At 63.0% G+C, this 57243-nt stretch carries 46 protein-coding genes and 6 tRNA genes (1 of these 52 running past the window's edge); 31 read left to right on the top strand and 21 right to left on the bottom strand.

The features are described from left to right. The 4 genes from WIT60_RS03645 to WIT60_RS03630 form a co-directional block, all read left to right on the top strand. Positions 1-500 carry the 3' portion of an HlyD family secretion protein gene (locus WIT60_RS03645; protein ID WP_339582583.1) on the top strand. 43 nt of this gene lie to the left of the window's left edge, so the window shows 500 of its 543 coding nt (coding positions 44-543); its start codon lies beyond the left edge, outside the window; it ends in the stop codon at positions 498-500. Positions 501-564: 64 nt separating this feature from the next. Beyond that, positions 565-1641 carry a nitrogen regulation protein NR(II) gene (glnL, locus tag WIT60_RS03640; RefSeq protein ID WP_339582582.1) on the top strand — a complete coding sequence of 359 codons (1077 nt, stop codon included), beginning with the start codon at positions 565-567 and terminating at the stop codon, positions 1639-1641. A gap of 51 nt (positions 1642-1692) precedes the next feature. Continuing rightward, positions 1693-3300 carry a nitrogen regulation protein NR(I) gene (gene ntrC / locus WIT60_RS03635; RefSeq protein ID WP_339582581.1) on the top strand — a complete coding sequence of 536 codons (1608 nt, stop codon included), beginning with the start codon at positions 1693-1695 and terminating at the stop codon, positions 3298-3300. A gap of 99 nt (positions 3301-3399) precedes the next feature. Then, positions 3400-3891, top strand: a complete 492-nt coding sequence (locus tag WIT60_RS03630; protein WP_339582580.1) for a hypothetical protein — start codon at positions 3400-3402, stop codon at positions 3889-3891. 36 nt (positions 3892-3927) lie between these two features. On the opposite strand, the gene WIT60_RS03625 is transcribed toward WIT60_RS03630, so the two are convergent. Genes WIT60_RS03625 through WIT60_RS03615 form a run of 3 tightly spaced genes read right to left on the bottom strand, consistent with a single transcriptional unit; the run spans position 3928 to position 9040 of the window. Further along, entirely contained in the window at positions 3928-5067 is a 1140-nt protein-coding gene (locus WIT60_RS03625; protein WP_339582579.1) for an ABC transporter permease, read from the bottom strand. Beyond that, the gene (gene rbbA, locus WIT60_RS03620) at positions 5064-7886 is read right to left on the bottom strand and encodes a ribosome-associated ATPase/putative transporter RbbA (protein WP_339582578.1); all 2823 of its coding nucleotides are present in this window, start codon (positions 7884-7886) and stop codon (positions 5064-5066) included. Before rbbA ends, WIT60_RS03625 begins: the two co-directional genes overlap by 4 nt. Further along, positions 7883-9040, bottom strand: a complete 1158-nt coding sequence (locus WIT60_RS03615; protein ID WP_339582577.1) for an HlyD family secretion protein — start codon at positions 9038-9040, stop codon at positions 7883-7885. The genes rbbA and WIT60_RS03615 overlap by 4 nt, the downstream gene beginning before the upstream one ends. Positions 9041-9220: 180 nt before the next feature. Between WIT60_RS03615 and WIT60_RS03610 the strand changes: the two genes are divergently transcribed. Continuing rightward, positions 9221-11986, top strand: a complete 2766-nt coding sequence (locus WIT60_RS03610) for a M16 family metallopeptidase (protein WP_339582576.1) — start codon at positions 9221-9223, stop codon at positions 11984-11986. Between the two features lie 101 nt (positions 11987-12087). Here WIT60_RS03610 and WIT60_RS03605 read toward each other — a convergent pair whose 3' ends face one another. Further along, the gene (locus WIT60_RS03605) at positions 12088-12426 is read right to left on the bottom strand and encodes an H-NS histone family protein (protein ID WP_339582575.1); all 339 of its coding nucleotides are present in this window, start codon (positions 12424-12426) and stop codon (positions 12088-12090) included. On the opposite strand from WIT60_RS03605, the gene WIT60_RS03600 reads away from it, so the two are divergent. Then, positions 12425-12643, top strand: coding sequence for a hypothetical protein (locus WIT60_RS03600; protein WP_339582574.1), 219 nt, complete (start codon positions 12425-12427; stop codon positions 12641-12643). The two genes, WIT60_RS03605 and WIT60_RS03600, sit on opposite strands and share 2 nt — an antisense overlap. Before the next feature lie 30 nt (positions 12644-12673). Here the strand turns inward: WIT60_RS03600 and mltB are convergent, their stop codons facing one another. From mltB to WIT60_RS03580, 4 genes are all read right to left on the bottom strand, one after another. Next, entirely contained in the window at positions 12674-13687 is a 1014-nt protein-coding gene (gene mltB, locus WIT60_RS03595) for a lytic murein transglycosylase B (RefSeq protein ID WP_339582573.1), read from the bottom strand. A 276-nt stretch (positions 13688-13963) separates the two neighbouring features. Beyond that, entirely contained in the window at positions 13964-16081 is a 2118-nt protein-coding gene (locus tag WIT60_RS03590; protein ID WP_339582572.1) for a transglutaminase TgpA family protein, read from the bottom strand. Continuing rightward, positions 16081-17106 carry a DUF58 domain-containing protein gene (locus WIT60_RS03585; protein WP_339582571.1) on the bottom strand — a complete coding sequence of 342 codons (1026 nt, stop codon included), beginning with the start codon at positions 17104-17106 and terminating at the stop codon, positions 16081-16083. The genes WIT60_RS03590 and WIT60_RS03585 overlap by 1 nt, the downstream gene beginning before the upstream one ends. Next, positions 17103-18071 (bottom strand): AAA family ATPase, encoded by a 969-nt coding sequence (locus WIT60_RS03580; protein WP_339582570.1) that lies wholly within the window; start codon positions 18069-18071, stop codon positions 17103-17105. Before WIT60_RS03580 ends, WIT60_RS03585 begins: the two co-directional genes overlap by 4 nt. A 50-nt stretch (positions 18072-18121) precedes the next feature. Here WIT60_RS03580 and WIT60_RS03575 point away from each other — a divergent pair, with 50 nt between their 5' ends. The 6 genes from WIT60_RS03575 to WIT60_RS03550 all read left to right on the top strand — a co-directional run bounded on the left by WIT60_RS03575 (position 18122) and on the right by WIT60_RS03550 (position 24859). Next, positions 18122-19057, top strand: coding sequence for a histone deacetylase family protein (locus WIT60_RS03575; RefSeq protein ID WP_339582569.1), 936 nt, complete (start codon positions 18122-18124; stop codon positions 19055-19057). A 28-nt stretch (positions 19058-19085) separates the two neighbouring features. After that, positions 19086-20408: a mechanosensitive ion channel family protein gene (locus WIT60_RS03570; RefSeq protein WP_339582568.1), complete on the top strand. Its 1323-nt coding sequence runs from the start codon at positions 19086-19088 to the stop codon at positions 20406-20408. After that, positions 20405-21052, top strand: a complete 648-nt coding sequence (locus tag WIT60_RS03565) for a phosphatidylserine decarboxylase (protein WP_445207638.1) — start codon at positions 20405-20407, stop codon at positions 21050-21052. The genes WIT60_RS03570 and WIT60_RS03565 overlap by 4 nt, the downstream gene beginning before the upstream one ends. A 2-nt stretch (positions 21053-21054) precedes the next feature. Further along, positions 21055-21900: a CDP-diacylglycerol--serine O-phosphatidyltransferase gene (gene pssA, locus WIT60_RS03560; RefSeq protein WP_445207637.1), complete on the top strand. Its 846-nt coding sequence runs from the start codon at positions 21055-21057 to the stop codon at positions 21898-21900. Positions 21901-21930: 30 nt separating this feature from the next. Continuing rightward, positions 21931-23472: a 2-isopropylmalate synthase gene (locus WIT60_RS03555; RefSeq protein ID WP_339582567.1), complete on the top strand. Its 1542-nt coding sequence runs from the start codon at positions 21931-21933 to the stop codon at positions 23470-23472. A 109-nt stretch (positions 23473-23581) separates the two neighbouring features. Next, complete coding sequence (locus WIT60_RS03550) at positions 23582-24859, top strand: serine hydrolase (RefSeq protein ID WP_339582566.1); 1278 nt, start codon at positions 23582-23584, stop codon at positions 24857-24859. A 75-nt stretch (positions 24860-24934) separates the two neighbouring features. On the opposite strand, the gene WIT60_RS03545 is transcribed toward WIT60_RS03550, so the two are convergent. Beyond that, a complete protein-coding gene (locus WIT60_RS03545) occupies positions 24935-25681 on the bottom strand; it encodes an IclR family transcriptional regulator (protein ID WP_339582565.1) in 747 nt (248 codons plus the stop codon). Between the two features lie 371 nt (positions 25682-26052). Between WIT60_RS03545 and WIT60_RS03540 the strand changes: the two genes are divergently transcribed. Continuing rightward, positions 26053-27057: a TIGR03790 family protein gene (locus WIT60_RS03540; protein WP_339582564.1), complete on the top strand. Its 1005-nt coding sequence runs from the start codon at positions 26053-26055 to the stop codon at positions 27055-27057. Here WIT60_RS03540 and WIT60_RS03535 read toward each other — a convergent pair. Then, a complete protein-coding gene (locus WIT60_RS03535) occupies positions 27020-27862 on the bottom strand; it encodes a phytoene/squalene synthase family protein (protein WP_339582563.1) in 843 nt (280 codons plus the stop codon). The genes WIT60_RS03540 and WIT60_RS03535 overlap by 38 nt on opposite strands. Positions 27863-28081: 219 nt before the next feature. Between WIT60_RS03535 and WIT60_RS03530 the strand changes: the two genes are divergently transcribed. From WIT60_RS03530 to WIT60_RS03485, 10 genes are all read left to right on the top strand, one after another. Further along, positions 28082-29245 (top strand): efflux RND transporter periplasmic adaptor subunit, encoded by a 1164-nt coding sequence (locus WIT60_RS03530; RefSeq protein WP_339582562.1) that lies wholly within the window; start codon positions 28082-28084, stop codon positions 29243-29245. An 18-nt stretch (positions 29246-29263) separates the two neighbouring features. Further along, positions 29264-32404 (top strand): efflux RND transporter permease subunit, encoded by a 3141-nt coding sequence (locus WIT60_RS03525; protein ID WP_339582561.1) that lies wholly within the window; start codon positions 29264-29266, stop codon positions 32402-32404. Positions 32405-32504: 100 nt separating this feature from the next. Continuing rightward, positions 32505-32591: transfer RNA gene (locus WIT60_RS03520), tRNA-Leu, on the top strand. A 38-nt stretch (positions 32592-32629) separates the two neighbouring features. Then, the gene (gene tig, locus WIT60_RS03515) at positions 32630-33946 is read left to right on the top strand and encodes a trigger factor (RefSeq protein WP_339582560.1); all 1317 of its coding nucleotides are present in this window, start codon (positions 32630-32632) and stop codon (positions 33944-33946) included. 263 nt (positions 33947-34209) lie between these two features. Next, positions 34210-34818, top strand: coding sequence for an ATP-dependent Clp endopeptidase proteolytic subunit ClpP (gene clpP, locus WIT60_RS03510; RefSeq protein ID WP_339582559.1), 609 nt, complete (start codon positions 34210-34212; stop codon positions 34816-34818). A gap of 77 nt (positions 34819-34895) precedes the next feature. Beyond that, positions 34896-36173, top strand: a complete 1278-nt coding sequence (gene clpX / locus WIT60_RS03505; RefSeq protein ID WP_320365127.1) for an ATP-dependent Clp protease ATP-binding subunit ClpX — start codon at positions 34896-34898, stop codon at positions 36171-36173. Positions 36174-36288: 115 nt separating this feature from the next. Beyond that, entirely contained in the window at positions 36289-38718 is a 2430-nt protein-coding gene (lon, locus tag WIT60_RS03500) for an endopeptidase La (RefSeq protein WP_339582558.1), read from the top strand. A 166-nt stretch (positions 38719-38884) separates the two neighbouring features. After that, positions 38885-38960: transfer RNA gene (locus WIT60_RS03495), tRNA-Gly, on the top strand. Between the two features lie 14 nt (positions 38961-38974). Next, positions 38975-39048, top strand: a tRNA-Cys gene (locus WIT60_RS03490). A 45-nt stretch (positions 39049-39093) separates the two neighbouring features. Beyond that, a tRNA-Gly gene (locus WIT60_RS03485) sits at positions 39094-39169 on the top strand. Positions 39170-39384: 215 nt separating this feature from the next. On the opposite strand, the gene WIT60_RS03480 is transcribed toward WIT60_RS03485, so the two are convergent. Further along, positions 39385-39473: transfer RNA gene (locus WIT60_RS03480), tRNA-Leu, on the bottom strand. 168 nt (positions 39474-39641) lie between these two features. Here WIT60_RS03480 and WIT60_RS03475 point away from each other — a divergent pair. Next, positions 39642-39717: transfer RNA gene (locus tag WIT60_RS03475), tRNA-Gly, on the top strand. A gap of 116 nt (positions 39718-39833) precedes the next feature. Here WIT60_RS03475 and murI read toward each other — a convergent pair. Continuing rightward, on the bottom strand, positions 39834-40676 hold the full coding sequence (murI, locus tag WIT60_RS03470; RefSeq protein ID WP_339582557.1) for a glutamate racemase: 843 nt from the start codon (positions 40674-40676) through the stop codon (positions 39834-39836). Between the two features lie 175 nt (positions 40677-40851). On the opposite strand from murI, the gene WIT60_RS03465 reads away from it, so the two are divergent. The 4 genes from WIT60_RS03465 (at position 40852) to WIT60_RS03450 (ending at position 45515) form a co-directional block, all read left to right on the top strand. Next, positions 40852-41601, top strand: a complete 750-nt coding sequence (locus WIT60_RS03465; RefSeq protein WP_320365130.1) for an electron transfer flavoprotein subunit beta/FixA family protein — start codon at positions 40852-40854, stop codon at positions 41599-41601. A gap of 11 nt (positions 41602-41612) precedes the next feature. Continuing rightward, positions 41613-42545, top strand: a complete 933-nt coding sequence (locus WIT60_RS03460) for an electron transfer flavoprotein subunit alpha/FixB family protein (RefSeq protein ID WP_339582556.1) — start codon at positions 41613-41615, stop codon at positions 42543-42545. Between the two features lie 87 nt (positions 42546-42632). Further along, positions 42633-44438 carry an acyl-CoA dehydrogenase gene (locus tag WIT60_RS03455; RefSeq protein ID WP_339582555.1) on the top strand — a complete coding sequence of 602 codons (1806 nt, stop codon included), beginning with the start codon at positions 42633-42635 and terminating at the stop codon, positions 44436-44438. A gap of 111 nt (positions 44439-44549) precedes the next feature. Continuing rightward, positions 44550-45515: an NAD(P)H-dependent flavin oxidoreductase gene (locus WIT60_RS03450; protein WP_339582554.1), complete on the top strand. Its 966-nt coding sequence runs from the start codon at positions 44550-44552 to the stop codon at positions 45513-45515. Positions 45516-45577: 62 nt separating this feature from the next. Here the strand turns inward: WIT60_RS03450 and WIT60_RS03445 are convergent, their stop codons facing one another. The 3 genes from WIT60_RS03445 to WIT60_RS03435 form a co-directional block, all read right to left on the bottom strand. Continuing rightward, positions 45578-47407 carry an ATP-binding protein gene (locus WIT60_RS03445; protein WP_339582553.1) on the bottom strand — a complete coding sequence of 610 codons (1830 nt, stop codon included), beginning with the start codon at positions 47405-47407 and terminating at the stop codon, positions 45578-45580. Between the two features lie 5 nt (positions 47408-47412). Beyond that, a complete protein-coding gene (locus WIT60_RS03440) occupies positions 47413-48135 on the bottom strand; it encodes a response regulator transcription factor (protein WP_339582552.1) in 723 nt (240 codons plus the stop codon). A gap of 192 nt (positions 48136-48327) precedes the next feature. Then, positions 48328-49173, bottom strand: coding sequence for an urease accessory protein UreD (locus tag WIT60_RS03435; protein ID WP_339582551.1), 846 nt, complete (start codon positions 49171-49173; stop codon positions 48328-48330). Positions 49174-49285: 112 nt separating this feature from the next. On the opposite strand from WIT60_RS03435, the gene WIT60_RS03430 reads away from it, so the two are divergent. Beyond that, positions 49286-49831: a DUF1415 domain-containing protein gene (locus WIT60_RS03430; protein ID WP_339582550.1), complete on the top strand. Its 546-nt coding sequence runs from the start codon at positions 49286-49288 to the stop codon at positions 49829-49831. Between the two features lie 12 nt (positions 49832-49843). Continuing rightward, positions 49844-50761, top strand: a complete 918-nt coding sequence (locus tag WIT60_RS03425; protein ID WP_339582549.1) for a prenyltransferase — start codon at positions 49844-49846, stop codon at positions 50759-50761. A 98-nt stretch (positions 50762-50859) separates the two neighbouring features. Here WIT60_RS03425 and WIT60_RS03420 read toward each other — a convergent pair whose 3' ends face one another. The 5 genes from WIT60_RS03420 to WIT60_RS03400 all read right to left on the bottom strand — a co-directional run bounded on the left by WIT60_RS03420 (position 50860) and on the right by WIT60_RS03400 (position 55260). Then, the gene (locus tag WIT60_RS03420) at positions 50860-51582 is read right to left on the bottom strand and encodes a YceH family protein (RefSeq protein WP_445207636.1); all 723 of its coding nucleotides are present in this window, start codon (positions 51580-51582) and stop codon (positions 50860-50862) included. An 11-nt stretch (positions 51583-51593) separates the two neighbouring features. After that, a complete protein-coding gene (locus WIT60_RS03415; RefSeq protein ID WP_339582547.1) occupies positions 51594-52535 on the bottom strand; it encodes an alpha/beta fold hydrolase in 942 nt (313 codons plus the stop codon). Between the two features lie 113 nt (positions 52536-52648). After that, entirely contained in the window at positions 52649-53422 is a 774-nt protein-coding gene (locus WIT60_RS03410; RefSeq protein WP_339582546.1) for an ABC transporter permease, read from the bottom strand. Then, positions 53419-54246 (bottom strand): ABC transporter ATP-binding protein, encoded by an 828-nt coding sequence (locus WIT60_RS03405; RefSeq protein WP_339582545.1) that lies wholly within the window; start codon positions 54244-54246, stop codon positions 53419-53421. Before WIT60_RS03405 ends, WIT60_RS03410 begins: the two co-directional genes overlap by 4 nt. Before the next feature lie 30 nt (positions 54247-54276). Then, positions 54277-55260, bottom strand: coding sequence for an ABC transporter substrate-binding protein (locus tag WIT60_RS03400; protein ID WP_339582740.1), 984 nt, complete (start codon positions 55258-55260; stop codon positions 54277-54279). 224 nt (positions 55261-55484) lie between these two features. On the opposite strand from WIT60_RS03400, the gene asd reads away from it, so the two are divergent. Beyond that, positions 55485-56330 (top strand): archaetidylserine decarboxylase, encoded by an 846-nt coding sequence (asd, locus tag WIT60_RS03395; protein WP_339582544.1) that lies wholly within the window; start codon positions 55485-55487, stop codon positions 56328-56330. Positions 56331-56416: 86 nt separating this feature from the next. On the opposite strand, the gene WIT60_RS03390 is transcribed toward asd, so the two are convergent. Further along, positions 56417-57208, bottom strand: a complete 792-nt coding sequence (locus WIT60_RS03390) for an alpha/beta fold hydrolase (protein WP_339582543.1) — start codon at positions 57206-57208, stop codon at positions 56417-56419. Positions 57209-57243 lie beyond the last annotated feature (35 nt).

Here is a 57243-nt window from a genome sequence, read left to right as displayed (position 1 = left end):
CATGGCGCCCGATCGCTTGGCTGGCTTTGGCGCTGGCCCCGGTGGCGGGAGCGTATGCGCAGGTGTACCGCTGCCCAGGGAACCTGTATACCGATGCGCTCTCGCCCAAGGAGGCGGCAGCCAAAGGTTGCAAGACCCTGGATGGCGCACCCATCACGGTGATTCAGTCGAGCACGCCGCGTTCGTCAAGCGCAGGCACCCGAGGCCCGGGGGCTTCCGGCTCCAGCAGTTCGCCTGAAAACAAGGTGGCCTCCGATGAGCAGAAGGCGCGCGACACGGACGCCCGTCGCATTTTGGAAGCTGAGTTGCGCAAGGAGCAGGCCGCTTTGGAAGCCTTGAAGAAGGAATACAACGAGGGGCAGCCGGAGCGTCGTGGAGACGAGCGTAACTATCAGAAGTACCAAGACCGCGTCAATGAAATGAAGGCTGCCTTGACCCGCAAAGAGGCCGACGTGGCCTCTTTGCAGCGAGAGCTGAGCAAGTTCGGCGGCGCAAAGTAACGTATCCATGGATCCAGGGATGGAGCGATCCCCTAGTACACACGACAAAGGGCAGCTGGGCCTGATGCCATACAGCCTGCCAGCCAACCTGGAAACTCTGGATCATCTGGCCACCATGGTGTCTGTGGTGACACCTGATGGCTTGTGCCTGTTTGCCAACACGGCGTTTGAAGAGGCTCTGGGGCTGTCTCGGCGCGCGATGTTGGGCATGTCGATTTTCGACTGGTTGGTGGACGCCACGGTGCTGCGTGATGTCGTCGCCGCAGTGGCGCGCAACGATTACGCGACCAGTCGCCTGAGCGCTGAGTTGCGTCGTCACCTGCATCTGCAGGTGGGGGAGGTGATGTCGGTGCAGGTGATTGCCACCCGACTGGATCACGGGGATCTGGTGCTGGTGGAGTTGGTTGAAGCCGAGCAGCAGACGCGTCAGGAGCGTGAGGAGCGAGTGCTCGACCAAGCCAGGGCGAACAAGGAGTTGATCCGCAACCTGGCTCACGAGATCAAGAACCCGCTGGGGGGCATCCGGGGGGCGGCCCAGTTGCTGCAGATGGAGTTGGAGTCACGCTCGCTGACGGAGTACACCCAGGTCATCATCCATGAGGCTGACCGCCTGCAGCTGTTGGTGGACCGCTTGCTGGCCCCGCACCGTCGTCCGCATGTTGTGGGTGATGTGAACATCCATGAGGTCTGCGAAAGGGTGCGCTCGCTGATCCTGGCGGAGTTTCCGAGGGGCTTGCGGGTATGGCGTGATTACGACACGTCCTTGCCCGAGTTTCGGGGTGACCGCGAGCAGCTGATTCAAACCGTGCTGAATGTGGCCCACAACGCTGCGCAGGCCCTCACGGATCGCATCGCAAGCGGGGATGCCTTGTTGACACTGCGCACACGGGTGGCGCGCCGGGTGACGATCAACCGTCAGTTGCATCGCCTGGCATTGGTCTTGCATATCGAAGACAACGGCCCGGGGATTCCGGAGTCCATCCGTGATCGCATTTTTTACCCGCTGGTGTCGGGGCGTGACGGGGGTTCTGGCCTGGGACTCACTTTGGCTCAAACCTTCGTTCAACAGCATCAAGGCACCATCGAATGTGAAAGCGAGCCCGGACGCACGGTATTCAAGATCCTGATACCGCTGCCCTGAAGTCCGGTCTGGCGATCCATGCGGTTCGGGATGCCCTAACCAGTCCACAGCATGAAACCCATCTGGATCGTTGACGACGACCAATCCATCCGCTTTGTGCTCGAGAAGGCACTGGCGCGCGAGGAACTTCCCGTGCGCAGCTTCACCAACCCCCGCGATGTGCTGATTGCGCTGAATGACGACGAGCCGCAGGTGCTGGTGTCGGACATCCGCATGCCCGGGGGCTCGGGCATTGACCTGCTGAGCAAGGTCAAAGAACGTCTGCCGGGCCTGCCGGTCATCATCATGACGGCCTACTCCGATCTGGACAGCGCGGTGTCGGCTTTCCAGGGCGGTGCCTTCGAGTACCTGCCCAAGCCCTTTGACCTGCCCAAAGCGATTGAGTTGATTCGTCGCGCGGTGGATGAGAGTGTGCGCGAGGAGGTGATCGATGAGCGTGTCACCCAGATGCCCGAGATGCTGGGGCAGGCGCCGGCCATGCAGGATGTGTTCCGCGCGATTGGGCGACTGAGTCAGAGCAATGTGACGGTGTTGATCACCGGTGAGTCGGGCTCGGGCAAGGAGTTGGTGGCCCGTGCGCTGCACAAACACAGCCCACGTGGCAACGGGCCCTTCGTGGCGATCAACACCGCAGCGATTCCAAAGGACTTGCTGGAGTCGGAGCTGTTTGGCCATGAGCGTGGTGCCTTCACTGGTGCGCAGACGATGCGTCGTGGACGTTTCGAGCAGGCCGATGGGGGCACTCTGTTCCTCGACGAAATCGGCGACATGCCTTTCGACCTGCAGACCCGTTTGCTACGGGTGCTCAGCGATGGGCAGTTCTACCGCGTGGGCGGTCATCACCCGATCAAGAGCAATGTGCGTGTGATTGCGGCGACTCACCAGAATCTGGAGGATCGGGTGAGGCAGGGCGTATTCCGGGAGGACTTGTTCCATCGCCTCAATGTGATCCGTTTGCGCTTGCCACCGCTGCGCGAGCGCCGAGAGGACATTCCAACGCTGGCGCGGTTTTTCCTGCAAAAGAGCGCCAAGGATCTGGGTGTGGAGGCCAAGCGTATCTCCGAGGCGGCACTGGCGCGTTTGGCAGCATTTGACTTTCCCGGCAACGTGCGTCAGTTGGAGAACGTTTGCCACTGGCTGACGGTGATGGCCCCGGCACAGGTGATCGAGAGCAAGGATCTGCCGCCTGAGTTGCTGGACAGCCATGCCGATCCTTTGGCGCCATTGGCGCCGTTGAATGGCATGCCATCGGCCTTGTCGAGCCTGCCAGTGGCCGAAACGCCGACGATTTCCGCGCCAGCCTCGTTGGGGGACACCTTGTTGAACCCCAGCGGGGGCATGCCAGTGGGCACGGTTTCTGGCGGTTTCCATCACGACTTACCGGGCGTGTCAGATGCTGTTTCACCCGGGTCTCTGACCGATGTGCTGGGCGTGTCGGCCCCTCCCGCTTGGCTGCGTGATCTGGAGCGGGATGCTCGCCATCGTCTGGAGGTGGGTCAGCCGGATGTGTGGGACGCACTGACTCGCCAATTCGAGGCTTGCATGATTCACACGGCGCTGGAGTTGACGCGAGGTCGCCGCATTGAGGCGGCTCAGAAGTTGGGCATTGGGCGAAATACCATCACACGCAAGATCCAGGAACTTGGCATGGACGAGTGAGAGACAGGTCGCGCGGCCTGCCTGCCTCGGCTACAGTGAGCGCATGGTGTCACATGGATGCATGTGGCGCGTAGGTGATCATGAGTCGAGGTTGTGGGTATGAAGCAAATGATGTCGGTGGCCGCCAAGGCCTTGTCTGTGGTGTCGCTGTGTGTGTTGGCGGCGTGTTCGACCACCAGTCCGGATGTGATCAAGCCGGGTGATGCCCAACGCCTGTCTCAGGTGGCCGATGGGGTTGTGCTTAACGTGCGCCCCGTGGTCGTCGAGGGCAGCCAAAGTGGTATTGGTGGGGGGACGGGGGCCGTCATTGGTGGCATTGCGGGTGCTGGCGGCACAAGCAACCCCCGTGGTTCGGCCATGGCCGGTGTGGCCGGTGCCGTGGTCGGCGCCGTGGTTGGTAATGCCGTGGAGCGTTTTGGCACCCGTGAGGATGCGGTGGAAATCCTGCTGCAGTTGTCGACCGGTGAACGTCGTGCCATCGTGCAGGCAGAGGGCAATGAGACGTTCAAGCCGGGTGATGCCGTGATCCTGGTGACGACCGGTGGCAAGACCCGTGTGATGTTGGCGCCCAAGGTCAAGGTGCCTCGCTGAACGCGAGGGTGGGGTCCCTGCCCAACCCGCAGGCGTTCAGCTTTGCATGCTGCTGACCGTGCTGCGGAAGCGTTTGAGGGCCGCTACGAAGAAGGCGGTTCCGATCAACCCGATGGCCGCGAATTGGGGCCACACGATGCTCAGGTCAGCACCTCGGTAGAGGATGGCTTGGGCAAAGCTGACGAAGTGCGTGGTGGGCGCGCCCATCATGAGGTAGCGCACCAGGTCCGGCATGCTCTCGCGCGGTGTCATGCCGCCGGACAGGATTTGCAGGGGCAGCAGCACCAGGATCATCAGCAGGCCCATTTGCGGCATGGAGCGCGCCACGGTGCCCAGGTAGATGCCCATCGAGGTGGTGGCAAACAGGTGCAGGGCGCATCCGGTCAGGAACAGGCCGATCGAGCCACTGACGGGCATGCCCAGCGCATCTCGCAGCACGAACTGCAGGGCCAGGGCTGTGGCCAGCAAGACGACCGCGCCCATGGCCCAGACCTTGGCCAGCATGATTTCCGACGGTTTCAGCGGCAACACCAGCAGGTGCTCGATGGTGCCGTGTTCGCGCTCGCGGATCAGGGCCGCGCCGGTCAGCACGATGGACAGCATCGTGATGTTGTTGATCAACTCCATCACGCCCATGAACCAAGTGTTGTCCAGCGCCGGGTTGAAGCGGTTGCGCAAGGCCAGGTCCACGATGGGCGTGCTCACTGTCCGCTCGCCGGACGGGTACTCGGCCACCTCGCCCAGGGCGATGCTCTGGATGTAGCTGGCACCGAGGAAAGCTTGGCTCATCTGGGTGGCGTCCACATTCAGCTGGATGGTAGGCTGCTTGCCCGCGAGGACATCGCTCTGGAAGTCCGGCGGGATGTCCATCACGAAGGTGAAGCGGCCTGCGTCCATGCCCGCGTCCATGTCCTGCAGACCGATGGCCGTGGGCTTCATGAAGGTGGGCGGATAGAAGGCATTGACGATGCGCTGTGACAGGGGCGACTGGTCTTCGTCCACCACGGCGATGGCGGCGCGGTGCAGGCGGTCGGGCGCGGCCTTGGCTGCGGTGTAGAGCGCGCCGGAGAAGGCCCAGATGACGAAGAGCAGCAGCAGGCGGTCGCGCCACAGGCTGCGCAGTTCCTTGAGCCCGAGTTGCCAGATGTGGCCGATGTAGGTGAGCACGCTGTTCATGTGTCCTGCTTTTTCAGAAGGAGGACGCTGGCCAGGGTCAGCACCGGGATGATGAGCAGCAGCGGGACGAAGTAGGTCCACAGGTCGGTCAGGCCCAGAGCCTTGGAGTAGGTGCCGCGGCTGATGATGAGGAAGGGGCCGGTGGGATAGATCTGGCCCATCAAGGCTCCCACGCCTTCGAGGGACGAGACCGGGTTGATCAGGCCGGAAAACTGGATGGCCGGCAGCATGGTGGCCAGCGCGGTGCCGAAGATCGCCGCGATCTGGCTGCCGGTGAAGGTGGACATCAGCAGGCCGAAACCGGTGGAGGCGGTGACGTAAAGCAATGCGCCGATGAACAGCGTGAGGAAGCTGCCTTTCAGTGGCACGCCAAAGCCCCAGATGGCCATGGCCGTCATCAACAGGAAGCTCAACAGCGCGGTGCCGATGTAGGGCAGTTGCTTGCCCAGCAGGAATTCGAGTTTGGTGACGGGGGTGACGTAGAGGTTGGTGATGGAGCCCAGTTCTTTTTCACGCACCACACCGAGGGCGGTGAGCATGGCCGGGATGAACATCAGCAAGATGGGGATGACGGCCGGCACCATGGCGTAAAGGCTCTTGACGTCGGGGTTGTAGCGGTAGCGCACTTCCAGCGAGGCGGGGGAGGCGACCTGGATGCCATGTAGGGTGAGTTGCTCGGCCAGGTAGGTGGCGTGCAGGCCCTGGACGTAGCCGGACACCGTTTCGGCCCGTTGCGGCATGGCGCCATCCACCCACACGCCGATGGTGGTTGGGCGACCGCGCCGCAGGTCGGCAGAGAAGTTGGGCGGGATCTCGATGGCCAGGCTCAGCTCGCCGCTGCGCATGCGTCGGTCAAGGTCTGCTTCGCTTTGCAGCGGGGGCTCTTCGAGGAAGTAGGGCGAGCCAGAGATGTTGAGCACGTAGTCGCGGCTGATGGCGGTCTGGTCGCGGTCGAGCACGGCAAAGCGCAGGTCCTGCACGTCCAGGCTGATGCCGTAGCCCATGATGATCATCAAGAGGGCCGAGCCGATCAGGGCCAGGGTCAGTCGGATGCGGTCGCGTTGCAGCTCCAGCGATTCGCGGTGGGCGTAGCTCAGCAGGCGAGCGAGGCTGAAGCGGGCGGGGCGGCGGTGTGAGGTGGTGGGGGGCGATGCAGGAGCAGGGACGGCAGCAGTGGCCTGACCGGCCGTGTGGGGCTCACCTCTGGACTCTTCTGGGGTTGCTCGTGGCAGAGGCGGCGAGCTCGCCGCCGGTGATGTCCCAGGCACCTTGTCCTGGGAGGCCTGGGCCTGCTCCAGCAATTCAATGAAGGTGTCTTCCAGCTTGTCGTGACCGTGGCGCTGCATCAGCTCGGCGGGTGTGCCGCTGTCGAGCACGCGCCCGGCGTGCATCAGCGAGATCCGGTCGCAGCGCTGGGCCTCGTTCATGAAGTGGGTGGAGATGAACAGCGTCACGCCGTCCTGGCGCGAGAGCTGGAGCATCAGCTCCCAGAACTGGTCGCGCGCGATCGGATCTACGCCCGAGGTCGGCTCGTCCAGGATGAGCATGTCGGGCCCGTGCACCACCGCCACGGCCAGCGACAGGCGCTGTCGCACGCCCAAGGGCAGCTTCTCGGGCAGTTCGTCGGCGACCTCGGTCAGCCCGAAGCGGGTCATCATCTCGGCGATGCGGGCTTCGCGCTGCGCAGCGGGCACCTGGAAGATGCGTGCGTGCAGGTCGAGGTTCTGGCGTACGGTCAGCTCGCCGTACAGCGAGAAAGCCTGCGACATGTAGCCCACGCGGCGGCGCACCGACAGGTCGTGCGCGTTGACCGACTGGCCGAACAGCTCGGCATGGCCTTCACTGGGTGGCAAGAGGCCGGTGAGCATCTTCATCGTCGTGGTCTTGCCACAGCCGTTGGAGCCCAGGAAGCCGAAGATCTCGCCACGGTGGATGCTCAAATTGACCCGGTCAACCGCCGTGAAGTCGCCAAAGCGACAGGTGAGGTCGTGGGCTTCGATCGCGATCTCGCCGTCGGCGCTGGAACGGGGGGGCACGACCAGCTCGCGATGGCCTTCGCGACGCTGCTCGGGCAGCAGGGCGATGAAGGCGGCCTCCAGTGAGTCGCGCTGGGTGCGCTGGCGCAGCTCGGCCGGGGTGCCGGTGGCGAGCACGCGGCCGGCGTCCATGGCGATCAGGTGGTCGAAGCGCTCGGCTTCTTCCATGTAGGCGGTGGCCACCAGCACGCTCATGCCGGGGCGCCGCGCGCGGATGCGGTCGATCAGCTCCCAGAACTGGCGGCGTGACAGCGGGTCCACGCCGGTGGTGGGCTCGTCCAGAATCAGCAGATCGGGGTCGTGGATGAGGGCGCAGCACAGGCCGAGCTTCTGCTTCATGCCGCCTGAGAGCTTGCCGGCCGGTCGGTCGGCAAAGGGAGCGAGGCCGGTGGCCTGCAGCAGGTCGGCCATGCGGGCCTGGCGCTCGGCGGGGGCGTGGCCGAACAGACGACCAAAGAAGTCGACGTTCTCGGCCACCGACAGCGTGGCATACAGGTTCTTGCCCAGGCCTTGCGGCATGTAGGCAATGCGCGGGCACACGTCACGCCGGTGGGCGGTGCGGGCCATGTCGCCGTCAAGCACCTGTATCTGACCCGCCTGGATGCGGCGGGCGCCGGCCAGCAGGGCCAGCAGGGTGGACTTGCCAACGCCGTCCGGCCCGATGAGACCGACCATGCACCCTGCAGGGATGTTCACGCTGACATCGTCGAGCGCGGTGATCCGCTTGTAGCGGTGGGTGAGGCCCTGGACCTGGGCCACGGACCGGGTCGCGGAGGGGTTCACGGTGCGGAGGCGGTGGCCGGAGCGGATGCGGGTGCCGAGGCATTGGCAGGTGCCGGGGCAGGCTCGGCAGGCAGCTTCACGGCCAACTTCTCGGGCCAAGGGGCATTGGCGTCAATGCGCACATGGGCCATGCCCGGCATGCCGGTCTTGACCTGGTTGGTGTAGCGGGCCAGCAGTTGGGGGTCGATGTGCGCGCGTACCTTGAACATCAGCTTCTGGCGTTCCACGGCGGTCTCGACGGTCTTGGGCGTGAACTGGGCCACGCTGGCCACGAAGGTGACCTTGGCTGGGATCACATATTGCGGGGCTGCGTCCAGCACCAGACGGGCCTCGCTGCCAATCGCCACACGGCCGGCTGCGGTTTCAGGCAGGAAGAAGGTCATGTAGACGTCGCTCAGATCGACCATGGACAGCACACGGCCGCCACCGCCGAGCACCTCGCCTTCCTGCGCCGCACGGACCTGGATGCGGCCGTCGCGCGGTGCCTTCAGGGTGGCGTCGGCGAGGTCGGCTTCGATGCGCTTGACACTGGCCTGCGCCGTTTCAATCGCCGATTGCGCTTCGGTGCGCTGGGATTCGGTGGTGGTGATGGCGGTACGGGCTTCGGCCACCTGCGAGCGTGCGGCGCTCAAAGCAGCGCGTGCACCTTGCAGTTGCGCATTGGCCTCGTCGAGCTTTTGAGGCGGCAGGAAGCCTTGGGCGACCAGCTCCTTGGCACGCTGATATTCTTTGCTCACCAAGGCCAGTTGGGCTTCGCGCTGGGCGACCTGGGCCGAAGCCGTGGTCACCGCCTGTTGGCGTTGAGCCAGCAGTGCATCGACAGTGGCGCTGGCTTGCTGGGCTTGGCGGACCTGCGCTTGTGCACGGGCCAGATCGGCTTCCAGCAAAGCGGTGTCCATGATGGCCAGGGTCTGGCCCGCCTTCACGTTGTCACCCTCCCGCACCAGCACCTGTTTGATACGGCCCCCAGTCTTGGTGGCGATGTCGGTGTCGGTGGCTTCCAGTCGGCCATTGCCGCTGGCGATGCTGGGCGGCAAGCCTTGAGGCTTGAGGCGCTGCCAGCCCAGCACGCCGCCGCCCACGGCCAGGGCCACGGCTCCCCAGATGAGGATTTGTCGGAGCTTGGCGCGCGAAGCGGGGGTGGATTCGGACATGGTGTACGGGTTTATCTGGATGCTGTCTTTTTAACATGCACAACGCGTTTTCAGGGTGGTGTCAACACAAGGGGGGAACCTTTCCGCGCCCCCCTACACTCACAGCCACGGCAGGCGGTTGACACCTGCGCCACACATGTCTGGCATTCGTGGCATGCCTTGTTCACGCTGATGGATTTCATGACCAAACCGACACGTTTGACCTTTGCGTTGCTGCCTCTTCTGATTGCTTCGGCCTGGGTGCCCTTGGCGCACGCCTCCCCTGATGTGGCCAGCCTGTCTCGCGCGGCGGTGTCGAAGGGGGCGGGGCAGAAGGTCACCAGTGTGGAGGGCATCAGCGAGTACCGTTTGCCCAATGGGCTGCAGGTGTTGCTGGTGCCCGATGATGCCAAGCCCACCACCACGGTCAACGTCACCTATCGGGTGGGGTCGCGCCACGAGGGCTATGGCGAAACCGGCATGGCCCACTTGCTGGAGCACCTGATTTTCAAGGGCAGCCCACGCCATCCCCAGGTGTGGGCCGAATTCAACAAGCGTGGACTCAGCGCCAATGGCACCACCTGGTACGACCGCACCAATTACTTTGCCAGCTTTGCCGCGAATGACGACAACCTGAAGTGGTATCTGAACTGGCTGGCCGATGCCATGGTCAACAGCTTCATCGCTCGCAAGGACCTTGACAGCGAGATGACGGTGGTGCGCAACGAGATGGAGATGGGTGAGAACAACCCAGGCCGCATCTTGCTGGAGAAGACGCTGGCCACCATGTACCAGTGGCACAACTACGGCAAGTCCACCATTGGCGCGCGCAGCGACGTCGAGAATGTCGACATCGGTAACCTCAAGGCGTTTTACCAGCGTTATTACCAGCCTGATAACGCCACCCTCATCGTCAGCGGCAAGTTCGATGTGGCCAAGGTGTTGACCTGGGTGCAGCAGTCGTTTGGCGCCATCCCCAAACCCAAGCGGGTGCTGCCGCCTCTCTACACCCTTGATCCGGTTCAGGATGGCGAGCGCAGTGTGACGGTGCGTCGCGTGGGGGGAGTGCCCCTGCTGTTTGCTGCCTACCATGTCGTGCCGGGCGCGCACCCAGACTATGCCGCGGTGGAGATCCTCTCCTCCATTTACGGCGAGGCGCCATCTGGTCGCCTGCACCGCCGTCTCACTGAACAGCAGCTGGTGGCTTCGGTATTTGGCTTCTCGCAGGGCCTGGCCGATCCAGGGCAGATCTTGCTGGGCGCACAGCTGAGCAGCGAGCAGGATCCGGCCAAAGCCGCCCCGGCCATGCTCGCCGAGATTGAGTCGGTGGCCAAGCAGCCCATCACCGAAGCCGAGTTGGCGCGTGCCAAAACCAAATGGCTCAATGAATGGGAGCAGGGCTTTGCCGATCCGGAGCATGTGGGCGTTGTGTTGTCCGAGGCGGTGGCTTTGGGCGACTGGCGTCTGTTTTTCCTGATTCGTGACCGGGTCAAGGCGCTGACGCTGGCCGATGTGCAACGCGTGGCGGAGCAGACCTTTGTCGCTTCCAATCGCACTTTGGGCCAGTACGTGCCCACGGCGACGCCCCAGCGTGCACCCGAGCCTGCTCGTGTCGATGTGGCCGCGGCCATGAAAGACTTCAAGGGGCAGGCAGCTGCGGCCACGGTCGAGGCATTCGATGCGAGCCCGGCCAACATCGATGCGCGTACACAGCGGCTTGCATTGTCTTCAGGTATGCAGCTGGCTTTGTTGCCCAAGTCCACCCGCGGCCAAGCGGTAGAAGTGCAAATGACCCTGCGCTTTGGCGATGAAAAGTCACTTGCCAATTGGGGGGCTGTGCCCTCCGCATTGGCAGCCTTGTTCGACAAGGGCACCCGCAACCTGAACCGCCAGCAACTGCACGATCGCCTCGATGAGCTGCAAATGGCGTGGTCGGTGTCAGCTGGCCCAGGCCGCATGTCGGTGCAGTTCTCGACCCGACGTGACAAGTTGCCTGCCGCCATCGCACTCATCTCCGAGATGCTGCGCTATCCCTCTCTGCCAGCCGATGTCCTGGAGGAGGTGCGGCGTGAGGCACTGTCGGAGTTGGATACACAGCGCAAAGAGCCTGGTGCCTTGTTGGCAGAGGCGATGGATCGCCACGGTAACCCCTATCCGCGCGGCGATGTGCGTCATGCACGCACCTTTGACGAAGTCGAGGCCGACTGGAAGGCCGTGCAGGTGGACCGCATCAAGGCGTTCCATCAGCAGTTTTTGGGCACCAGTCATGCGCAGTTTGCCGCTGTCGGGGATCTGGACGTGAACGCCACGGTTCAGGCACTGGAGGCCGCCTTCGGAGACTGGCGCAGCCCATCACCGTATGCACGGTTGGCTGAGCCTTACCGGACCGTTCCACCGACCCGGATGCAATTGCTCACCCCGGATCGGCAAAACGCTGCCATGTCAGTGAGCTTGCCCTTGCCTTTGAGCGATACACACGCAGATTATCCCGCCCTCATGCTCGCGAATTACCTGCTCGGCGGCGGCGGAGATTCCCGGTTGTGGAACCGGATTCGTGAGAAGGATGGCTTGTCATACAGCGTTTACAGTTCCGTTCAGTGGAATGCCGAAGAGCCTCATTCTCACTGGCATGCTGCGGCCAATTTTGCGCCTCAAAACCGTGACAAAGTGCTAGCCGCCTTCGAGGAAGAGATCCAGCGTGCTCGCCAAGATGGATTCTCGGTCGCTGAATTCGAAGCGGGCAAGCGTGGATTGTTGAATTTCCGGCGCTTGGGTCGAGCCCAAGACGGACGTCTCGCTGATGCGTGGGCGAGCAATCTGTATCTCCAGCGCACTTTTGCCGTCTCGGCACAGGTGGATCAGGCATTGGAGAGGTTGACACTGTCGCAGGTGAATGAAGCCTTGCGTCGCTATATTCAGCCAGATCAGTTCGTGCTGGGGGTCGCAGGAGATTTCAAGTCTCCTTGATCAAGGCCATGGCTGCGCATGGTGGCGCAGCCATGAAAAAAGCCGATGCGGATGCATCGGCTTTGGCAGTGCGGAGAAACCGCTTGGTTTGACGGTTTGTGTCAGATCGCGAAGTCTTCCAGCTTCTTGCCAGAAGCAATGGCGGCTTGAATCCACTTGGGTTGCAGGCCACGGCCGGTCCAGGTTTCGCCGGTGGCATTGTTGCGATACTTCGGAGCCACCTTGCGGCCGGCGCTGCTGCTCGGGGTGCCAGCGACCTTGCCACCAGCCTTCAGGCCCAGGTCAGCCACGGTCAGGCCGTGTTCAGCCAGCAGCGACTTGATCTGAGCGATCACGCCAGCGCGCTCGGCGCGGCGTGCTTCCTGCAACGCCTTTTCCAGTTCTGCGGCTTGCTTTTCGAGGGCGGCTTTTTGGGCGAGGAGGTCTTGGTAGTTGCTCATGTACGATCCTTTGATGCGCTGTTGCCAGGGCTTGAATACTTATTGGGAGGGCGAGACCGGAGGCAACTTGCTGGCCGTCTCCGCGTCATCTGGCGATTATTCTAAACCCAAAAATAAATACCCTGCAATTGCCTTAAATTTCAAAACAACTTATCCGCTTTCCGCGCGGGGGTTTTATGCAGACAACTTGCAAGATCTTTTGCATGAAGTTTTGTGAAGTAATTCCAAGCTTGCGCTGCAAACGCCATCATGGTGTCGAACGTGTCGTCTTCGCGGCTTGGCTCACGGCCTGCCCCAGCTCCACGACAGCCAAGGCGTAATAGCTGGACTGGTTGTAACGCGTGATGGCATAGAAATTCTGTGTCCCCGCAATCAGGGTCGGTTCACTGTCGCCATTTTCCAGCAGCACCAAGGCCAGGGGGCCGGAATGTTGAGAGGCCGATTCGGGTAGGGTGGCCCCCAGGCTGCGCATTTCATCCACAGAAAAGCTCGGGAGAATATCGGGGGCCAGCAGCTTGTGGCGTGCTGCGTCGTCAGACGGGGCGGTCACGCTGAAATGAGTGGCTTGTCCGGTTCGCCAGCCATGCTCTGCCAGGTAATGCGCCACGCTGCCAATGGCGTCGATCGGGCTGTTTTGCAGGTCTACTTTGCCATTGCCATCGAAATCCACTCCCCAGCGTCGAATGGAGCTGGGCATGAATTGCGGCCAGCCAATGGCGCCGGCGTAGGAGCCTGAGACCGCCTCCGGGGCCAGGCGTTGTTCAGCACAGAGTTTCAGATATGCGCCCAGTTCTTTCTTGAAGAATGGGCTGCGGTCACTGCGGCCAGTTGGGAAATCGAGAGACAAGGTGGTCAACACATCCAGTACACGGAAGTTGCCTGTGTAGCGGCCGTAAATGGTTTCAACGCCGATCACCCCTGCGATGATCTCTGCCGGCACGCCGTATTGGGTTTCGGCGCGTTTGAGCTCACCTTCGTATTGCTGCCAGAACGCGACGCCAGCACGGATGCGAATGGGCTCGATGAACCGTGAGCGATACACCCCCCAATTCTTGGCGGTGCCACGGGGGGCCGGCATCATCAGTCGGGCGGCCTGACTTTGGTAACGAGCCGCCGACAATGCCGACCATACCCAGGCCTCGTCCAATGCGTGTGCTTGCGCGATCTCGCGGGCCAGCGCCCGCGCGTCGGTGCGGCCGCCGTAGCTGTCTGGGTCACCTGAACGTGTCACCCATTGAGGCACCACCGTTGGCGTGTTCACAGCTTGGACTTCGGCCGTTGGTGTGAGCGCAGGCGCTGACGCAACGGTTGCGGGGGGCGCAAGCTTTTGCGTGGGCGGCTGCGACGTGCTGCAGGCGCACAGCAGGGCCGCGCTGAGGCAGAGCCCACTCCAACGGGGGGCAGTGATGAGATGACGAGGAAGCAGCATGAACATGTCGGGTGAATAACGGAGGTCTGGGTGCAGTGTGGCAGACCAAAGGGGCCTGATTGTCAGGAGATGCTGCCGGGGCAAAGCTCAGGCGGCGGCTCTCATGCATCATGGCTGGCGGGGCGGCGCAGTACGAGTGCGGCGATGGGTCTGGATGTGTTGACGAATCTGTTTGACCAGACGCTGCGCTTCCCTCAATGGCGGCATAGTTTGCTCGCCGGGGTCGGCGTAGCGCAAAGCATCCAGTTCACTCAACTGCACTTGTAGAAAGTGGCTCAGTTCTTTGGGGAGTGTGTTGGCTGATGACGTCTCACGCAGACGTCTCGCCCAGGCGAGTGCAGGGGCCGGCGCAGGGCAACCCTCAGGGGCCGTCAGGCCCAGGCTGACGAGGCTGCGGTGAAGTTGCCACATGGTGTGGTCCCACGGGCCGAGTGTGGGGCGAGGACGCTGCCACCACAACCAAGCCAAGCCACTCAGGCTCACGGCCGCGAAGATCATGGCGCAGATGCGCAAGAGGTCGGCCCAGTTGTGCGCATCGACTCCCCAGTTTTGAAGCAGACCCAGTTGCTGCTCGCGTGCGTACTGCAGCACCCAGACATTCCAGCGGTGGTTGCCAGCGTCGATGTAGGCTTGCCAGGTCCGCCACCACCGTGCCTGACCTTCACCCAACACACCGGCCAGCCCGCCTTGTCCAAGCCGCGGTCCACCGCTGCGCTCGATGCGGTCAGGTGCCACGGCTGCAGTGGGGTCCACTCGCACCCAACCCTCGCCCTCTTGCCAGAACTCGGCCCAGGCGTGCGCGTCGCTGTTACGCACAACATACTGTCCGTCCACCGTGTTGAGCTCTGCGCCCTGAAAGCCCGTCACCACGCGCGCAGGTACGCCCATGGCTCGCATCACCACGACATAGGCCGTGGCAAAGTGCTCGCAAAAACCGGTGCGACGATCCAGCCAGAAGCGATCGATCAGGTGACGCTCGGGGAGGCCATCTGGACCGGGGGCATCATCTTCGGGTGCCAGCGTGTAGGCAAACTTTTCGGTGCGAATGTGCTGCAACAGTGCCAGCGAAACCGTGCGTGCGTCGGCCTGGGCCAAGCTCGGCAAGGCGCGTTGCGTGCGCGCCCACGCCAGGGTGCGCGGGTTGAAGCCGGCGGGCAGTTGCAGGTAGGGTGTTTGCCGCGTCAGGCCCTCGACAGTCGTGTCACGCGCATCCAGCCACGCTTGCGCGCTGACCTGGATGCGCTCGCCCACGGGACGACCGGTTTCCCAGTCCAAACCCCAGCGACGCATGTCGGGCTGCGTTGCAGGGGGCGTCGGCCTGGCCACCAGCGTGCCGTCCAGCAAAGGCAAAGATCGCAGTCTGGTGGGCTCCAGGGTCACCTGGTAGCTCAAGCCGGGGCCTTGTGCCTGGATCGCGGGGCCGGCTTCCATGCTGAGTTGAGCGCGGAAGGGGAGGGTGCGAGCCGACCACGTCTGGCCATCGAACCAGGTCAGCACCGGGCCACGGAAGTACATCTGGTTGGGGCGTGGGACAACGCCATCGAAGCGCACACGCATGGCGATGCTGTCGTCCAGGGCCAGTTCAGACACATGGCCGAGTTTGAGTCGATCTGACAAGCCGGTCTTGCTGCCCGCATCCGAAGGGAGGCTCCACAGGGGGCCCAGGCGCGGAAAGAACACATACAGGGACAGCATCAGTGGCAGACCCCACAGCAGGCTGATGCCCGATGCCTTGAGTGCACTCCCTATCGACGGGCGGCCCAGCGGACGTTGCGACAGAACCAGTGAACTCAGCAATGCCCAGGCTGCCAGCAGCATCAGCAAGGCCATGACGATGCTTTGCGAGTACAGAAACTGCGTGAACGCCAGGAAAAAGCCCAGGCAGGTGATCACAAATGCATCGCGGCGTGCACGCAACTCCAGCGTTTTGAGTGCGGCCAGCACGGTCACGAGGGTGATGCCTGCGTCACGGCCAAACAGGCTTTGGTGGGTCGACAAGGTCAGTCCCACTGCGCCGGCCAAGCTGATGAACAGCACCCAGCGAGGCGGCAGTGGTGCATCGCGCCAAGCCAGCCCGGCGCGCCACAGGAGGGCCAGCACCGTGCCCACGCTGCACCACAAGGGCAGACGACTGAGGTGTGGCGCCAAGCTCCAGGCCAGCGCCAGGAGCAGCCAGAGTGTGTCTCGGCCCTCGCGGGTGAGCGGGCCCATGCCCCAATGTCGCATCAGGCGTTCCCTCCCGTGCCTGTTCCGGGCCAGGTGGCGAGGGCGTCCAGGCATTCGCGCAGGTGGGCAGCACCTCGGCCGCAGGCGATCGTGTGACCGGGCAGTTTCAAACCGTAGACCCCATTTGGACCCTCCAGGCTGTTTTCGGCTTGCACCACCCACGTGGCCAGCCGGGACAGGCGGGCTTCGGTGCCCAGCCCGGACAGGCCGGGGCTTTGCTCATAGTCCAGCCACAGGTCCGGAGAGCGTCCTTGTTCCGAGGTGCGGCTCACCAGCCCGGTGCCCGACGCAATCGCATGACTGGATTTTTTCCAGGCAATCCAGCGCATCGGGTCTCCACGCCGGTAGTCGCGCAAACCTTCGGGGGGTTCTGTGCTGTGACCGGTCTGCCGTGTGCTCGCACTGAGCGCGGCTTCGGCATGCCAGGCGGGGAGAGCCGGGGCGTGGGGGTCCAGCGCGGGCCAGATCAACACACGACTGAGCGGGCGCCAGTAAGCCCAGGCGCGAAACAAGCCCAGTGGGTAGCCAGACTCGATCGTCACGCGCGGCAAGGTCAGCCAGCCGCGCTGCGGTGCTGGGATGTCCAACTCGAGCACGGCATCCTGCCCCGCGGCCACCTCAACCGGTTGAGCGAGTCCACCCTGCGCCTGTGCCTGCAAACCCCATCGGCCCTTGGTGCGATGGGTGTTGTGCAAACCGATGCTCACATTCAGCACCGATCCTGCATGGACACTGCGCGCCGACAGCAGGCGCAACTGCAAACCCTGCAAGTTGCCGTGAGTCAGGTGTGCTGCGGCCAATGCGCTGCCACCGAGCAGAAAGGTGAGGGCGTAACCCAGGTTGACGCGCTCATTGATCGATGCCACCAACAAAACCACCAGCACGGCGGCGAAACTCCAGCCGCTGCGCGTCGGCAGGATGTACAGATTGCGGTGGGTCAGCGTCAACTGGTCTGTGCGAGGCAGGCGGGATTCCCACCACGCGTCCCAGCGCTGGCGCACCAGGGTCATCGGCGCCTTGCTCATGGCACCGGCACCGCCTCCAGCAGTGCGCGTGCCTGGGCGGCGGCACTGCGGCCCGACTGCGGCAGCGCTTGCAAGCGATGTGCCACGGCCGGCACCCACAGCACCTGAAGATCCTCTGGCGAGACATGGTGGCGCCCCAGGACCAAAGCCCGTGCCCGTGCCAGCTTCAACAGCGACAGCCCGGCCCGAGGGCTCAAGCCCAAGGCGAACCAGCGACCGTCGCGCGTGGCAGCAATCAGCGCTTGCAGATAGTCAAGCAGCCCCGCCGATACATGCACCGTGTCAACCCGGGCTTGCCATTGTGCCCACTCTTGCGGTGTCATCACCGGTTGCAGGGCCTGCAGCAGACCTCTGCGGTCTTCCCCCACCATCAATGCGCGCTCGGCGGCCGGATCGGGGTAGCCCAGTGACAGGCGCATGGCGAACCGGTCCAGCTGCGATTCCGGCAGCGGGTGGGTGCCCAACTGATCCCCGGGATTTTGTGTGGCGATCACGAAAAACGGCGAGGGCAGGGGACGTGTCTCCCCTTCCGCAGATACCTGTCGCTCCTCCATCGCCTCCAGCAGGGCACTTTGGGTGCGTGGTCCCGCTCGGTTGATCTCGTCGGCCAGCAACACCTGGGCAAACACGGGGCCGGGATGAAAGACGAAATCCTCCTTGTGCCGGTCGTACACGCTCACTCCGATCAGGTCGGAGGGCAGCAGGTCAGCTGTGAACTGGATGCGTGAAAAACTCAACCCCAGGCTGTGAGCCAGGGCATGCGACAAGGTGGTTTTCCCCACGCCAGGCACGTCTTCGATCAGCAGGTGACCAGAGGCCAGCAAACAGATGACACTCAAGGTTACCTGCTCGTGCTTGCCCACAATGATCGTGCTAACCTGATCAATGAGACGCGTGATCTGCGAGGTCTGAGCTGACGAGGGCGTGTGCGCCGTGGCGGCGGTCGAGGATTCTTTGCGGAGCATGGTGAAACCATAACTCAAACCCGCCAAAGATGCGGCGGCAGGACACACCCATGGCAACCGGTTATTTTTCCCATCCAGATTGTCTGGCTCACGTGATGGGGGAGGGGCACCCGGAGGGGCCACAGCGCATTCTCGCCATTGAAGACGAATTGAGGTCGCAAGGTCTGGACACGCACCTGGTGCGTGGGGATGTCCCGCTGGCCAGCAACGACGATCTGGCTTTGGCGCACGACCTGAACTACATCCTGACGCTGGACGACTTTCTCCAGCAACTGGAAGCCACCGGCGACAGTCGGGCGCTTGACCCTGATACCTGGGCCTGCCCCGGCACCCGTGCGGCCGCCTGGCGCGCGGCCGGCGCGGCCATCGCCGCCACCGATGCGGTGATCGACGGGCAGATCGACAATGCATTTTGCGCGATCCGTCCCCCCGGGCACCATGCCCCGCACAACCAGACGATGGGTTTTTGCTTCTTCAACAACGTGGCCGTGGCGGCACGTCACGCCCTGGATGTCAGAGGGCTGCAACGGGTGGCCATCGTTGATTTCGATGTGCACCACGGCAACGGCACCGAAGACATCTTTGCGGGTGACGACCGGGTCCTGATGGTCGGTCTGTTCCAGCATCCGCTTTATCCGTTCAGCGGGGCGGAGTCGCGCGCGGGCAACATGGTCAACGTGCCCGTGCCGGCCCGCAGCAACGGGCACACCATCCGTGATGTCATCGAAAGCTACTGGATGTACCGCCTGGAAGATTTTCAGCCCGAGATGATTTTCATTTCAGCCGGGTTTGATGCCCACCGAGAGGATGAAATCGGCGGTTTGCAGCTCGTCGAGGCTGATTACGCCTGGATCACGGGGAAAATTGTGGAAGTGGCGCAGCGTTTCTCGAAAGGGCGCGTGGTTTCCTGCCTTGAAGGCGGCTATCACGTCAGTTCTTTGGCTCGCAGCGTGGCAGCCCACGTGCGGACCCTGCTTGAGGCCTGATGCGCGACGTTTGCTTCCTTCCTGACACATGAATCTCACTCACCCCGTTCAAGATACCTCCCCCCTGACCGCGCGCGAACTGTCCAGCCTTTGGGCCCACCTTCAGACGCCCGTTGCCTTGACTGAAATGGTCATCTTGCTGGGCTGCCTGGGCCTGGCCTGGTTGATCGTGCGGTTGTGGCGTGGCCGTCAGGGTGATGTGCGCTCGATCTGGCTGGGTCACCACGTCATTGATGGTGCTTTGTTCCCGGTGCTGTCGCTCGTTCTGGCCTTGATGGCCTACCGCCTGTTCCAAGGGCATCTGCCCATGATGCTGTTTCAGGTGGCGCTGCCGGTGCTGATGTCGCTTGCCGTCATCCGGGTCACCGTCAAGGTGCTGCGGGTGGTGTTCCCTGAGTCCCAGAAGATGCGTGTACTCGAGCGCACCGTCTCTTGGCTGGCTTGGTTGGCCACCGTACTGTGGGTCACGGGCATCTTGCCCATCATGCTGACCGAAATGGAAAGCGTGACCTGGAAGGTGGGCGGCAGCGTTGTCAACCTGCGCAACCTGGTCGAGGGTGTCATCAACGCGGTGCTCGTGCTGATACTGGCGCTCTCCCTGTCATCTGCTTTGGAAGCACAGTTGCTTAAAGGGGCCACCGACAACCTCTCCTTGCGCAAGATGGCCGTCAACGCCATGCGCTCCATTTTGCTGTTGGTCGGGTTGATGCTGGCGCTGTCCACCGCCGGGATCGATCTGACGGCTCTGTCCGTTTTTGGCGGTGCCATCGGGGTAGGCCTCGGTTTTGGCTTGCAAAAGCTCGCCGCCAATTACGTCAGCGGTTTTGTGATCCTGGCCGAGCGGAGCCTGCGCATCGGCGACCTGGTCAAGGTCGACAACTTCGAAGGCACCATCACCGATATCAACACCCGTTACACCGTCTTGCGGGCCGCGGGTGGGCGTGAGGCCATCGTGCCCAATGAAACCCTCATGACGCAGCGGGTCGAGAATGCCTCGCTGTCCGATCGACAGGTCTCGGTCAGCACCCTGGTTCAGGTCGCCTATGGCACCGATGTCAGGGCACTGTTTCCCGAACTTCTGTCGGCCATTTCTGAAGTGCCTCGCGTGATGGCGGATCCGGCGCCCTCGGTGCAATTGAGCAATTTTGCGGCCGATGGGTTGGAATTGACCATCACCTTCTGGGTCAAGGATCCCGAGTTGGGGTTGGGTGGGCCGCGCTCCAATGTGAATCTGGCGGTGCTCGATACCCTCAACCGCCTGGGCATCGACATCCCCTTTCCGCAGCGCGTGCTTCATCACGCCGCAGCCCCTTCGCTGCGGTCGCATGAGGTATCCTCGGCGGCACCATGAGCTATCCCTTTCAAGCGGATGCCCGCGTGCACGCCTCGGTCGTCGGGCTGATCCTGCTGGCCACCCTGACCCTGTCTTTGGTACTCGGTACGTGGCCGGCCGTGTTGTCGGGTGCCGCAGCGCTGAGCCTGTGCCTCCTGGTGTGGCGCGCCTCACCGCGTGAGGTGCCGGCGCAGTCTGGAGCGGTCCTCTCTCCTGCCGACGGCCGCGTTGTCAAGATTGAAAAAGCCCGCGACCCCTACGCCAACCGTGACGCCCTGCGCATCAGTGTGTTCATGAACCTCTTCGATACCCAAGGCAACCGAGCCAGTGTCGATGGCGTCATCCAGCAAGTTCAGTATTTTCCCGGTCACCTCGTCAGCACCGATCTCGACATTGCCTCTCGTCACAACGAGCGCAATGCTGTCGTCATCGATTCGCACGGTCAAATCGTGACCTTGGTGCAAAGCGCCGGTCTCTTTGCCCGTCGCATCTTGTGTCACGTCAAAGCGGGCGACCGCCTCACGCGGGGGCAGCGCTACGGCCTGATCCGCTTTGGTTCGCGCGTTGACGTTTACCTGCCACCCCACGCCGTGCCCAAGGTGGCACCTGGCGAAAAGGTGTGCGCCACCACCACCATTCTCGCGACCTTGGTCGCGGCCTGAGCATGCCAACTCTCCCTCCCCAGGACCCGGATCACATCGAGGATCACGACAGCCACGACGTGGAAGAGGCGCCGCGCCGGCGTCGCAAGGGCATCTACATCCTGCCCAATCTGTTCACCCTGGCCGCGCTGTTCGGCGGTTTTTACGCCATCGTCATGGCCATGAACGGCAAGTTTGACCTGGCGGCCATCGGCATCTTCTGTGCAGCGGTGCTCGACAGCCTCGACGGCCGCGTTGCCCGCATGACCAACACGCAAAGCGCGTTCGGCGAGCAAATGGACAGTCTCTCTGACATGGTGTCCTTTGGCGCCGCGCCGGCCCTGATCATGTACGAGTGGGCGCTCAAGGACATGGGCAAACTGGGCTGGATTGCCGCCTTTGTGTACTGTTCCGGTGCCGCACTGCGACTGGCTCGTTTCAACACCAACATTGGTGTGGTGGACAAGCGCTTTTTCCAGGGCTTGCCGAGTCCGGCCGCTGCGGCCCTGGTCATGGGCTTGATCTGGGTGGTGACCGACCTGGGCGAAACTGCGCAAAGCCTGCAAGGCATGATCTGGCTGGCCTGTGGCTTCACCCTGTACGCGGGGCTGACCATGGTCACCAACGTGCCGTTCTACAGCTTCAAAGACGTGAACTTCCGGCGTTCTGTCCCCTTCATTGCCATCGTCGCGATTGCGCTGGGCATTTCGGTGATCACCATTCATCCGCCCATCGTGCTGTTTGCCGTCTTCGTCATTTATGGCTTCTCCGGCTATGGCGTCTACATCTGGCGCCGCATGCAGGGCAAGCCCGTGAGCGTGATCTCCACCTCCACCGATGAGCCGGACGAAGCCGGCCTGCACCGCTGAACCTGCTGATCCTGTTTCGGGAGCCTCACTATGACCGACAAACTCATCATTTTCGACACCACCCTGCGCGATGGTGAACAGTCTCCCGGCGCCTCGATGACCCGCGAAGAGAAGCTGCGCATTGCCAAGCAGCTGGAGCGCATGAAGGTGGACGTGATGGAAGCGGGCTTCGCTGCGGCTTCCAATGGCGACTTTGAGGCCATCAAGGCCATTGCCGACGTCATCAAGGACTCCACCGTTTGTTCCTTGGCGCGAGCCAACGACCGCGACATCAGCCGAGCCGCAGAGGCCCTGAAGGGCGCCAATTCCTGGCGCATCCACACCTTCATTGCCACCAGCCCGCTCCACATGGAGAAAAAGCTGCGCATGTCGCCTGAGCAGGTGCTTGAGCAGGCCAAGCTGTCGGTGCGTTTTGCGCGCAACCTGACATCCGATGTGGAGTTCTCGGCAGAGGACGGCTACCGCTCCGAAATCGATTTCCTGGCGCGCGTGTGCGAGGCGGTCATCAACGAGGGGGCTACCACCATCAACATTCCGGACACGGTGGGTTATGCCATCCCGGAGCTGTACGGCAATTTCATCCGCGAGTTGCGCGCCAAGGTGCCCAATTCCGACAAGGCCATCTGGTCAGTGCACTGTCACAACGACTTGGGCATGGCCGTGGCCAACTCGTTGGCCGGCGTCAAGATTGGTGGCGCGCGCCAGGTGGAATGCACCATCAACGGGCTGGGCGAGCGTGCCGGCAATTGCGCGATGGAGGAGGTGGTCATGGCCATCAAGACCCGTCGGGACTATTTTGGCCTGGACGTCGGTGTGGACACCCGTCAGATCATGCCCGCCTCGCGTCTGGTGTCTCAGACCACCGGTTTCGTTGTGCAGCCCAACAAGGCGGTCGTCGGGGCCAACGCATTTGCCCATGCCTCGGGCATCCATCAGGACGGCGTTCTCAAGGCGCGTGACACCTACGAAATCATGCGCGCCGAAGACGTAGGCTGGGCGGCCAACAAGATCGTCCTGGGCAAGCTTTCGGGTCGTAACGCGTTCAAGCAGCGCCTGGAAGAACTGGGCATCGATCTGGATTCCGAGGCCGAAGTCAATGCCGCCTTCGCGAAGTTCAAGGAACTGGCCGACCGCAAGAGTGAGATTTTCGATGAGGACATCATCGCGCTGGTGGGCGACGAGAGCGTCACCAGCGAACAGGAGCACTATCGTCTGGTCGCCCTGTCTCAGCGCTCCGAGACCGGTGAGCGCCCGCACGCCCGTGTGGTCTTTGCGGCCGGCACGGTCGAGCACACCGCCGAGTCTGACGGCAACGGCCCGGTCGATGCGAGCCTCAAGGCGATCGAGACGGTCGTGAAAAGTGGCGCAGAAATTTTGTTGTACTCGGTGAACGCCATCACCTCGGGAAGCACAGAATCACAAGGTGAAGTGACCGTGCGCTTGCAACTGGGTGGGCGAGTGGTCAACGGTGTGGGGGCTGATCCGGATATCGTGGTTGCCTCCGCCAAGGCTTACCTGTCAGCCCTCAACAAGCTGCACAGCAACGCTGAAAAGGTGGCTGCGCAGGGTTGAGCGGGGTGCAAATGACCTGATTCGTCAGGTTACTTGATAAAGGGCGCGTAAGTCGTTGATCTTGCGCGCCTTTTTATTTACACTTTCTGCAAGACGAAAGGGCTGTACCGTGGCACAAGCAAACTGGAAGAAAAACTGGCTGATCTGGGCCTTGACCTCGGTGTTATCCCTGGCCGTGACGGTGCCTGCGCAGGCTGCCAAGTCTGAGCCCACCAAATCGAGCAGCAAGTCCGCTGCCGCCAAGAGCAAAGCCAAGACTGTGGCCAAGAAGAGCACGTCCAGCAAGGAACGTGTGACCCGGTCTGCGGCTCGGAAGAGCGACAGGCAACTCGCGCGCGCCACGGTCAAGAAGAGTGGGAAGGCAGAAACCCGCGCCGAGCGTCTGGCGCGTGTCCGTGCCGAGGCTCGTCAGGCCAAGGTGCTCAAGCGCCCATCCGGCATCCGCACCGCAGCGGCCTCGACCGCTGACCGAGGTGCCGTGCGCCCTCTGGTGGTTCGGTCGTCGCTGTCTTCTCAACAGGGGTTCAGTGGCATGACGGCCGCTGCGGGGCCTGTGCGTGCGTCTTATGGCCAAATTTATGGCTTGCATCACACCCCAGACCCCCTGGACCTGCAGTCCAGCGTGGCCTTGGTGATGGATCAGGACACCAACGAGGTGGTCTTTGCCAAGAATTCCGAGGCGGTGCTGCCCATTGCCTCCCTGACCAAGTTGATGACCGCCCTCGTCATGGTTGAGGCGCACTTGCCTTACGACGAAGCCATCACCATCACCCACGATGACGTGGACACCGAGAAGAACAGCGGTTCGCGTTTGGCCGTGGGCACCACGCTGACACGTGGTGAGTTGCTGCACCTGGCATTGATGTCGTCCGAGAACCGCGCCGCCCACGCATTGGGGCGCACCTTCCCCGGTGGCTTGGGCGCCTTTGTACGCACCATGAATGCCAAGGCGCGCAGCCTTGGGATGATCGACACCCGCTACGTGGATCCGACGGGACTCAACAGTGGCAACCAGTCCAGTGCCAAAGATCTCGCTTCACTGGCCAAGGCAGCGTATCAGCACCCCTTGATCCGCGAACTGTCGGTCTCGCCTGAGCACGCCGTGAACCTGGGCAAACGTCAACTGCAATACCGCAACACCAACAGCTTGGTGCGTGATCCCGCCTGGGAGATCGGTCTGCAGAAAACCGGCTACATCGTTGAAGCGGGGCGTTGCCTGGTCATGCAGGCCAAGATGGCTGGCCGCAAGTTCATCATGGTCTTCCTCGACTCTTCGGGTAAGTATGCGCGACAAGCAGACGCCGAGCGTGTGCGCCGTTGGATTGAAAGTGCGTCGCTCAAAGGCGCCGTGGGCAGTGTGAAGCAGGTGTCGGCACGCGCATCCTGATTTGAGCGCCTGCTCGCTGTGTGAGCAACACGCATCTTGCGCGGCCCGTCCATCGTCAGGTGGACGGGCCGTATGTCATTCTGGCGCTCGCCAGCCCATGGCGGTCGAGATGCGCGACGCCGTTGCTTTCAGGGCCTCAACCCAGTCACTGCGCAGGTCTCCACCTTGCCATGACAGGACCAAGCTGGCGATGATCTGCCCCAGGTCATTGCGGATCGGCGTCGCCGCCATGTGCTGGCCCACCCCCATCGCTTCGTGATGCAACACGATGCCCTGGGTGCGCAGGGTGTCCAGTTCACGTTGCAATCCCTCCAGATTGTCGGCCTGCAACTGGCAGAGGGCCTGCAGGACCAGGCTGGGTTCATCAAGCAGCAGCACCTTGCCGGCAGCACAGCGGGTCAGAGGGGCACGCAAGCCATCCGTGCAGGTCAAATGGATGCCATGTCGCTCGGCCACCGTGCGCTCCACGCACACGGCTTCGTCTTCCTGTCGCACGAACAAGGACACGGCATGCCCAGACAGGCGATGCAGATCCTGCATCGGCCTTGCAGCCTGCTCGCGCACATCCAGGCGAGATTTCACCAAGTTACCCAAGGCCAGCAGACGCATCCCCAGGCGGTAGTGCCCCGGTCCGGAACGCTCCACCAGGCCGCCCACCGCCAAGTCATTGAGGATGCGGTGCGCCGTGGATGGGTGCAGACCCGTGCGCTCGCTGGCCACCTTCAACGACACTGCCTGTGACTCGGTGGCCAGAACGTCAAGCAGGGCGAACATGCGGCTCATCACCTGCACGGACGTGGTCGGGGTGGGTGAATCACTCATCGGCATGACTTTCGACGAAGGGGATTTTGATAGGTGATATTCCTCCGGAACCCGGAAATAATCAACTGCATCAAGGGTCAATGCGCTATCGGAATCCCTCGATTCGGTATTTCATGACACCTGAGCTTGATGGATCTGGATGAATGAGCCTCCTTGTTTTGCGTGCACTGTGTTTGACTCTGGCGACTGTGGGTGGTCTGGTGGCGGCAGCTGACCGACCCGGGGCCATGACGGGAGGAAGGGCTGCCTCATCGTCAACCGCTTCTTCGGGCTCTGCGACCGCGGCTGCGTCGTCCACGCCCAAGTCAAATGACGCGGCGACGCCTGCCGTTGCTGCGTCGGTTGCCGATGCTCCGCCATCTCGGCGGTGGGTGCGCGCCCCTCGTGTCCATGGTCGGCTCACGGCCGAAGACCTCGGCCTGGTCATCAATGAGGATGATCCGTATTCGGTTCAGGTTGGGGCTTACTACGCAAAAGCTCGTCAGATACCGGCATCTCGCATCCTCCGAGTGCGTCTACCCGTCAAGCCTGTGCTGACGCCCGGAGAGTTCGATGGCTTGGCCAAGCAGGTAGATGCCTTTTATGGCAAGCGGGTGCAAGGGCTCGCCTTGAGTTGGCGTCAGCCGTATGCCGTCAACTGCAACGCCATCACCGGTGCCTTGACCATGGGATACGACCACCGGCTGTGTCAGAACACTTGCGGGACGAGTCGACCATCCACCTACTTTGGCGGCATCTCCACACGCCCCCACACTGATCACGGCATGCGCCTGAGCATGTTGCTGGCCGCCAGCGACGTGACCGCCGCCAAGGCACTGATCGATCGAGGGGTTCGGTCGGATCACACGCTGGGCTTGCGGGGGGCACTCCCGGCACAGGTGCACTACGTCCGCACCTCAGACAGCATCCGCAGCCAGCGCCATGTGCTGTTCCCTCCGGCTGGATTGGTGCGGCAGTTGGGCATCGAGGTGCATCTGGACGAGACCGACGCCCTGCAGCACGCTGAGCGGGTCTTGCTCTATCTCACAGGCCGAGAGCGGGTGGAGCACCTCGATACGATTGGGTTCCTGCCGGGGGCACTGGCCGACCACCTGACCTCGTTCGGTGGCGTGCTCGATGGGTCGCATGGACAGATGACGGTCCTGTCCTGGATCGATGCGGGAGCCACGGCCAGTTACGGCACCACCAGTGAGCCCTGTGCGCATCTCCAGAAGTTCCCGGATCCGCAAGCACTGTTGGTGTTCTATGTGCAGGGCGCCACCGCGTTGGAGGCCTACTGGAAAAGCGTGCGCTGGCCACAACAGGGCTTGTTCGTGGGAGAGCCTCTGGCTGCGCCCTTCAGTCGCGCAACCAACCCCACTGCACGCGCTGACTGATCCACCACTTGCGCAGGGGTGTCAGCAACACCCGCTCGTGCAAGATGCGATCGCCCTTGGCCGCAATTTCCTGGAGTTGCGCGAGGTGGATGTGGGCCAGCACACGCAGGGGCAGCAGTGCCTGTGCCTCCTCGGCCGGCAAGGCGCGGATGGCGTCCAGTCCTTGCTCAATGCTGGCGCGGGCTTGTCCGATCAGGTGTTGCAACAATCCCGACCAGCCTGTCGGGGGCTGATCGGCATCGGGTTTGCTCAACTGGTGCGCCCGCACATCGTGGGTCTGCAGTACATCAATCGGTACATGGATCCAACCCAGTCGTGCGTCCAGGCCCAGTCGGGCCACTTGGTGGGACTGCCGCAAGCCCGTCCCCAGCAGGCAGGCAGCCGAGCGCGCCGACAGGCTGCTGGCGCCCAGGATGCACGCAGCCCCCTCCAGCGCAGCGCCAGTGCTCAGCCGGTTGTGACGTTGCAGTGCGGCATCATCGAGCCAGCGGGTCTGATGAACGAGCTGTATCAGACCTTCGAGTTGCTGTGTCCACAGGCTTGCCTCCGGCCAACAACTGGGTTCGGTCAGTGCAGGCAGGGCGGCGCGGGCTTGCATCAAAGGGTGCTGAGCATGTCCATGGAGGCTGTCCCTGACCTCCTTGGCCCACCACTGCAGTTTGCTTTCTGCCACGCCGGCATCGCTCACTTCCAATGGGATGCGACTGACCTCATGCCACCATTGCAGCCACAGTTGCAGGGCAGGGCGCAGCGCGGGCGGCGCACTGCGAAGAGCGTGGTACAGGCTGCTGCCTGGTCTTGGCACGGCTGGGGAAGGGGGGGCAATGGGCCCGGGAGGGGGGGATGAATTCATGACATCAGGTATGCGGCGACCCGCCATTGTCTCAATAGCTGGATTGACAGGGGCAGGCGCTATTTTCTACATTACTGACCCGCGGGTCAGTTACGATTGCACCTGCGTCACCACCCCCGCTGCCGTACGGGCCGCGAAGAGGGTGGCTTGCCTCTTTGATTGCGGAACAACATGAACAACCTGCGCTGGTCCAAGGCTCCTTACTACCTTCTCCTGCCCGTGATGGCGGCTTTGTTGGCCGGGTGCGGCAAGAAGCCGGTAGCTGAGCCACCTGTGCGCGCGGTTCGCACCCTGGTGCTGGCTGAGACCGGTGGTGTGTTGGAGCGCGAGTTTGCCGCCGAAATCCGTGCACGCACCGAATCGCGTTTGGGTTTCCGCGTTGGCGGCAAGGTCAACCGTCGCTTGGTGGAGTTGGGGCAATCCGTGACCCGAGGGCAGGTTTTGGCTCAGCTTGATCCACAAGATTTGCAACTGGGGCAGGAAGCTGCGCGTGCAGGGCTGGCTGCGGCCGAAGCTCAGGCCGCCCAGGCCGCAGCCAATTTCAAGCGCTTTGTCGAGCTCAAAGCCCAAGGTTTTATCAGCGCGGCTGAACTCGAACGCCACGACACCATGAACAAGGCAGCACAGGCCAGCTTGCGTCAGGCCAGGGCCCAGGCTGGGGTGCAGGGCAATCAGGCCAGCTACGCAGCGCTCACCGCCGATGCACCAGGTGTCATCACCGGGGTGGATCTTGAGCCTGGCATGGTCGTTGGTGCGGGCATGCCGGTGCTCACACTGGCGCACGATGGTCCCCGCGACGCTGTGTTCTCCGTGCCCGAAGACATGGGGGCGACCGTGCGTGGCCTGATCGGCAAGCCCGGTGCACTCAAGGCACGACGCTGGGGTAGCCAGGACTGGTTGCCTGTGACCGTGCGGGAAGTTGCTGCGGCCGCTGACCCGCTGACCCGCACCTACCTGGTCAAGGCAGATGTGGGTCGCGCTGGCTTTGAGTTGGGGCAGACTGCCACCGTGGTGCTCAATGCTCCCGTTCGGGTGGCTGGCGGTGTGCGCGTACCGTTGAATGCCCTGGCGGAACGCGAGGGCAAGTCTGTGTTGTGGGTGCTCGATGGCAAGGCGATGACCGTCACGCCTGTGCCAGTCACCACCAGTGACATCACAGGCAACGTCATCCTCATCTCCAAGGGCATCCAGCCTGGCCAGGAAATCGTGACTGCTGGCGTGCATGTGCTGACGCCTGGCCAGAAGGTTCGCCGCTATCAGGCATCCAGCGCCGGGGCCCGACCCGCCTCATCGCCAGCTTCCGCCAGCACGCCGACTTCCGGCGTCGCATCCTGACCGAGCGGGAGCCTACGCATGTCGATGTCCCGTCAATCCTGGTCCAAGGACCAGCGTTTCAACGTGTCACGCTGGGCGCTTGAGCACCCGGCGCTCACACGCTACCTCATGATCGTGCTGATGGTGCTGGGCGCCGCAGCCTATTTCAACCTCGGTCAGGACGAAGACCCGCCTTTCGCCTTCCGTGTGATGGTGGTGCGAGCCTATTGGCCGGGCGCCACCGCCCAAGAGGTCGCCGAGCAAGTTACCGACAAGATCGAGCGCACCCTGCAAGAGGTGCCTTACGCTGACAAGATCCAGTCCTACACCAAGCCGGGTGAGTCCTTCACCCTGATGATGGTCAAGGACTACTCTCCGCCCAAAGAGATCCCCAACCTCTGGTATCAGGTGCGCAAGAAGGTGGGTGACATGCGCCACACCTTGCCACAGGGCGTGATCGGTCCGTTCTTCAACGATGAGTTCGGCGACGTATACGGCTCCATCTACGCCCTGTCCGCCGATGGTTTTTCGCAGGAGGAGTTGCGCCAGTTTGCCGAGCGCGTCCGCTCCGAGATGCTGCGCGTGCCCAATGTCGCCAAGGTTGAGTTGTTCGGCGTGCAGCCCGAAAAGCTCTTCATCGAGATTCCGCAGCGCCGCTTGGCTCAGTTGGGTATCGACATGGGGCAGGTGCTGACCCAGTTGAACGCCCAGAACGCCGTCGAAGGTGCCGGTGTGTATGCGGGTGATCGGAACAACATCCAGATGCGCGTCAATGGCGCCATCCAGTCGGTGGAGCAGTTGCGTGACCTGCCCATCCGGGTGGTCAATCCTGTCACCCACCAGGCCCGCAGTCTCAAACTGGGTGACATCGCCACCATCCGTCGTGGCTATGAGGACCCGCCGACCACCAAGGTTCGCCACCAGGGCAAGGACGTGGTGGCCCTGGGGGTGTCCATGGCCAAGGGCGGCGACATCATCGCCTTGGGCAAGAGTTTGACCGAAGCCACCGAGCGTCTGCGCCATGAGCTGCCAGTGGGGATCGAGCTGGACCAGATCCAGAACCAGCCGCAAGCCGTTTCCTCTTCCGTGGGGGAGTTCGTCAAGGTGCTGCTGGAGGCCGTGTTCGTGGTGCTGGCCGTCAGCTTCCTGAGTCTGGGATTGCACACCAAGCCCTGGCGTCTGGACGTTTGGCCTGGCTTGGTCGTGGCCATCACGATCCCGCTGGTGCTGGCGGTCACCTTCCTCATCATGAAATACTGGGGCGTGGGCCTGCACAAGATTTCGCTGGGCGCGCTCATCATCGCTTTGGGTCTGCTGGTGGACGACGCGATCATCGCCGTCGAGATGATGGTGCACAAGCTCGAAGAGGGCTACGACAAGATGCACGCGGCGACGGCAGCCTATGACCTGACCGCCATGCCCATGCTGACCGGCACCCTGATCACCGCCGCGGGTTTCCTGCCCATCGGGATGGCCAACTCGGCCACCGGTGAGTACACCTTCGCCATCTTCGCCGTCACGGCAGCGGCCCTGGTGATCTCGTGGATCGTGTCGGTGTACTTCGTGCCTTATCTGGGACAGCAGTTGCTCAAGACCAAGCCCAAGATCGCACATGGCAGCAACGAAGACCTGTACGACACCCCCTTCTACAGCCGCTTCAAGGCGACGGTGAACTGGTGTGTCGAGCATCGCTGGATCACCATCGGGCTCACCATCGGCGCGTTGGTGCTGGGTGTGCTGGGCATGGGCAAGGTGCAGCAGCAGTTCTTCCCTGATTCCAGTCGCCCGGAAATTCTGGTCGACCTGTGGTTGCCCGAAGGCAGCAGCTTCGACGCCACCGAAGACATGGCCCATCGCGTTGAGCAGCGTTTGATGAAGGAGCCGGGTGTCAACACGGTCAGCACCTGGGTGGGCTCGGGTCTGCCGCGCTTCTACCTGCCCATGGACCAGATCTTTCCCCAGAGCAACGTCAGCCAGATGGTGATCGTGCCCAAGGATCTGGAAACGCGGGAAGTGTTGCGCCACAAGTTGCCCGAACTGATGGCTGCCGAGTTCCCGGAGTTGCGCGCCCGCGTCAAACTCCTGCCCAATGGCCCTCCTGTGGCTTACCCGGTGCAGTTCCGAATCGTGGGTGAAGACGTCACCACCTTGCGCCAGTTCGCCGAGGAAGCCAAGGCCCTCATGCGTGCTCACCCCGACATGACCGGCATCAACGACAACTGGAACGAGTCGGTCAAGGCCATCCGTCTGCAGGTGGATCAGGACAAAGCACGCGCCCTGGGCGTGACCACGCAGTCGATCGCTCAGGCTAGCCGCATCCTGACTTCCGGTGCGACGGTGGGGCAGTACCGCGAAGGCGACCGTCTCATTGACATCACCTTGCGGGCCCCGCAGTCCGAGCGTCTGACCCTGGAAGCACTGGACAACGCGTATGTGCCCACGGCCACTGGCCGCATGGTGCCGGTGCTGCAGGTCGCCAAGCCCAAGCTTGTGTGGGAGCCCGGTGTGCTGTGGCGTGACGGCCGCCACTTCGCCATCACCGTGCAGGGTGACGTGCGCGAAGGCGTGCAAGGCCCGACTGTCAGCAGTGTGCTGTGGCCCAAGATGCAGGAGCTGCAGTCGCGCATGCCCACGGGTTACCGCGTGGTGCTGGCCGGTACCGCCGAGGAAAGCAGCAAGGGGCAGGGTGCCATCTTCGCCAACTTGCCAGTGATGTTGTTCATCATCTTCACGCTGCTGATGCTGCAGTTGCAGAGCTTCTCGCGCGCGGTGCTGGTCTTCCTGACCGGTCCGATGGGCATCGTCGGCGTGGCGATGGCCTTGTTGGCGCTCAACCGTCCCTTCGGCTTCGTGGCGCTGCTGGGCGTGATCGCTTTGATGGGCATGATCATGCGCAACTCCGTCATCCTGATCGACCAGATCGAAAAGGACCGCGCCGTCGGCGTGCCGGCCTGGGATGCCGTGGTGGGTGCGGCCGTGCGCCGCTTCCGTCCCATCGTGTTGACGGCGGCTGCCGCCGTGCTGGCGATGATCCCGCTGAGTCGCAGCAACTTCTGGGGCCCGATGGCCGTGGCCATCATGGGGGGGCTGATCGTGGCCACCGTCTTGACCCTGCTGGCTTTGCCGGCGATGTACGCGGCCTGGTTCCGCGTGAAGCGTCCGGAAACCACCCCAACTTGAGCGTGTCTCAAACAGGGTCTGAGCCGCGTTAGAATCTGCGGTTCAGACCAATTCAGCCAGTTTGGCCGCCAACCCGGTAGCCAAACTTTTCAAAGTCTAAGCGCGGGTGGCGAAATTGGTAGACGCACCAGGTTTAGGTCCTGACGCCAGCAATGGTGTGGGGGTTCGAGTCCCCCCCCGCGCACCAGACACATTCATTCCTTACTCATACTGAGAGTTCACAACATGGCTATCACCGTGGAGACCCTCGACAAGCTGGAGCGCCGCATCACGCTGTCGCTGGCAGCCGACGCCCTCAAGAACGAAGTCGACGCCCGCCTGAAGAAGCTGGCCCGCACCGCCAAGGCCGACGGCTTCCGTCCCGGCAAGGTGCCGATGAACGTGGTGGCCCAGCGCTACGGTTACTCCGTGCAGTACGAAGTGGTCAATGACCAACTCGGCGCCGCTTTCGCCAAGGCCGCTCAAGAGGCCGGTCTGCGCGTGGCCGGTCAGCCCAGCATCTCTGAAAAAGAAGGCGGCCCCGTTGAAGGCCAGCTGCAGTTCGATGCCACTTTCGAGGTCTACCCGGAAGTCACCATCGGTGACCTGAGCGCCGCCGAAGTCGAGCGCGCCACCGCTGAAGTGAACGACGCTGCCATCGACCGCACCGTTGAAATCCTGCGCAAGCAACGCCGCACCTTCGCCCAGCGTCCCGCCACCGAAGGCGCTGCCGACGGCGACCGCGTGACCATCGACTTCGAAGGCAAGATCGACGGCGTGCCGTTTGAAGGCGGCAAGGCCGAAGGCTTCCAGTTCCTGGTCGGCGAAGGCCAGATGCTCGAAGCGTTCGAAAAGGCCGTGCGCGGCATGAAGGCTGGCGACTCCAAGACCTTCCCGCTGGCCTTCCCTGAGGACTACCACGGCAAGGACGTCGCTGGCAAGGAAGCCGACTTCCTGGTCACCGTCAAGAAGGTCGAAGCCCAGCAACTGCCCGAACTGAACGAAGATTTCATCAAGAGCCTGGGTCTGGCCGACGGCTCCGTCGATGCCCTGCGCGCCGACATCAAGCGCAACCTGGAACGCGAAGTGAAGTTCCGCGTGGCCGCCCGCAACAAGGCTGCCGCCATGGAAGCCCTGCTGGGTGCCGTCGAGTTCGACCTGCCCAAGTCGCTGGTCGATGCCGAAACCGATCGTCTGCTGGAAGGCGCCCGCGCCGACCTGAAGGCCCGTGGCATCAAGGACGCCGACAAGGCCCCGATCCCCGCCGAAATGTTCAAGCCTCAGGCTGAACGTCGCGTGCGCCTGGGTCTGGCCGTGGCCGAACTGGTCAAGGCCAACAACCTGCAAGCCAAGCCCGAGCAACTGCAAGCCCACATCGAAGAGCTGGCACAAAGCTACGAGCAGCCTGCTCAGGTCGTCGCCTGGTACATGAGCGACCGCCAGCGCATGGCCGAGGTCGAAGCCGTTGTGATCGAAAGCAACGTCGCCGACTTCATCCTGTCCAAGGCCAAGGTCACCGACAAGGCCCTGTCGTTCGAAGAGCTGATGGGCCAACAAGGCTGATCCGCCGCACACCCCGCCTTGGCGTCGCCTTTTTCAGGTGGCGCAAGGCAGGCAAGGCACCTGCCTCCTTCACGGGAGCAGGTGCTTTTGTTTTGAGGGGCTTTCCAGAGCCTGCGCCTGACTGTGCGTGCAAACAACGGAAAATCGATTCGCGCTGACGACGGGATTCCTCCCCCGCGAGTCGGCTTTTTTGCACGTCATAATCAATCGACATACACATCTGCGGCGTCCCGTCAACGGGGTGCCGGCACTGAAGGAAGCACATGAGCGCACTGGACATTCAAAACCTGGGCATGGTGCCCATGGTCATTGAGCAATCGGGCCGTGGTGAGCGCGCCTACGACATCTACAGCCGCCTGCTGCGCGAGCGCGTGATCTTTCTGGTCGGTCCCGTCAACGACCAGACGGCCAACCTCGTCGTGGCCCAGTTGCTGTTCCTCGAAAGCGAAAACCCCGACAAGGACATCTCGCTGTACATCAACTCGCCCGGTGGCAGCGTCAGTGCTGGCATGTCCATCTTCGACACGATGAACTTCATCAAGCCGAACGTGTCGACCTTGTGCATGGGCATGGCCGCCTCCATGGGCGCCTTCCTGCTGGCCGCGGGTGAAAAGGGCAAGCGTTTCGCGCTGCCCAACTCCAAGATCATGATCCACCAGCCCCTGGGCGGTGCACAAGGTCAGGCCACGGACATCGAGATCCACGCCCGCGAAATCCTGAAAACCCGCGAGCAACTCAACAAGATCCTGGCAGAGCGTTCGGGCCAGCCTCTGGACAAGATCCAGAATGACACCGAGCGCGATTACTACATGTCGGCCGAAGAGGCCGCCACCTACGGACTCATCGACAAGGTGATCGACAAGCGCGGTTGAGGCCTGGGCTGGCTCGCCAGCCAATTGTCTTATCATGCGTCGAACTCACCTTGCCTCCACTTTGACAGGCCCGCAACATGCCCGATAAAAAAGGCTCTTCCAGCGACAAAATCTTGTACTGCTCCTTCTGCGGAAAGAGCCAGCACGAGGTCAAAAAGCTCATCGCCGGCCCGTCGGTCTTCATCTGCGACGAGTGCATCGAGCTGTGCAACGACATCATCCGTGATGAAGTGGCCGCCGAGGCCGAACAGGCTCGTCCGGCCAAAAGCGACCTGCCGGTGCCTTCCGAGATCAAGTCCAGCCTCGATCAGTACGTGATCGGTCAGGACCGTGCCAAGCGCACCTTGTCGGTGGCGGTGTACAACCACTACAAGCGCCTCAAGCACATGGGACACGGCGAAGGCAAAAAAGCCGACGTCGAGCTGGCCAAGAGCAACATCCTGCTGATCGGCCCGACGGGCTCCGGCAAGACCTTGCTCGCCCAGACCCTGGCCCGCCTGCTGAACGTGCCTTTCGTGATCGCCGACGCCACCACCCTGACCGAAGCCGGTTACGTGGGCGAGGACGTCGAAAACATCATTCAGAAGCTGCTGCAGAACTGCAACTACGATGTGGAAAAGGCCCAGCGCGGCATCGTCTACATCGATGAAATCGACAAGATTTCGCGCAAGTCCGACAACCCGTCCATCACGCGCGACGTGTCGGGGGAGGGCGTGCAGCAGGCCCTGCTGAAGCTGATCGAAGGCACCATGGCCTCCGTGCCGCCTCAAGGTGGCCGCAAGCACCCGAACCAGGACTTCCTGCAGATCGACACGACCAACATCCTGTTCATCTGCGGCGGCGCCTTCGACGGTCTGGAAAAGATCATCCAGAGCCGGTCGGTCAAGTCCGGCATCGGCTTCGGCGCCGAAGTGCAGAGCAAGGACGAGCGCAAGGCTGCTGAACTCTTCCGCGAGGTCGAGCCCGAGGACCTGATCAAGTTCGGCATCATCCCCGAGCTGATCGGCCGGATGCCGGTCGTGGCCACCCTGGGTGAGCTCACCGAAGACGCCATGATCCAGATCCTGACCGAGCCCAAGAACGCGCTGGTCAAGCAGTACCAGCAGTTGCTGAGCATGGACGGGGTCGAGCTGGAAATTCGTCCGGCGGCCTTGCATGCCATCGCCCGCAAGGCCTTGGCGCGCAAGACTGGCGCGCGTGGTTTGCGCTCCATCCTGGAAGAGTCGCTGCTGGACACGATGTTCGAGTTGCCCGCCCAGGAAGGCGTGCAAAAGGTGGTTCTGGACGAATCGACGATCGAAGAGAACGCCAAGCCTTTGTTGGTGTACCGGGAACAGGCCAAGGCCAGTGCCTGAGCGTGCTTGACGCGCTCTGTGGGGCACCGCTGAAAACCTGTGAAACTGGTTTTCGCGGTGCCCTTGTGTTTTGTCGATGAGGCCCCAAGTGGGCATCAGAGAAAGTGAGCCCTATATGTCTGGACACCCCATTCTTCCCTCCGACCCAATCACGCTGCCGCTGCTGCCGCTGCGCGATGTCGTGGTCTTCCCGCACATGGTGATCCCGCTGTTCGTGGGGCGCCCCAAGTCCATCAAGGCTCTCGAAGCCGCGATGGAAGCTGGCCGTCAGATCATGCTGGTGGCCCAGAAAGCCGCCGGCAAGGACGAGCCGAAGTCGGACGACATGTTCGACATCGGCTGCGTGTCCAGCATCCTGCAGTTGCTGAAACTGCCTGACGGCACAGTGAAGGTGCTCGTCGAAGGCGTTCAGCGCGCCAACACCTCGTCGATCGACGACAGCGGTGAGTTCTTCATGGCCGAAGTGGTGCCCATCCAGCCCGAGGGGGATGTGACCCCGGAGGTGGAGGCCCTGCGCCGTGCGGTCACGCAGCAGTTTGACCAGTACGTCAAGCTCAACAAGAAGATCCCGCCCGAGATTCTCACCTCGATCTCCGGTATCGATGACGCCGGTCGCCTGGCCGACACCATCGCCGCCCATCTGCCGCTCAAGCTCGAAGCCAAGCAGTCGGTTCTGGATCTGTTCTCGGTCTCCCAACGCCTGGAGAAGCTGCTCGAGCAGCTCGAACACGAAGTCGACATCCTGCAGGTCGAAAAGCGCATCCGTGGCCGCGTCAAGCGCCAGATGGAGAAATCGCAGCGGGAGTACTACCTGAACGAGCAGGTCAAGGCCATCCAGAAGGAGCTGGGTGAGGGCGAAGAGGGCGCAGACATTGAGGAGCTGGCCAAGAAGGTCGAGTCGGCCCGCATGCCCAAGGAGGCGCGCAAGAAGGCCGATGCCGAGCTCAAGAAGCTGCGTCTGATGTCACCCATGTCGGCTGAAGCCACCGTGGTGCGCAACTACATCGAAACCCTGGTCAATCTGCCCTGGAGCAAGAAGTCCAAGGTCAAGCACGACCTGACCAATGCGGAGCACGTGCTCAACGAAGAGCACTATGGCCTCGACAAGGTCAAGGAACGCATTCTGGAATATCTTGCTGTGCAACAGCGCGTGGACAAGGTCAAGGCACCCATCTTGTGCCTGGTCGGCCCTCCGGGTGTTGGCAAGACCTCGCTGGGGCAGTCGATCGCTCGCGCGACCGGCCGCAAGTTCGTGCGCATGGCCCTGGGTGGCGTGCGTGACGAGGCCGAAATCCGCGGACACCGCCGCACCTATATCGGCTCCATGCCAGGCAAGGTTCTGCAGAGCCTGAGCAAGGTCGGGGTGCGCAACCCGCTGTTCTTGCTCGACGAAATCGACAAGCTGGGCATGGACTTCCGTGGCGATCCGTCGTCGGCGCTGCTGGAGGTGCTGGACCCTGAACAGAACCACACCTTCGGTGACCACTACATCGAGGTTGATTTCGATCTCTCCGATGTGATGTTCGTTGCCACTTCGAACTCCCTCAACATCCCCCCGGCGCTGCTGGACCGGATGGAAGTGATCCGCCTGGCGGGTTACACCGAAGACGAGAAAGTCCACATCGTCCAGACTTATCTGCTTCCCAAGCAGATCAAGAACAACGGTGTGAAGGACGGTGAGTTGGAAGTCGCCGAAAGTGCCATCCGCGGCATCATCCGCTATTACACCCGTGAAGCTGGTGTGCGTTCGCTGGAGCGCGAGGTCTCCAAGATCTGTCGCAAGGTGGTCAAGGGCTTTGCACTCAAGCAGTACACCGACAAGGTCGTGGTGACCGACGCGAATCTGAACGACTTCCTGGGCGTGCGCAAGTTCAGCTACGGCGAAGCGACCAAGGAAGATCAGGTTGGTCAGGTTGTGGGCCTGGCCTGGACCGAGGTGGGCGGTGACCTGCTGACGATCGAAGCCGCCATCATGCCCGGCAAGGGCAACATCATCCGTACCGGTCAACTGGGGGATGTGATGAAGGAGTCGGTCGAGGCGGCTCGCTCGGTGGTGCGTTCACGCGCCGCCCGTCTGGGCATCAAGGACGAGCTGTTCGAGAAGCGCGACATCCACATCCACGTGCCCGATGGTGCAACACCCAAGGACGGCCCCAGCGCGGGGGCGGCCATGACGACGGCCTTCGTATCGGCCCTGACGGGTATCCCGGTGCGTGCCGACGTCGCCATGACGGGTGAGATCACCCTGCGCGGTGAGGTCACGGCCATCGGTGGCTTGAAGGAGAAGTTGTTGGCGGCCCACCGTGGTGGCATCAAGACGGTGCTGATCCCGGAGGAAAACGTCAAGGACCTCGCCGACATTCCCGAGAACGTCAAGAGCCAGATCGAGATTGTGCCGGTCAAGTGGATCGATAAGGTGCTGGAAGTGGCGCTTGTGCGTCAGCCTGAGCCTTTGCCGGAAGATGATGCCAAGGTCGATGCCAAGCCGGAAGCGGCAGGCGCTGCTCCCGCGTCGCCTTCCAGCAACGATCTGTTGAAACATTGAAAAAGTTTTGGGGTTGTTGACCAAAAGGGCAAAAACGCGCTATAGTTCAGTTCTTCGCTGATCACGCGCCAAACGTGATCAAAGCAGCAAAGCAAACGGCAACGTTAGAGCATCTGTTAAAGCGAAGGCTGCAAGCTGAAGGATGCGTCCTGATAGCGCGCAACATGCGGGATTAGCTCAGTTGGTAGAGCGATACCTTGCCAAGGTATAGGTCGAGAGTTCGAGCCTCTTATCCCGCTCCAAATTTAAAGATGTTGGCGCGGTAGCAAAGCGGTTATGCCCCGGATTGCAAATCCGGTTAGTCCGGTTCGACTCCGGACCGCGCCTCCAGTCAAGCTTTCAGGCTCCCGGGCCTGGATGCAGCACAGTGAACATGCGGGATTAGCTCAGTTGGTAGAGCGATACCTTGCCAAGGTATAGGTCGAGAGTTCGAGCCTCTTATCCCGCTCCAATGCAAAGGGAGTCCATGAAAGTGGACTCCCTTTTTGCTTGGGCGTTTGGTGCGCGATCGGGCGTGGTTGCGGCGAAGGTTGGCATTAAACGGGCATGTGCAAACCTTGGTGGCGCAGCCTGGCGCAACCCGAAAATGATGGCATGTGATGAATGGCGCTGACCTTCCCAGGTCATGCTGTGCTCGGCTGTTCCGCTGACGGAGGATCGCAAGCTTGGTGCCCCGGACCCGACTCGAACGGGCACGACGTTTTGGCGTCGGCGGATTTTAAGTCCGCTGTGTCTACCGATTTCACCACCAGGGCTGTGGCGGCAAGTGTAAGGTGGGCGCGTGCCTGTGACGTGTGTGATGAAAGTACGCAACACTCTTGCGAAGCGAAGCAAAATGCTGGCATAATTTAATTCTTCGCTGATCAATGAACCAGATTGATCAAGACTCAAGTCAAGCGAGCGTTGCGTTTGTCGCAGCACATGCGGGATTAGCTCAGTTGGTAGAGCGATACCTTGCCAAGGTATAGGTCGAGAGTTCGAGCCTCTTATCCCGCTCCATATCCCCAAAGGGAGCCTGTCACCACAGGCTCCCTTTTTATTTTGTGCTTCAACGAGTCGCAGTCTGCCGCCTTACGTGCAGACCATGCCCTGCATGGCGCCGACAGTCTGTGGGTTCAGGGCAGGGCCTGCGCTTCGGTCTTCAGGTGGAACCAGCGTTGCATGATCTGGCTCAGGAGGGCCGGGTTGCCACTGCTCCAGAAGCGGATATGGCTGCCAGAGGTCTCCGGCGTGCAAGCCGGCAACTCGGTCACCAGGTGTGCCACATGACGCGCCACCGCATCTGAGGTGTCGATGATCCGGACGCCCGGTCCCAGAACTTGCTCAAAGAGGGGGCGCACAAACGGGTAGTGCGTACAGCCCAACACAATCGTGTCGCTCTGAGCCTCTTGCAGCGGCCCTGCAAACTGCGCCACCAACTCGCGCAGGCGCGGCGTATCCAACTCGCCGCTTTCGATCTCCTTGGCCAGGCCTGGGCAGGCCTGCAGGGTGATCTCGGCATTGCGCCCGTGGCGCTCCACCAAGTGTTGAAACTTGGGGCTGGCCAAGGTGCCCGGTGTGGCCAGCACGCCGATTCTTCCGCTGGGAGAGTGCGCCACCGCGGGCTTGACGCCGGGTTCCACTCCAATGATGGGCACGTCTGGCCAGCGTGCGCGCAGATGCTGCGCGGCAGCGGCTGTCGCCGTATTGCATGCGATCACGATGGCTTGCGCCCCTTGCGTCAGCAGGAAGTCGGTGATGTACTCACTGCGGGCGATGATCTCGGTTGTGTCCTTCTCCCCATAAGGGGCATGACCGGAATCTGCCACATACAACATGTCTGCAAGGGGCAGGTATTGGTGCAGTGCGCGCAGCACCGACAGGCCGCCGAGTCCCGAATCAAAGACACCGATGCGTCGATGCAGTCCTTGTTGGGCAGGGGATGTGACGGTGTCTGAGACAGGGGCTCGGGCTGACATGGCGCAAAAAATCGGTCTTCTCGGGGACTGCTTTGACTGCGAACTCGCGTATTGTCTTTCTTTTGCGAGCTTAGGGGGTTCACGAACCCCGAAGTCACGCTAGAATCGAACGATCGTGCTTTTTTTGGCGCGGCAAATTTTTTCTCAACTTCCTCATGACGCAGGAGAACAACTCATGAAGGTTCTGGTTCCGGTCAAGCGGGTTGTGGACTACAACGTGAAAGTTCGCGTGAAGTCTGACGGCTCTGGTGTCGACATCGCCAACGTCAAGATGTCCATGAACCCCTTCGACGAAATCGCCGTTGAAGAAGCCACCCGCCTGAAGGAAAAGGGCGTGGTCACCGAGATCATCGCTGTCTCCGTGGGCCCGGCTCAGTGCCAGGAAACCCTGCGTACGGCCATGGCCATCGGTGCTGACCGCGGCATCCTGGTGGAAACCGACGCGGAAGTGCAGCCTCTGGCCGTGGCCAAGGTGCTGAAGGCGCTGGTCGACAAGGAACAGCCTCAGCTGATCATCCTGGGCAAGCAAGCCATTGACGACGACTCCAACCAGACTGGCCAGATGCTGGCTGCCCTGGCAGGTCTGCCCCAAGGCACGTTTGCTTCCAAGGTGGAAGTTGCTGGCGACAAGGTCAGCGTGACCCGCGAAGTCGACGGTGGTCTGGAAACCGTGTCCCTGAGCCTGCCGGCCGTGGTCACCACCGACCTGCGTCTGAACGAGCCTCGCTACGTGACGCTGCCCAACATCATGAAGGCCAAGAAGAAGCCCCTGGACACCGTGAAGCCGGCTGACCTGGGTGTGGACGTGGCCCCCCGTATCAAGACCCTGAGCGTGGCCGAGCCGGCCAAGCGTTCTGCTGGCATCAAGGTGGCCGACGTGGCAACCCTGGTCGACAAGCTCAAGAACGTCGCCAAAGTGATCTGAGGAGATAACCCATGACCGCTCTCGTTATTGCTGAACACGACAACAACAGCATCAAGGGTGCCACCCTCAATGTGGTGACCGCTGCCAAGGCCCTGGGTGGCGACGTGGTGGTGCTGGTGGCCGGTGCCAATGCTGGTGCCGCTGCCGCTGCCGCTGCTCAAATCGCTGGCGTTTCCAAGGTCCTGCACGCTGACGGCGCTCAACTGGCCGATGGCCTGGCTGAGAACGTGGCCGAGCAAGTGCTGGCCGTGGCTTCGGGCTACAGCCACATCCTGTTCCCCGCAACGGCTTCGGGCAAGAACGTGGCTCCCCGCGTGGCGGCCAAGCTGGACGTGGCCCAGATCTCTGAAATCACCAAGGTGGTTTCGGCTGACACCTTCGAGCGTCCCATCTACGCCGGTAACGCCATTGCCACCGTGCAATCGGCCGACGCCGTCAAGGTGCTGACCGTCCGTGGTACCGCTTTCGACGCCGCTGCCACCACCGGTGGTGCCGCTGCCGTGGAAACCATCGCCGCTGTCGGCGATTCCGGCAAGTCGTCGTTCGTGGGTCGCGAAGTGACCAAGTCCGAGCGTCCTGAGCTGACCGCTGCCAAGATCATCGTGTCGGGTGGCCGTGCCCTGGGCTCGTCGGAGAAGTTCAACGAAGTGCTGCCCCCGCTGGCTGACAAGCTGGGCGCCGCCATCGGTGCTTCGCGCGCTGCCGTGGACGCTGGCTACGCTCCGAACGACCTGCAGGTCGGTCAGACCGGCAAGATCGTGGCCCCTGAGCTGTACATCGCTTGCGGTATCTCGGGCGCCATCCAGCACTTGGCTGGCATGAAGGATTCGAAGGTCATCGTGGCCATCAACAAGGATCCTGAAGCCCCCATCTTCCAGGTGGCCGATTTCGGTCTGGAAGCTGACCTGTTCACGGCCGTCCCCGAGCTGGTCAAGGCCCTGTAATCTGGCTGCGATGTCAGATCACGGTCTGCATCATTGAGCTCTTGGGGCGTCTTTCGAGGCGCCCCTTTTCGTTTATCGGAGAACAACATGAGTTTTCGCGCTCCCGTCAAAGACCAGCTCTTCTGCATGAAGGAGCTGGCTGGCATCGATCAGGTTGCCACCATCCCCGGTTTTGAAGACGCTGGCTATGAAACCGCTCAGGCTGTGCTGGAAGAGTCGGCCAAGTTCAACGAAGGCGTGGTCGCGCCCTTGAACTGGTCGGGTGACCAGGACCACGGTTCGTGGGACAACGGCGTGGTGCGTGCGTCCAAGGGCTTCAAGGAAGCATACGCTGCGCTGGCCGAAGGCGGCTGGCAAGGCCTGGGTCAACCGCTGGAATACGGCGGCCAGGGCCTGCCCAAGATCATCGGTGCGGCCTGCGTCGAGCAGACCATGGCGGCCAACCTGAGCTTCTCGCTGTGCTCCATCCTGACCGGTGGCGCCATCGAAGCCCTGCTGACCGCAGGCAGCGATGAGCTCAAGACACGCTACATCCCGAACATGGTGTCGGGCAAGTGGACGGGCACGATGAACCTGACCGAGCCGCAAGCCGGTTCGGACCTGGCGCTGGTGCGCTCCAAGGCGGTCAAGCAAGACGATGGCACCTACCGCATCTCCGGCCAGAAGATCTTCATCACCTACGGTGAGCACGACATGGTGGAGAACATCGTTCACCTGGTGCTGGCACGTACCCCCGATGCGCCTGAAGGCGTGAAGGGCATCTCGCTGTTCGTGGTGCCGAAGTTCATGGTCAATGCTGACGGCTCGCTGGGCCAGCGCAACGACGTGTACTGCGCCTCCATCGAAGAGAAGCTGGGCATCAAGGCCTCGCCGACCGCGGTGCTGGTTTACGGTGACGACAAGGGCGAAGTGGGCCCGGGCGCCATCGGTTACCTGGTGGGCGAGGAAAACCGCGGTCTGGAATACATGTTCATCATGATGAACGCCGCTCGCTACGACGTGGGTCTGCAGGGTATCGCCGTGTCCGAGCGCGCTTACCAGCACGCCGTGGCCTATGCCAAGGATCGCGTGCAGTCGCGTCCGGTGGACGGTTCGGCCAAGGAATCCGTGGCCATCATCCACCACCCTGATGTGCAGCGCATGCTGATGACCATGCGCGCCCTGATCGAAGGCGCGCGTGCCATGGCCCTGGTGGGTGCGGCTGCGTACGACAACGCGCACCACAATCCCAACGCCGAGGAAGCCAAGAAGGCGCAGGCTTTCTATGAATTCCTGGTGCCGCTGATCAAGGGCTTCTCGACCGAGAACTCGGTGGAAGTGACCTCGCTGGGCGTGCAGGTGCACGGTGGCATGGGCTTCATCGAAGAAACCGGTGCTGCTCAGTACTACCGCGATTCGCGCATCCTGCCGATCTACGAAGGCACGACCGCCATCCAGGCCAACGACCTGGTGGGCCGCAAGACCGCCCGTGACGGCGGTGCCGTGGCCAAGGCCATTGCCGCTCAGATCGCCGATCTGGAAGGTCAACTGGCTGGCCGTGACAGCGCTGCTGGCAAGAAGCTGGCGACCCAGCTGAAGGCCGCTCGGGAGTCCTTCTTGCAGGTTGTCGACTTCGTGTTGGCCAACGTCAAGAGCAACCCGAACGCCGTGTTCGCGGGTTCGGTGCCTTACCTGATGCTGACCGCGAACCTCGTGTCCGGTTGGCAGATGGCCCGCTCGCTGATGATTGCCGAAGACAAGCTGGCCGCCGGTGAAGACGCCGAGTTCATGAAGGCCAAGATCGCCACGGCGCGTTTCTATGGCGACCACATCCTGGCTCGCGTGGCTTCGCTGCGTGACACCATTCTCCATGGTGGTGAGAGCGTGACCGCCATGCCGCTGGAAGCGTTCTGAGCGTTGACGCGCTGAGTTGTCGGACAATCACCCTGAGGGATTGAGCGACACATCCGATGCCCTCATACGGTCCTGACCGGTGAGGGCATTTTCATTTGTTGAGGAGATTTCATGGCTTTGCCCGATGTTCTGAAGCGTGTGCCCTTTCCGGTGATTGCCTCACCGCTGTTCATCATCAGCAATCCGAAGCTGGTGATCGCGCAGTGTCAGGCGGGCGTGGTGGGCTCGATGCCGGCGCTCAATGCGCGCCCGGCCGAGCAGCTGGAAGACTGGCTGGCCGAGATCACCGAAACCTTGGCGGCCTGGGACAAGGTGCATCCGGATCAACCGGCGGCACCGTTTGCCATCAACCAGATCGTGCACAAGAGCAACGACCGGTTGGAGCACGACATGGCATTGTGCGAGAAGTACAAGGTGCCCATCGTCATCACGTCGCTGGGTGCGCGTGAGGACGTGAATCAGGCTGTGCACGGCTGGGGCGGGGTGGTGATGCACGACATCATCAACAACCGGTTTGCACGCAAGGCGATCGAGAAGGGTGCCGATGGCCTGATCGCGGTGGCAGCCGGTGCGGGTGGTCATGCGGGCACGACCAGCCCGTTTGCCCTGGTGCAGGAGATTCGCGAGTGGTTTGATGGCCCGTTGGCCTTGTCGGGCTCTATTGCGCACGGCCGCTCGATTCTGGCGGCGCAGGCGATGGGGGCGGACTTTGCCTACATCGGCTCGGCCTTCATCGCGACCGACGAGGCGCGTGCCGCCGAGGCGTACAAGCAGATGATCGTCGAGAGCAGCAGCTCAGACATTGTCTACAGCAGCAAGTTCACCGGCGTGCATGGCAACTACCTGCGCGGCTCGATCGTCAACGCGGGGCTGGACCCGGACAACCTGGGCGAGGGTGACCCCAGCGAGATGACGTTTGGCAGCGACCGCGATGCCAAGCGGGCCAAGGCCTGGAAGGACATCTGGGGCTCGGGCCAAGGTATTGGCGCGATCAAGCAGGTGGTGCCAGCGGCCGAGTTGGTGGCGCGTTTGAAGGCCGAGTACGTTGAGGCGAAACGCGCGCTGTGCGCAGGCTGATGGCGCTTCGCGAATGCGCTCAGGACAGCGGGGTTGACCTCGCGGAGGGATGCTGCCGGGTGTCAGCGCTGTCCGAGTTTGAAGGCGATCAGGGCCCGCAAGCGAGTGGGGATCACCGGCTTGAGCAGCAGGTGGAAATCCTCGCTGCGGGCCTCGTGTTCGTGGCCGCTCATGGTGCTGCCCGTGACCATGATGACGGGCAGTTCTGGCCCGAAACGCGCCCGCATGAGGTGAATGACCTCGATGCCCGTGCGTTGCTCGGGCAGGCGGTAGTCGGCAATCAAGAGGTCGGGGTGTTGGTGGGTGTCGCGGGCCCAGGCCGCGGCGGCATCCAGGGTATCGAAGGCGCTGACAGTGGCGCCCCAGGCCTTGAGCAGGATTTCAAGGCCTTCTGCCACGGCGGGCTCGTCTTCCACCACGACGATGTGGCGTCGGTCCAGCGTGATGGGGGGGCGCGGTTTAACCGGTGTGTCAACCACAGGCGTGCGCATGGCTTTGCCGATGGGCAGCAACAGGGTGAACACGGTGCCATGCCCAGCGCGGGAGCGCAGGGTCAGCGGGGCATCCATGAGCTTGGCCAGTCGCTTGACAATGGCGAGCCCCAGGCCCAGCCCCTTGCGATGGTGGGGTTCGAGCGGACGCTTGCTTTGGGTTTGGTAGAACTCTTCGAAGATGCGCTCCTGCTCTTTCGGCAAGATGCCGATGCCGCTGTCCCAGACTTGCACGCACAGGTGATTGCCGCGGGTGCGGCAGCTGACAAGGACGCCGCCATCCTCGGTGTAGCGGATGGCGTTGGAGATGAGGTTGCGCAAGATGCGCTCGACCACCAGCGGATCAGCGTAGGCGTGGTGCCGCGCGCCGTGAAAGCGCAGTGACAGGCCCTTCTCGAATGCGGTGGGCTCGAAGTTCAAGCGCAGGCGCTCGAACAGATCACGCAATGCAAAGTGTTCGGCCTGGATGTCGATGCCACCGGTGTCGATCTTGGTGATGTCGAGCAATTCACTGAACAGGCCTTCGAGCGCATCCACCGAGCTGTTGATGCTGTGGACCAGATGGGCCACCTCGGCGTCCTTGCAGTGCTGACGCAGTGCTTCGGCAAACAGTCCGAGCGCGTGCAGGGGCTGGCGCAGGTCATGACTGGCTGCGGCAAAGAACTGGGTCTTGGCTCGGTTGGCCAATTCGGCCTGGTGCTGCGCGTTCTCGGCGGCCGCCATTTCGTTGCGCAGTCGTTGGGCGAGTTGCTGGGTTTGCACGCGCAGGCTCACCATTTCGCCGAACATGTTGTGAAACGCTCGTCCCATGGCCAAAGTGCACATGCACATGATGGACCAGATGCCTGCGAGGTACAGGTTGTCCGCACCACCCAGCAGGGCGGTGTGGACGATCATGGGGATGAAGTACAGGCCCATGCAAGCCAGGAACAGCCTGGGCTGGGACGACATGTAGGGCACTGCGCCGATGGCAAACGAGTAGACCGTGAGCATCAGCGCTGTGCGTTCGAAGTGGCCGCCATGTGTATAGAACAGGAGGGCAGCCACGCTCCACAGCCCGGCGCCGATCACAGCGCCGGTGTTCCAGCGCAGGAGCCAGCGTTGGGCGTCAATGGGGCCTTGCCGCAGGGCGCGTTCGTGACCCAACAGGTTGACGAAGCGCGCGACCCATAGCAACGCAAATGCGGCACCCCAGGCCCACAGCCAGGTGCGTGGCACGTGGTGCCAGTACACCAGGGTGGTGACCACGAACCCCAGGAAGTGGCCCATCAGGGCCGCGCCGGTCTGTCGGTAGACCAGGCGCACACTGTCTTGTACCAGAGCCGGCGTATCAGGCTGGGCGTTGGCAGGCGAGTCGGTGGGCACGCTCGCACCGACAAGGGGCAGGGAGCCCGCGGACATGGCGATCAGCGGCTGTGCCAGGAGCTGCTGTGTTGTAGGCCGTTCTGCTTTTGCAGGATCTGGCTGACGGCGATCACGGCTTGGGTCCGAGAGCTGACGCCCAGTGCACGCAGCACGGCCGCAACGTGGTCTTTGACGGTTTCGACAGACAGGCCGAGCTCACGGGCAATCAGCTTGTTGGGCTGGCCTTTGAGCAGGAGGTGCAGGACGTCGGTCTGACGCGGTGTGAGCCCCAGTTGGTGCAGCGAGGGCATGGTCTGGAAGCCCGAATCACGTGACTCTTGCTGAACCTGACGCACGTAGGGTGACTGGCTGAACTGCGCAGAGTGCTCGCTGCCCATGCTCATCGGTGGTACGTAGACGCCGCCGGAGATGACCTGTTGCAGGGCTTCGACAAGGGTTTCGTTGGTGGCACGTTTGGGGACGAAGCCCATGGCTCCCATGTCGATGGCGCGGATGACGTCGCTGGTGCGGTCGGAGGCCGAGATGACCACGACCGGCAAAGCCGGATAACGGGAGCGCAATTCACCGAGCAGATCGAAGCCGTCGGCATCGCCCAAGTGCAGGTCGAGCAGCACGAGGTCATAGCTGGCATCTTGCCTCAGAGTTTCACGAGCGCTGGCCCCGCTGTCTGCAGCCGAGACGGTGACGCCGTCACCGAGGCCCTGGATGACCGACTGCAGGGCAGCCAGAATCAGGGGGTGGTCGTCGATCAGCAACACCTTCATGCGTTTACTCCTGCTTGCTTATTCTTGGGTTGTGCCAGGGCGAGACCTTCAAAAAACAACGCCGGAGGGACACAGGGGAGCCGTTTTCGCATGATCTGGGAGCCAGACGGCCGCCATCATAGTGGCGCTGTCAACAGCCTGACATCTGGAAATGTCTGCTTTTGTAAGTGTACGAGCCTTGTTTGAGGGGGATCAGGTGCGCCAGAGGCGGGACGGGCAGGGGGGCACTTCCCAGGCCAGGGTACGCCATTGGCCCCACACCGAGACCAGCAGGTCCATGAGCGGCTCCACTCGCGGCGCCAGGGCGCGCAGGACGACCACCTGGTCGTGTGCGCTGGTGCTGCCGCTGGTGGCGCAAAGTGGGTGGCTCGTCTGGACGGCGCGGGCGGCGTCGAGCAGGGCCTCGCGGCGGGCACGTGGCAGGGCGGTGCCGCTGGCGAACCAGAGGGTGCCCATGACGCGGTGGCCGGCCCAGCCCAGGGGGCTGTCGAGCAGCAGGCGGTCGGTGGCGGCAACGGTGCCGCGTTCCAGCCAGACGCCGGGTAGATCGATCTCTTGGGTGTAGCGGCCGTGCGGGTGAGCCGGGTCGTCGAAGGGCTCACCGGCCGCGGGCAGGCCCAGGGCGAGGACGTCCCAGCCGAACATCTCGGCGCGCGGGGCGAGGTCGAAGCGCATGCGGTTGCTGGCGACGCAGCCGCGATAGGCAATGGTTTCCAGCGGCAGCCATTCGAGGCGGCTGTCGTCGTCCAGGCGGGCGTGCAGGGTTTGCTGGGCTTCGTCACCGGCGCTGCGGTAAAAGCGGGTGGCGCCGGGCGTGGTGATGAGCGTGTGGCTGCCGGACGCCAGGTGGGCATCGACCTGGAGCACGTCGCCGCCGACGATGCCGCCAGGCGGGTGCACCAGTACGTGGTGGCAGATGCCGGGGCCCTCGGGGTAGAGGCGCTGGAGGACGCGCAGGGGGCCGGTGTGTCGGTCGAGGGCGATGGTGCGTTCGCCATCGCGGCGGTAATCCAGGTTCAGTTGACCGAGCCAGCTCATGAGCCTTGTGCGCGCAGGATTTGCGCCAGACAGCAGTGGGAAAGGGGCAGTTTAAAGCCGATGGCTGCGCTTCAGGCACGCATGGTGGGTCGACAACAGCGACAATCGCTGCATGAGCATGGAACACGATACCGTCATCGAGGACACCCGCAATTGGTTGGTCAAGGCCGTCATTGGCCTGAACCTGTGCCCGTTTGCCAAAGGGGTGCATGTGAAAAACCAGGTGCGCTACCGCGTGTCGGACGCCAGCACGCCGGAGGCGCTGCTGGAGGACCTGATCGAGGAGCTGACCTTCCTGCGTGACGCCGACCCCGAGGAGGTGGACACGACCTTGCTGGTGCACCCGGGTGTCTTGCAGGATTTCCTGGACTTCAATGACTTCCTGGATGTGGTGGATGCCGCCGTGGAGGAACTGGAGCTGGACGGGGTCTTGCAGGTGGCGAGCTTCCATCCGGATTACCAGTTTGCGGATGCGGATGCGGATGACATCGAGAACTACAGCAACCGGGCGCCGTACCCGACGCTGCACCTGATCCGCGAAGAGAGCCTGGACCGGGCGATCGAGGCCTTTCCAGAGGCCGAGGACATCTACGAGACCAACAAGGCCACGTTGCGCAAGCTGGGTCTGGCTGGTTGGAAGAAGCTCTGGCAGGTCTGAGGGGATTGATGCATGGCGAGTGAGCACCCTTGGTGGGGCCCGGCACGGGTGCCGTTTTTGCTGTTGACACCCGCCTGTATGGCCTTGGGCGTGGCGTGGAGCGCCTGGCAGTTGGCACAGCAGGGGCAGAGCCTGAATGCCTTGAATGCGTTGTTGTGCGTGCTGGGGGCGCTGGCCGCGCATGTGGCGGTGAATGCGCTCAACGAGCACCATGACTTTCGCAGTGGGCTGGATCAGCGCACACAGCGTACGCCCTTCAGTGGCGGCAGTGGGGTCTTGCCAGCGAACCCCGCCTTGGCGCCAGTGGCCTTGGCGATGGGGGGTGGCGCCTTGTTGTTCACTGTGTTGACCGGGCTGTACTTTGTGGTGAGTCGGCCGGCGCTGTTGTGGGATCTGGCCCCCTTGGGTTTGCTGGGTGTTGCGGTGGTGGTGTCTTACACGCCTTGGTTGACCCGCCATCCGTGGTTGTGCTTGATGGCCCCTGGCTTGGGCTTTGGGCCTTTGATGTTGCTGGGCACCGAGGTGGTGTTGACCGGGGCGATGTCGTGGCAGGGCCTGGCCTTGTCGGCTTTGCCCTTCTTTCTGGCCAACAACCTGCTGTTGCTCAACCAGTTTCCGGATGTGGATGCGGACCGGTCGGTGGGGCGTCGCACCTTGCCCTTGTTGCGGGGCCGTGCCGGCAGTGTGCCGGTACTGGGTTTGCAGTACGGACTGGCGTTTGGCGCGGTGCTGCTGGGGCTGGCCGTGGGCTGGTGGCCTGCTGCCACGGGTTTGGCGGTGTTGGGCTTGCCGCTGGCGGTGAGCGCCTGGCAGCGCGCCCAAGCGCATGCCGAGGACTTGCCTGCTTTGCAGCCGGCCATGGCGCTGAATGTGGCGGTGAACCTGCTGAGCCCGGTGTTGGCGGCGGTAGGGTTGATGCTGTCGCTGTGAGCGACGCTGAATGCGGGAAGCGTTGGCGGGGCTGAGTGTGGTTCGACTGACGGGCTTGCTCCCACCTTGTGCGTGGTGCGGTGGGGCAGTTGGGGGCTTCAGTCGGCGTTGAGTTCGCTGACTTCCACACCCAATTCACTGGCCAAACGCGTCACGAGTTGACGCAGCGAAGCGATCTCGGCGGCCATGCGAGCTTGTTCTTCACGCAGGGCCGTGAGTTCGGTTTCGAGCTCGGCCGTGCCGGGGCTGGGAGCCGTGGCATAGCCGGACGGGTCGCCAGCGCGGGCGGTGTCGGCCACCTCGCCGCAAAGCAGGTGAGCCCAGCGGGACTCGCGGGCACCCGGGGCGCGCGGCAGTTTCACGACGCGTGGGGGCTCTTTGGCTGCCAGCTCGTCCAGGAAGGCCTCGACGGACGAGGTGTCGGCAAAGCGATGCAGGCGCTCGGTGTGCAGGCGCAATTCGGCCGCGGTTTGCGGGCCGCGCAGCATCAGCATGGTGAGCAAGGCGACGGCCTGGCTGGGCACGCCCAGGCCACGCGCGGCGTTGTGGTCGAAGCGCACCACGCGGCTGCCGCTGACTTCGCTGACGAGGCTGAGTTCGCGCAGGCCATTGACCGCTTCCAGCACCTCGGCTTCGCTCAATTGCATGACCGGCTCGCGCGCGGTTTTCTGGTTGCAGCCCAGGGTGAGGGCGTTGAGCGACAGGGGGTAGCTGTCAGGGACGGTGTGCTGTTTTTCTACCAGCACAGCAAGGACTCGGGCTTCTTCGGGCGTCAACGGGCGCGTCATGGTTGGGGACTCAAGGCAAGATGACACGAACATACCACGCGGGCTCAGCGCCCACGTCGGAAGGCCAGATAGGCTTGTGCTGCGGTTTCGGGGGCCTCCATCACGGGCATGTGCCCCACGCCGTCAAAGACCACCACCTTGGCCTGCGGCAGCAGCTTTTGCAGCACTGGCACGGTGGCGGGACTGACGACGCGGTCAAGCTGGCCCCACATGATGAGGGTGGGTGTGGTGAGGCCGCGGATGCGCTTTTCCGTGGGCTCGCGGACCATCTCGTTCATGATGGCTTGCTCGCGTTCACGGTCGGCCAGGCGCTGGCGTGCGAAGACGCGTGCGACGGGCGAGGGCAATTGCGGTGGGTGAGCCATGACCACCGAGAGAAAGCGCGGGAAGTCGTTTTCGTCGCGCAGCAGCAGGGGGTTGGGCTCTCCCCGGCGGATGGCCAACTGGACCTCGCTCGGTGGGGCAGACCAGATGCCGGCTGTGTCGATGAGCCAGAGGCTGCGCACCTGGCTGGGGTTCAAGGCCGTGTAAGTCAGGGCGATCTGTCCGCCCATGGAGATGCCGCCGAGGTGAACGGGGCCCAGGCCGAGTTGCTGCACGAAGGCCTGCAGACGACGGGCTTGCGCTTGCGGTCCGTATGAGACGCCTTCAGGACGGGATGAGTCCCCGAAACCGATCAGGTCAGGAATGATCAGGCGTTGGTGCGCGGTGAGGTGGCGCGCGACCGCCAGCAGCGTGTCCTTGTTGCCCCCGATGCCGTGCAGCAGCACGAGGGGCTCGCCCTGGCCGCCATCGAGGTAGGCCATGCGGGTGCCATCGGGAAGCCTCAGCGAGCGGGTGTGCAGGCCCGCCTGCGTGCGCAAAGCGACCATGATCGCTTGCGTGGTGGGCGCCGGTGCCCACACCATGAAGCCGGTCAGCACGGTGCCGATCAACACCGTCGCGGCCAGCAAGGTCAGCAGCACAAACCGTATGAGCCTGAACATCATGGGCCTCCGATGGGCAGAGGCGTGGGGCACGCGCCTCTGCGGGCATGTTAGGCCGGAATCAGGCGTTTGGCGAGCCCTGGCTCACGCCTTGATACCTTGAGGGGCGCTGCTCAGTGGTTCTGGCTGCCGCGGTGGGCCCAGGCGGTGGTGCGCGTCTCGACCAGCGAGAACAGCTCGTACATGATCATGGCCATGGCACCGATGACGACCAGCCCCGCAAAGGCCAGGCCCATCTGCATGGACGAGCCGGCACTGATGAGCAGGTAGCCGATGCCTTCGTTGGCGGCGGTCATCTCCGACACGGTGGTGCCCACGAAGGCCAGGGTGATGGCGACCTTGAGTGAGCCGTAGAAGTAGGGCAGGGAGCGCGGCAGGCCGACCTTCATCAGCACGTCCCAGCGCTTGGCGCCCAGCACGCGCAGCACGTCTTCCAGCTCGGGCTCCAGGGTGGCCAGGCCGGTGGCGATGTTGACCATGATGGGAAAGAAGCTGATGAGGAAGGCGGTGAGGATGGCCGGGCCAGGGCCAATGCCGAACCACACCACCAGGATGGGGACGAAGGCCGCCTTGGGCAGGGCGTTGAAGGCGGTCATCAGCGGGTAGACGGCGGCATAGGCCAGGCGCGAGCTGCCGATGAGAAAGCCCAGCAGCACGCCGACCACGATGGCGATGGCAAAGCCGGCCAGGGTCACCCACAGGGTGCGCCAGGCATGACGCAGGATTTCGCTGTGAAACTCGACCAGCTGGGATGCGATGCGGGCCGGGCTAGGGAAGATGAACTCGGAGACGTTGAGGGCCGAGCACAGCACTTGCCAGAGGATGAGGACGCCCAGCAGCAGCACCCAGGGGGCCCAGCGGGCTTGTTGTTTGGCGCTGAGTTTCATTGCGCGATCTCCGTGGTCGTCTGGATGGTGGCAGGCTTGCGCATGGCGCCGATGTGGGCGCGCAGCTCGTGCACGATGCCGGTGAACTCGGGGGTGTAGGTCACCTCCAGATCGCGGGGCCGGGGCAGCTCGATCTCCCGCTTGGCGAGGATGCGGCCGGGGCTCTTGCTCATCACATAGACCGTGTCGGCCAGGAAGACGGCTTCGCGCAGGTCGTGGGTGACGAGGATGACGTTGAACTTTTGCGCCGCTTGCAGGTCGCGCAGGGCGCACCACAGCTCTTCGCGGGTGAAGGCGTCGAGCGCGCCGAAGGGCTCGTCGAGCAGCAGCATCTTGGGCTCGTGGATGAGGGCGCGGCAGATGCTGGCGCGCTGCTGCATGCCGCCCGAGAGTTGCCAGGGGAACTTGTCTTCGTAGCCGCCCAGGCCCACGCTTTCGAGCAGGGCGCGGGCCTTGGCAGCGTACTCCTTGCGCTTGGCCTTGAAGCTGGAGCGGTAGGGCTCGACGATTTCGAGCGGCAGCAGCACGTTGTCGAGCGTGGTCCGCCAGGGCAGCAGCGACGGCGCCTGGAAGGCCATGCCGGTGATCTTGAGTGGCCCGGTCACGGGCTCGCCCCCGATCGTGATGTGGCCCTTGGTGGGCTGCTTCAGACCGGTGGTCAGCTTCATGAAGGTGGACTTGCCGCACCCGGAGGGGCCGACGATGGCCACGAACTCGCCCTCATCGATCTGCAGATTCAGGTCTTCGACGGCGAACTGTCCCTGGGCCCACAACGCATCGTTGTAGGCCAGCCAGACATTCTGAAAATCAACAAAGGCGCTCATGGCCCCTCCTCATGTGCGGCGTGTGCGGGTTTACTTCTTGGGGGGCAGGACGTTGAGTTCGGCGGCCGAGGGCAGGTAGGCCGAGGTCCAGACGGCGTCGGCGTTGACGCGGGTCTTGGTGGCGAAGGCGTCACCCACCTGCGAGGCCATCAGAGCCAGGCGGGGCAGCTTGACCTGACCGAAGCCTTCGGCGCGCGCATCGGGGCTGGCGATGACCTGCTCGATGGCCATCTTCAGGCGGCGCTTTTCCAGCTCGACGTTGATGATGCCGTCGCGGGCCTTGACGTGCTCGATCGCGGCGTCGGGGTTGGCCAGGACTTCCTTGGTGCCCTTGGCGAAGGCCTTGAGGAAGGCTTTGACGGCGGCGGGGTTCTCCTTGAGGATTTTGGGCGAGGCGATGATGGCGTTGCCGTACAGCTTCACGCCGTGCAGGGCGTAGGGGAACATGACGATGTCGCCGGCCTTGGCGCCACGCGCTTCGAGGTTGAGCAGGCTGGTGAAGGAGAAGCCGGTGATGGCGTCGACGTCACCACGCACGAGCATGGTTTCGCGCAGCGGTGGGTCCATGCTGACCCAGGTGGCGCCGCTGACCTTGTTGGCCTTGGCGAAGATGGGCCAGGCTTTGCGACCGGCATCGAACACGGGGGCACCCAGCTTCTTGCCGGCCAGGTCTGCCGGTGTCTGGATGCCGGACTTCTTGAGGGCGAACACGGCGGCCGGCGTGTTGTTGTAGACCATCATGATGGCCACGGGCTTGTTGGGCGCGTCGGGGTTGTTGGCGTGGAACTCCATCAGGGCGGCGATGTCGGCCAGGCCCAGGTCGTAGGAGCCCGAGGCGACGCGGGTGACGGTGCCGCCCGAGCCGTTGCCGGCGTCCACGGTCACGTCCAGGCCGGCTTGTTTGAAGTAGCCCTTGGCCACAGGCTGCAGGAACAGGGCCGAGGGGCCTTCGAAGCGCCAGTCGAGCTGGAACTTGATGGGCGTTTGGGCGTGCACCGTGGTGGGGAGGCTCATGCCCCAGCTGAGTGCGGCCGCAGAGGCCACGGTGGCGAGCAGGGTGCGACGGGGGCGGGACGAGACGGTCATGGGGCGGACTCCAGCGAGTGACAAAACTGTATACAGTCCTGTCAGCGAGATTCGTGCCAGTCCATTTCAGGGGGATCGGCTCTGGGCTGTCGTCGTGAGAGGGGTGCGGGCCGCCTAGAATGCGACCCTTGTTGTTTGAACGGGGTGGACGCGTGTCGGATCGTCTTTTTGTCTTGTCTCAGTACGTGCTGCCCAAGCAGGCCTTGACCGCTTTGGCGGGTGTGGGCGCCTCGGCGCGCGGTGGTGCGCTGACCACGCGTTTCATCCGCTGGTTCGTGGGCCGCTATGGCGTGAACATGGCCGAGGCGGCCAACCCGGACATTGCTGCGTACCCCACGTTCAACGAGTTCTTCTCACGGCCTTTGAAGCCGGGTGCTCGCCCTCTGTCGGATGCCGACTTGATCAGCCCGGTGGATGGGGCCATCAGCCAGTTCGGGCCGATTCGCCGTGACCAGATCTTCCAGGCCAAGGGGCACGATTACTCGACCACCACGCTGGTGGGCGGCGACGCGCAACTGGCCCAGCGCTTTGAAGACGGGCACTTTGCGACGCTGTACCTGAGTCCGAAGGACTATCACCGCATCCACATGCCCTGTGACGGGCGCCTGACGCGCATGATTTATGTGCCGGGCGATCTGTTCTCGGTGAACCCTGCGACGGCCCGGGGCGTGCCTGGCCTGTTCGCGCGCAACGAGCGGGTGGTGTGCGTGTTCGAGTCGGAACAAGGCCCGTTTGTGCTGACCCTGGTGGGCGCGACCATCGTGGGCAGCATGGCCACGGTATGGCACGGCGTGGTGAACCCGCCGCGCAGCAAGCAGGTGCGCGAGTGGCGCTACGACGACCAGCAGATCGTCCTGAAGAAGGGCGAAGAGATGGGGCGCTTCCTGCTGGGCTCTACGGTGGTGATGCTCTTCCCCAAGGGCGATTTGCGCTTCAACCCCGCGTGGGCGCCGGCTGGTGCGATCCGCATGGGTGAGGCGATGGCGCAGCGCGGCTGATTGGGGCAGCCTCTGTGGCACCGAGGGGCGCGAGGTTCCTGCGGTGCAGGCGTGAGGCCGCCTCTACGGCTGCCTCCGTCTTTGCCTCAGTAGACTTCGACCGGGTCCTGCAGAATGAAGAGGCAGTCTTCCGGGTGACTGTTGACCATGGCGTGGCTGGCATCTTCGATGTCGTAGCGGCTGCTGATGGGCAGTTCGCTGTCGAGGTGGTTGGCGATGGCGTGGGCCACCTCGTTGGAGCGCGTGCCGCAGACGATGCGGGTGGGGATCTCCAGCTGCGCCAGTTCGTCGCGCGTGTGGCGGATCTGGGTGCACAGGTCCCAGTGGCGCAGGTTGTTGGTGGTGAGCGGCGCCATCATGTCTTTGACGAAGGCGGGCAGGGCCTCGAACTCGTTGCCGCCGCCCCAGAAGTCGATGACCTGGCCACAGGCGTAGGGCACCTGGTTGGCGGCGTCCTGTCGGTAGCGCTGCAGGAAGGCATCGACCTGGGCCTGCATGTCGGCGTCGCCCATGGTTTCCAGCACCCAGGTGGCGACGGGTTCGAACAAGGTCAGCTCATGGATGGGCAGGGAGCCTTTGAGGGCCTGGGACAGGGCCACCACGCCGCCGTAGGAGTGGCCGACGAGGTGAATGGGCTCGTCGGTCAGTGAGCGCACCACGTCTTCGATGAGGCCCAGCTCGGTCTCGATGGTGGGCGCGTCGAAGTCCTGTGGATCGGGCGTGCCGCAGTGTCCGGGCAGCTTGATGGCAATGCAGGTGTGGCGGGCCGACAGCTGCTCGATCATCTTCTTCCAGGTGGACGTGGTGGCGTAGGAGCCGTGCACGAAGACGATGGGCGAGCCGGAGCCGGTGAGCTGGTAATGGTCGGACAGTGGCATGGGGCAGGGGCGATCGGGGGCGAAATGGCGAATCT

It is taken from the genome of Aquabacterium sp. G14, assembly GCF_037482285.1.
In the GTDB taxonomy this organism is placed as follows: domain Bacteria; phylum Pseudomonadota; class Gammaproteobacteria; order Burkholderiales; family Burkholderiaceae_C; genus Aquabacterium.
Note: the sequence above shows the minus strand (reverse complement) of the source record. Positions and strands in the feature narration are given on the sequence as shown.

Coding starts and splice junctions, on each gene's coding strand:
- glnL (WP_339582582.1), top strand. CDS start 565: ATGCCATACAGCCTGCCAGCCAACCTGGAAACTCTGGATCATCTGGCC.
- ntrC (WP_339582581.1), top strand. CDS start 1,693: ATGAAACCCATCTGGATCGTTGACGACGACCAATCCATCCGCTTTGTG.
- WIT60_RS03630 (WP_339582580.1), top strand. CDS start 3,400: ATGAAGCAAATGATGTCGGTGGCCGCCAAGGCCTTGTCTGTGGTGTCG.
- WIT60_RS03625 (WP_339582579.1), bottom strand. CDS start 5,067: ATGAACAGCGTGCTCACCTACATCGGCCACATCTGGCAACTCGGGCTC.
- WIT60_RS03615 (WP_339582577.1), bottom strand. CDS start 9,040: ATGTCCGAATCCACCCCCGCTTCGCGCGCCAAGCTCCGACAAATCCTC.
- WIT60_RS03610 (WP_339582576.1), top strand. CDS start 9,221: ATGACCAAACCGACACGTTTGACCTTTGCGTTGCTGCCTCTTCTGATT.
- WIT60_RS03600 (WP_339582574.1), top strand. CDS start 12,425: ATGTACGATCCTTTGATGCGCTGTTGCCAGGGCTTGAATACTTATTGG.
- WIT60_RS03605 (WP_339582575.1), bottom strand. CDS start 12,426: ATGAGCAACTACCAAGACCTCCTCGCCCAAAAAGCCGCCCTCGAAAAG.
- WIT60_RS03590 (WP_339582572.1), bottom strand. CDS start 16,081: ATGCGACATTGGGGCATGGGCCCGCTCACCCGCGAGGGCCGAGACACA.
- WIT60_RS03585 (WP_339582571.1), bottom strand. CDS start 17,106: ATGAGCAAGGCGCCGATGACCCTGGTGCGCCAGCGCTGGGACGCGTGG.
- WIT60_RS03580 (WP_339582570.1), bottom strand. CDS start 18,071: ATGCTCCGCAAAGAATCCTCGACCGCCGCCACGGCGCACACGCCCTCG.
- WIT60_RS03575 (WP_339582569.1), top strand. CDS start 18,122: ATGGCAACCGGTTATTTTTCCCATCCAGATTGTCTGGCTCACGTGATG.
- WIT60_RS03570 (WP_339582568.1), top strand. CDS start 19,086: ATGAATCTCACTCACCCCGTTCAAGATACCTCCCCCCTGACCGCGCGC.
- WIT60_RS03565 (WP_445207638.1), top strand. CDS start 20,405: ATGAGCTATCCCTTTCAAGCGGATGCCCGCGTGCACGCCTCGGTCGTC.
- pssA (WP_445207637.1), top strand. CDS start 21,055: ATGCCAACTCTCCCTCCCCAGGACCCGGATCACATCGAGGATCACGAC.
- WIT60_RS03555 (WP_339582567.1), top strand. CDS start 21,931: ATGACCGACAAACTCATCATTTTCGACACCACCCTGCGCGATGGTGAA.
- WIT60_RS03545 (WP_339582565.1), bottom strand. CDS start 25,681: ATGAGTGATTCACCCACCCCGACCACGTCCGTGCAGGTGATGAGCCGC.
- WIT60_RS03530 (WP_339582562.1), top strand. CDS start 28,082: ATGAACAACCTGCGCTGGTCCAAGGCTCCTTACTACCTTCTCCTGCCC.
- WIT60_RS03525 (WP_339582561.1), top strand. CDS start 29,264: ATGTCGATGTCCCGTCAATCCTGGTCCAAGGACCAGCGTTTCAACGTG.
- tig (WP_339582560.1), top strand. CDS start 32,630: ATGGCTATCACCGTGGAGACCCTCGACAAGCTGGAGCGCCGCATCACG.
- clpP (WP_339582559.1), top strand. CDS start 34,210: ATGAGCGCACTGGACATTCAAAACCTGGGCATGGTGCCCATGGTCATT.
- clpX (WP_320365127.1), top strand. CDS start 34,896: ATGCCCGATAAAAAAGGCTCTTCCAGCGACAAAATCTTGTACTGCTCC.
- lon (WP_339582558.1), top strand. CDS start 36,289: ATGTCTGGACACCCCATTCTTCCCTCCGACCCAATCACGCTGCCGCTG.
- murI (WP_339582557.1), bottom strand. CDS start 40,676: ATGTCAGCCCGAGCCCCTGTCTCAGACACCGTCACATCCCCTGCCCAA.
- WIT60_RS03465 (WP_320365130.1), top strand. CDS start 40,852: ATGAAGGTTCTGGTTCCGGTCAAGCGGGTTGTGGACTACAACGTGAAA.
- WIT60_RS03460 (WP_339582556.1), top strand. CDS start 41,613: ATGACCGCTCTCGTTATTGCTGAACACGACAACAACAGCATCAAGGGT.
- WIT60_RS03455 (WP_339582555.1), top strand. CDS start 42,633: ATGAGTTTTCGCGCTCCCGTCAAAGACCAGCTCTTCTGCATGAAGGAG.
- WIT60_RS03450 (WP_339582554.1), top strand. CDS start 44,550: ATGGCTTTGCCCGATGTTCTGAAGCGTGTGCCCTTTCCGGTGATTGCC.
- WIT60_RS03445 (WP_339582553.1), bottom strand. CDS start 47,407: ATGTCCGCGGGCTCCCTGCCCCTTGTCGGTGCGAGCGTGCCCACCGAC.
- WIT60_RS03440 (WP_339582552.1), bottom strand. CDS start 48,135: ATGAAGGTGTTGCTGATCGACGACCACCCCCTGATTCTGGCTGCCCTG.
- WIT60_RS03435 (WP_339582551.1), bottom strand. CDS start 49,173: ATGAGCTGGCTCGGTCAACTGAACCTGGATTACCGCCGCGATGGCGAA.
- WIT60_RS03430 (WP_339582550.1), top strand. CDS start 49,286: ATGAGCATGGAACACGATACCGTCATCGAGGACACCCGCAATTGGTTG.
- WIT60_RS03425 (WP_339582549.1), top strand. CDS start 49,844: ATGGCGAGTGAGCACCCTTGGTGGGGCCCGGCACGGGTGCCGTTTTTG.
- WIT60_RS03420 (WP_445207636.1), bottom strand. CDS start 51,582: ATGTTCGTGTCATCTTGCCTTGAGTCCCCAACCATGACGCGCCCGTTG.
- WIT60_RS03415 (WP_339582547.1), bottom strand. CDS start 52,535: ATGTTCAGGCTCATACGGTTTGTGCTGCTGACCTTGCTGGCCGCGACG.
- WIT60_RS03410 (WP_339582546.1), bottom strand. CDS start 53,422: ATGAAACTCAGCGCCAAACAACAAGCCCGCTGGGCCCCCTGGGTGCTG.
- WIT60_RS03405 (WP_339582545.1), bottom strand. CDS start 54,246: ATGAGCGCCTTTGTTGATTTTCAGAATGTCTGGCTGGCCTACAACGAT.
- WIT60_RS03400 (WP_339582740.1), bottom strand. CDS start 55,260: ATGAGCCTCCCCACCACGGTGCACGCCCAAACGCCCATCAAGTTCCAG.
- WIT60_RS03390 (WP_339582543.1), bottom strand. CDS start 57,208: ATGCCACTGTCCGACCATTACCAGCTCACCGGCTCCGGCTCGCCCATC.